Origin of the sequence: Candidatus Magnetominusculus xianensis (genome assembly GCA_001541255.1) — a bacterium.
In the GTDB taxonomy this organism is placed as follows: domain Bacteria; phylum Nitrospirota; class Thermodesulfovibrionia; order Thermodesulfovibrionales; family Magnetobacteriaceae; genus Magnetominusculus; species Magnetominusculus xianensis.
In genome coordinates this window covers 1-47,816 of sequence record LNQR01000033.1, presented here as the reverse complement: position 1 = coordinate 47,816, position 47,816 = coordinate 1, and the positions used below count along the sequence as shown (strand labels likewise).

Below are 47,816 nucleotides of genomic sequence, written 5' to 3'. Positions count from 1 at the left end.
ATAAACGGAGTCTACGTAACAGACATGGTAACACTGCCCACGCTTTCAGATTTGAACTGGGAAATCGCAGCACCGAAGTAAGACACAGCGGCCTATAAAGGGGAGGGGGAAAACACTCCTCCCCAAAAACCTAAACCCACAGGCGAATCAAACTAAAGTAGAATTGTTTTCGTTGATATAAACCTGACAGTAAAAATGCTTCCCTTTCCCACTTCACTCTCTACCGTTATAGTGCCGTTTAGTACGCTGACCAGTTCTTTTACAATAGAAAGTCCTATGCCCATGCCTGAGGCTGCCCCTTTTTTATAGAATCGCCCGAATATCAGCGCCTGCTCCTCTGCCGTTATCCCCAAGCCGCTGTCTTTTATTGATATACTAAACCCATCGTCCTCTTGTGCGCCAGTGATGGCAACTCCGCCCGACATTGTGAACTTTACGGCATTCGATATGAGATTGATTAATATCGTTTCGAGCTTCTCACGGTCTGTTGTTACACGCAGCGAATCTGATATGTCAACAATGATTGAAAGCCCCTTTTGTGCCGCGGCTTGCAAAAATGGCTCCGCCAGCGACGAGATAAACCCGCTCAGAACTATCGCTTCATAGTGACATTTTCTCAGGACATTCTCTTCTGCCTTTACCATGTCTTCGATCCCTTTTACGAGACCTGTAAGTCTGTCGATACCCTGATTGATATTTCTTAAGGCCTCTGCTGGGGTGTTGATAACACCGTCAATAACGGCCTCGACATTGGCTTTCATTATTGTAAGCGGGGTTCTGAGTTCGTGGGTGATGTTAGTCATCACATGCTTTCTTAATAGATCTTCACGCTCTAAGGCGGCGGCCATTTGATTAAATGATGCGGCAAGTGCGCCGACTTCGTCGTTTGACCCTGCAGCGCAGCGAACTTTTAAATCCCCTTTGGCAATTTTATCTGACGCCTCTCTGAGCCGCTTAACCGGATTTATCAGCAGCCTTGTAAATAAAAATGCCAGCAGTACTGACCCGCCACCGGCAACGCCAAGCGATACGAGCATAAAATATGCGCCGTGTTTCTTAAATAACTCCTCTTTAATTGCGACATACCCCTGGGCCGGGCGTATCTTAACCGTCCCGAATTGTACCCCGCCAATTGTAAGCGGATATAATAAATACTGCCCTGTTGCCTTGTTATGTTCCAGCATATCCATCATCCTGTGTCTCATTGCATGTGGAAGCATATCATAGACCTGGCCTGAGTCCATGATTATGCCTCCCGATGCGTCAAGCACCTGGATGTCAAACCCCAGCATAGTTGCCCAGTGTACGGCCTCAAACATAACACTGTTGTCCCATTCGCCGTCTTTATGGCTTTCCTCAAGGGAGGCAACGACCCAGTAGATGTGCTGATTTTGCATCGTCCCAACATAGTCATTGAAATCCCTGGACATGAGCCACTTAAAGATATAGCCAGAGACAAGCGCAGTTATGATTACCGCAATGAAGGCAAGAAAAATCTTATTTCTCAATCTTATATCTCATCTGCTGCAGCAATGAAAACATAACCCACGCCGTACACTGTCTTTATGAATTCGGGGCGGCGCGTATCTTTTTCTATTTTTTGACGCAGGTTCTTTATATGTGCATCGATTGTCCTGTCAGTGCCGTCAAAATCATAACCCTGCACTCCTGTTATCAACTGTTCCCTGTTCAGCGGTCTTTGGATATTATTAATAAAGGTCGTCAGGAGTTTAAACTCCGTCGGAGTGAGCGCAAGTGGCCTTTGGTCGAGGACAGCCTCGCGCTTTAGCGTATCTATCAGCAGCCTTCCCTCGTTAAAACTCAATATATGGGAGCTGCCGTTCAATTTCCTGCGAAGCCGTGCCCTGACGCGCGCGACGAGTTCCTTTGGGCTGAAGGGTTTTACGATGTAGTCATCGGCACCGGCAGTAAAACCGCTGAGTTTATCGTGTTCACGGCTTTTTGCCGTCAGCATAATTACCGGCACATCGGAGCTGTCTCGTATGGCTCTGCAAATATCCTCGCCATCCATATCAGGAAGCATAAGGTCAAGAATGACAAGGTCAGGGTGATTCGCCAGTTTTTTTAGCCCGTCGCTGCCGGTTTCGGCAGTATCTACGGTAAATCCATCTTTTTCTAAATATGCAACGACGATGTCTGAGATTTTTTTCTCGTCCTCAATTATTAAAATTTTTGCAGTCACCGCGATGATGTCCTCGTTGTCGCTTGCATAGCCTCTGCGTTGGTTTCTGTTGACATTTCAATTTCTTTCATAATTGCATCGACGATAGTACGCACCTCCGGCTTGAGGCGCTCTATGACATTCTCATTCTTAGTCTCGTGGAATCTTACGATAATATCGAATGGCATTAATAATTCATATAATTCGTCTTCACCGGCCTTTTTTATTGCATCTAATGATAGTCTTAGAAAATCATATTTTTTGCTTTTTGCTATTTCTGCAAGTGATTTTATAAAAAATTTATGCATTTCATCTTTTAAAGAAGTAATAGTTAAAACTTGAAGCATCTTTTGTAAAGCATCGTGGGCATTTGCTGCGTTTCCTTTGATTGTCTCTTTAATGAATGTTATATCAAATAAATATAGAAGATACTCATTTGAAATATCTATAAATGTGTCATCCAAGCGTGATTGCAGTTCCTCTTTTGAAAACCATATCTCATAGAATCTGACTATTAAACTCAGGCGCTTTCTTCCTGCATCTACTCTCATTTGACGCCATAGGCTGAACAGCCTTTCGTTTATGTCATAAAAAACAGTCCTTTTTCTTTTTGGCGTCGTGTTCTTTACATATCCATTTTTTTCCAGTCTAGTAAGTTGTGAATTCACTGTATTGACTGGTAATTGTATCGCCGCAGCAATCTCTGTCGGCGTTAAAAGCGTTTCCGCCCTCGCCATAATATCTATTATTTCCATTTGTTGTTTTGCTAGGTCGCGCATTCTTTCCCTGAAATATGACGACAACTTATCAAGAAGTGTTATCAGCATATCTTCAGCTGATGCAACATCTCCCTCATCGATGATTTTAATTAGTGTCAGAATTAAACGCGGATTGCCGCCGGTGAGTTCGTGAATTGCTTTTATCTTAGATTTTGATTTTTTAATTGTTTCCTTTAGCTCGTCATTCCCCTCGATCGAGGCGAAACGATTTAACAGTTCAGTTGTTTCTTTATATGAAAAATCACTTAACCTGATAGTTTCAAAAAAGTTATAAAACGGTTCGTCGTAATTAATAATGGCGTCAAAGAGTGTGGGTGCTGCCCCTATGATTAATACAGCGTCTGTTGTCATCAGAATGTCTCTCAGGGCGGATTGGTCTTCTCTGGTAAAATTTCCTATTATATCGTTTATATTGTCTATAAATAAGAGCAGAATTTTCCCCGTCTTCTCCTTGAACGTTTTTAAAAATGAAACTGCCGCCGCCTTTTCTTTTTCAGTTATTCGGGTGGGATAAGTAAGCTCTTTTGGAATGGAAATTGACTTACCGCCAGGTGAGTTAGGCAGATATCGCAGTATAGTTAAAACAAATTTAGTGATGTCGCTTACGTATTCCTCCTCAGAAAATAAGACAGGTATAAAGCGCTCGGCAAGTGGGGCAATCTTTTCATTCATTTTCCTATCGCCCGCAATTGAGCGGTAAATAATGTTAAGAATATGCGTCTTGCCAATTCCCTTTGGCCCGATAAATATGGGGTTTGAAAGCCCTCCGCCGCTTGAGGCATTCTCTAAGATGCTCTCAATACGCGCAATCTCCCTGTCTCTGCCCATAGAGATAGAGATGAGCACTTCCGAAGTCATCAATCCTGGAGTGAATTCATATAGTCGGTTCATGTTATTATTCCTCTATAATGTTATGGTATCTTAACCACCAGTCTTTTAGGATATTTGTTAAAAAGTTATAGCTGTCTGTCTTGTGGTCATATTCAACATAGAAGTCATTCTGTATGTCGGACATAATATCGTTAGATCGCGTTTCAGAGGGATGTCTTACCTCTATCATTTTATACAGTTTAAATAGTTCAGTTCTTGATATAATCCCCTTTCGTGCCGTCTCTGCAAGGATTCGTTTGACTATATTCTCGTCGTTCGGGTCATAGTATTCGGAGAGCCTGTCATAATAATGCTGAAAATAAGTCTTGCTTGACGGACCAAGTACATATTTATGATATGCCTCTTCTATGATTTCATCGGTCAGAGTAGTTTTACCCGCGTCATTCATAGCGTTAAGACTTTCCTTTGTAAGAATTTGAATGAAATAAGGCACGGGGGCACCGATTGTGGTCATGATTTTATCGATGATAGTTGCCGGTATAGTTATGAAATTGCCCTCTTTTTTTAATAGTGCCGTTATATAATCCCTGCCAACTTTAATACTAAATGGTTTCAACACTACTATTGTGAAGTCATTAATTATGTGGACCTTGGCGTCAACCCTTTTTATCGCATGTTCAATGCCAATTGAGCCGCCAACAAGCCATCGTATATTAGATAATTTACTTGACTGCCGAACAGTGCGAAACCAGTTGAGGAAATCATTTGCCATATCCTTAGAATGGTGTTTTGCTATATTAAGAATGAACTCAGGTAATTCGTCGGCTAGAAAAAGTATTTTCCCGTTGTATTCAGATAGAACGTTAACAAAATTATTTGTCATATCCCTCCAGTCCGGAGATTTATTTTCTCTTAATTCAATGTCTACTACGGAGATTTTCAATTTTTCAAGCCTATTAAGAAATTCTTGAGTAATATTTTTAGCTTTTTTTATAAATGAAACAAATTTTCCATCGTCGCATATCTCTTCAAAAAGAGCGGCAGTGAAATCATGGGGGCTTTCCATACTTTGCACATTAAACATAAAACAAACAAAATCATCTTGTGGATTTTCTTTCATCTTATTCATGATGCTCGTCTTGCCAAACCTGCGACATGCGGTAAGCAGCACGTTGTCGTTTTCTAAAGTTTTCCAAATATTGTCTATTTCAATGTCTCTGTCCCACATATTGCGCCCTTTGGGGATATTTCCAATCACAAAAGACGGCCCTTCTTTGTCATTAGCGTGGTTAAGCATAATACAATACCTCCTAAAAGAGATTATATCGTCATATATATGACGACTATGATGTGCAACATTAGTGTTGTACATCATATATGTCGTACAACCGTTTTAGTGTACAACATCTAAATGCATCTGTCAAGCATTTTTTCAGACTTTCAAAAAAAATATATGCTACGATAGACTCGTCATGAATCGCCTTGCTCACTTGTATGTAGTTCTGGCATGTGGTGATTATGACTGTCTTGCGGTGTTGATGACGCGGCGAAATACTGGCGAGCCATATAGGGGGCGTTCGCATAATGAGATTGTTTTCATGGCAATCTCACCGTAGGGGTCTGCACGAATTGCTCTTATCAACGGTACCCAGTCGGGTAGTTGGCCTCTGGCAATAATGTCCTCAATTGCCGCAATCGTAAATCCATCATGACTCAAGTGGCGGTGTTTCATGTATTTTAAGCTCCTTTGATTGCCCAAGCGCCTTCTCACAGGCATTGAGCAGGCAATCAGACAATCTGCCGCACATCTCGGCGACATACCCCCAACTGTCAAACGGTGGACGAACACCCTTGTATTCAGAAAGGTTTAATGTGTCGAGGTCGTAGGGTGGTGGCGAGGCAAGCTGCATTATCAACTGAGTACGCACAACCCAAGCATCGCTGCCCTTTTGTGGGTATAGTTCATCCATACTTAACAGTGCTTCACAGGCTGCTTCAAGGCCCATATGAGCCGTCAAAGCGGCCAAATCGAGATAGTCCCGCGTTGCATTACGTTGCAGGCAGAGAAACGCCTTTATGCGCAGTACTTCTGGCAATACCGGTAAAACCACTTCATGCCTGCCCACACACATAATCGTGGTCTCTAAAGGCCGCGCTCGGCGCAATTGACGCACGCCCGTCTCAACCCCATCCAGAGAGCCAAGTATTAATACCGGTCTCTTGACACGAGCCGTCTCCCATCCCGAAACCGCCTCCAGTTCAGACAGAACAGTATCGAAGCGCTCCCGCAGATCAGGCAAAACATGATCGTGGTCATACGAGAGACGATGCCCCGCGTAAAGCGCTGAGGCCGTCCCACCGACAAGCACTGCCTCTGGTAACACGCCTTGTAATCGGCAGATAGACGATAGCACGGTCTCCCACGCTTGCCCATTCTCATCTGAGTGCTCATCGCATTTGTTCATAATCTATTATATCACAAGGGTGTTATTCCAGGCCTATTCTGCAAATACTTACACCTGCGGGGTTATGGCCTCTTCGATGATTTCTATTAAGTGGTAGATTGGCTTGTCCTGAATCGCCTTGCTCAGTTGGAATATGCAGTTCGGGCATGTGGTGATTACTGCCTCGGCCTTTGTCTTGTCCAGCTCTTTTACCGTGTCGTTGAGTATGTAGTTTGACATATCATTAAAAAATACGCTGAATGTACCGCCGAAGCCGCAGCATGATTGTTTGTCCGGCTCAAGCAGCTCTATGTCAAAGGGGTCGGCGCTATCCTGTTGTTCACGGCGCAGTGTGTTTATCAGCTCCTTTGTCCGGTGACCGTTTTTCAGTTCGTTTCGCTGATGGCAGGATTCATGAAACACGGCCTTCAGGTTCACTGTCTTACGCCGCTGACTGCCACTGCTGTCTATCATGTCCATGTCTATCTTGCCGCGCAGGAAATCCGATATATCATAGACATTCTCAAGTTCCTTATTGATTAACACGGGATAGTGTTTCTTCAACGCAACTATACATGTTGGGCAGAGCGAAATAATGGCGTCAACCTTTAGCTTACTAAATGTCTCATAGTTTTTCTGCGCATAGGACTCTGCCGTTGACTCCATGCCAAGTGATCTAAAGGGCGCACCGCAGCACACCTCCGTTGTTGGAAATACCACCTCATATCGCAGGGCATTAAATACCCTGGCTGCCGAGAACATCAGCTCCGGATATACATGCTTTATCGTGCAGCCCGTAAATATCGCCACACGCCCAATCTTATTTTTGACCATAAAAATGCCGGTCTTTTTGAACTGATTCTCTGTAAACCGGACATTCGCTGGTATTAATTTCCTTTTGGAAAGCTTGTTATTAATCAATTTCTGAAACGGTTTTATCAGATTAACGGTTAAATCAGTGTTCTTGAATGCGAGTTTACTAAGAAAACCCGCAAAGGACATTGTTGTGTCATGGTCTTTTATCAGAGTCCTCGCGTGATAGAATACCTCCATCAGGTCTATATTCAGCGGGCAGTAGTTTGCACACGAGCCGCAGAGGACACAGCTCCTGAGTTTTTCATTAAATCTTTTTGTTGGTTTGGCCTTCCCCTCAACAAGGGCATGTAAGAGCCTTACGCGCCCGCGGGCGGTCTCTGACTCCTCCTTACATGCAAAATACGTGGGACACTGTGTCTTGCACCCGCCGCATTTTACGCATAGGTCAATCAGACGCTTAAATTCATTATCCTTCATATGTCTTTCGCAGGGGATACACCGGCAGCACCCTGTTGAGGCTTCCGCTGCGGTAACCCTCCATGTCCAGTGTAACATATAGAAAGCCGATTTCCCGGAGCCTTCTGATAATGGTCTCTTTGATTTCAGGGCTGACCGCCTTTTCTATATCCATTTCAGGAAGCTCTATACGTGCCATATCGCCATGTTTTCTCACCCGCATTGCTTTAAAGCCAAGTTCATTTAAGGTCAACTCCGCCTGTTCAACCATGTGCAGGGCATTTACGGTGATTTGCTCTCCGTAGGGGAATCTTGAGCTAAGGCATGGGGATGAGGGCTTGTCCCAGGTCTTCAGACCATTTAGTCTGGATAATTCGCGTATATCTGCCTTTGTCAGACCAAGTTCAGCAAGCGGACTTTTCACGCCGTAGCCTGCCTTTGCCCTCAGGCCCGGCCTGTAGTCGCCGAGGTCGTCGGCGTTGCTTCCATCTATTACATGGGGCAGGCCCTTAGCCTCTGCTATGGCCTTTAGTTTTTTAAATAATTCACTTTTACAGTAAAAGCATCTGTCGGGGGTATTGCTTGTGTAGTTTTTATCTTTAAGCTCATCTGTGTGAATGATTTCATGGGCGCTTGATATGGAGTTGACCATATCAAGGGCGGTAGTCAAATCAGACGAGGGCGTCGATGGGGAGACTGCCGTTACCGCAAGGGCAGCAATGCCTGAGTCCCTCACTGCCATTAGTAAAAATGTGCTGTCAACGCCGCCTGAGTATGCCAGTACCACACCCTCAAGTCCCTTTAAATACGTCAGCAGTGCCTTGTACTTGTCCTGAAGCCTTTGCATTTTATCAAATAACCGTTATTTCAATCTTCTCGCGGTGGAACCTTGAGTCTGCCTTCACTATGATGACAATATCATAGGTCACCTCAAACTCCTCAAGCCCGGCCCGTTGTTCGTCCGAGAGGTAATCTGCCACTATGGGGTTGGCCGAGATGATTACCTTGGCGCCTTTGTGCAGTGGAATCTTCTTTAATCTCCTGAATATCTCATAGCTTATCGTCTTTGGAGATTTCACAAAACCCTTGCCTTCACACATCGGGCAGCTTTCACAGAGCGTCCTGCCGAGGCTCTCCCTTATCCGCTTTCTCGTCATCTGGATAAGCCCAATCTCTGAGACATTGAATATGGTGTTTTTCGCTCTGTCCTTCCTCATCGTCTCTACAAAGGCCGAGTAGAGCTTTTCCCTGTTTTCGAGATTCTCCATGTCGATGAAATCTATTATGATTATGCCGCCAAGGTTTCTCAGCCTTATCTGATAGGCAATCTCCTTGACTGCCTCAAGGTTTGTCTTTAATATTGTGTCCTCAAGGTCTTTTTTCCCGACATACTTGCCCGTGTTTACGTCTATTACGGTCATGGCCTCAGTCTGGTCTATCACGATATAGCCGCCTGATTTTAGCCATACCTTTCTGTCCAAACCCTTGTATATGTCTATCTCTATGCCGAAGGCCTCAAATATCGGCTCACGGCGGTCATATATCTCTATTTTTTTCAGCAGTTTCGGGAAGAAGTTCTTGACGAAATCAAGGATATTCTCGTACTCATCCCTGTTGTCTATGACAAGGCGTTCAACATCGTCGTTAAGCAGGTCGCGCACGCTTCTGAATGTTAGGTCAAGGTCGCTGTAAAGAAGCGATGGCGCTGAGACCTTCTCCTTTTTCTTTTGAATATTGTCCCAGATTAGAAGCAGAAACTCGGTATCCTTTCTTAGTTCCTCAAGGTCAGAGTGTTCGCTTGCAGTCCTGACGATAAGGCCGTAGCCCTTTGGTCTTATCTCATCTATAATTGCCCTCAGGCGCTGCCGCTCCTCGACATTAACTATGCGTCTGGATATCCCCACATGCTCTATTGTCGGCATGAGAACAAGGTATCTGCCGGGTATGGTTATATAGGATGTGCCCCTTGCGCCCTTTGTCCCGATTGGGTCTTTGGAGACCTGGACGAGGACCTCCTGCCCTTCCTGAATTAGTTCGCTTATTGTTAGATCGCTTCTGGCACGTCTGCCGGGCAGCTCAAGAGGCACATCGGTATCTTCCATGAACTCAGAAAAATCCTCTACCTCTGTCTTTATATCGGCTACGTAGAGAAACGCTGCCTTCTCAAGCCCAATATCTACAAAGGCCGACTGCATCCCTGGCAGTATCTTTACTACCTTTCCTTTAAATATGTTTCCGACAAGGCTTGCCTCTTTCTTTCTTTCCACGTAGAACTCAACAAGCTGCCCGCCCTCAAGCACCCCTACGCGTACCTCATCCAGCGTCGTATTTATTATTATCTCGTTAGCCAATTCCCACCGCCTTTGCCTCACATGGCATCTGCCAGCTCCCGCCGCCATTAGCGCCGCTTACCCATCCATAGAGGGCCAGCCTTTTAATATCTGCATCCACTGCGTTTAACCCTGACAGGGCCTCTGCTATCTCCGAAATCTTTACCTTTTTTTCATTAGTATCTTTCACAAATATCACAAGTCTCCCATTGATTATATCAAATTTCCCTAAGAGTGGTGTCAACCATTGCAATTCAGTTGAATTTAATTTATCTTTCAGCCCCGAAATCGTCTCAGATTCAGGCAGCCCAAATTCATACTCATAGGCCGTAACGAATCTCCCCAGGGCCGGTGTATCCTTAGCAATAAAAAACATGTCAGTCACATCGAATGGTATCTCACGCGCAATGACCTCTTTGAATTTCATTATATCAAATGGCGGTGTAACCTCCATATCAAAACACTCCCGCAATCCCTCAATCCCTACACCCAGCGCCGGTGAAAACGATACCGACGGCATCGGATGAAACCCCTTCGAGTACACAAGCGGTACCTGTGCCCGCCGCAGCCCTTTCAGCACCGCAGACATCATCTCAAGATGAGAAAGATAGCGCAGATGCCCTGCCTTTGAAAACACCACGCGTACCTTTACCGGATTAAAAACAGTTTGCGCGTATTGTGCCACCTTACCAGCACTTGAGACACCTTCGGTTTTGCACAAAAACTCTGCACTTTTGCACTTCAGGCCGCAGGCTGTGCAGCTTATGCGGCAGTCATGGGTCATCTCAGGCTCCAGTGCCCTCTTATATTCCTTTTTCAGATAGTCAACCGTAACGCCCGTGTCGATTCTGTTCCATTCAAACTCGTGGGTCAGGTCATATGATGCCGCTGCTTCTGAGGCAATATCGATACCAGTTTTTTCCATCGCCTCCTGCCAGTGTTCATATTTGAACACATCGCCCCACGCATCAAGACGTGCCCCGGCCCTCCACGCAGCCTCGATGATACTGGCCGCAGGGCTTCCCGCCCTGGCAATAAATCCCTCCAGCACGCTCATCTGCTCATTGTGTCCCTTGAAGTTTAACCCCTTTTTAGATATGGCCTTGATGAGGAATCGTTTTTTTTCGATGATTTCACTAAGCGGTATCTGCCCGCACCATTGAAAGGGGGTATGAGCCTTGGGTACGAAAGTGGAGACCCCGATGTTGATATTTACGTGCCGCGTGGTGAATCTCTTTGCCATCTTCAGAGACTTCAGTGTCATTGCCGGGATGGCCTCAATGTCTTCTTGTGACTCAGAAGGCAGGCCTATCATAAAATATAACTTTAAATTGAGCCATCCCTGGCTGAAAATAGTATGGAGTGTGCGTTCATAGTCGTCCTCATTGAAATCCTTATTGATGACACTCCTAAGGCGTGCGGAGGCGGCCTCAGGGGCAATGGTAAAGCCAGATTTTTTTACAGTTTTTATCTCCTTCAGGACTGCCTCGGTTATGGAATTTATCCTCATTGAAGGTAGAGAAAATGACACGTTTTTGCCGTCGAATTTTTTATTACACTGCCTAAGAAGCTCTGGAAGCCTCGTGTAGTCGCCTGCGTTAAGAGACGTAAATGAAATCTCACTGTAGCCTGTACCTTTAACTGCGGCCTCAGCAATCCCCATAATCGTAGAAGGCTCGCGCTCCCTCGTCGGCCTGTAAATAATCCCAGCCTGACAGAACCGGCACCCGCACGAGCAGCCGCGCGATATTTCGATGTTTATTCTGTCATGAACTACTTCCATGTATGGCACAACTGGGGCACAGGGGTATGGGGCGGTGTTTAAATCTGCGAGGTAGCGGCGTCTTACTATTCCTGCAGAATATGCGGGGACAAATACACCGTCAATGGCGGCAAGCGCCATTAATATGGTCTCACGCCTGGCGTCACCCTCACGTTTATGGCTTTGGAGCGTGGTCATTATTTCTTTAATCACATCTTCGGCGTCACCGATGACAAACGCGTCAAAAAACGGGAGTACAGGAAATGGATTTAATGTACACGGGCCACCGGCAATCACAATCGCATCGTTGTTTGCACGCTCCTCTGCCCTTATGGGAATCCCACCAAGGTGGAGCATGTTTAATACCGTTGGATAAGAAAGCTCATACTGAAGACTAAACCCCACAACATCAAATTTATGAAGCGGCGTACTGCTTTCAACAGAGCAAAGGGGCAGTCCTTCCCTCTTCAGATATTCTTCCATATCAATCCATGGTGAGAATGCCCTCTCTGCGGCACACCCCGGCATGTCATTGATAATCTTATACAATATCTTAAGCCCAAGATGGGACATACCGATGTCATATACGTCCGGGAAACACAAAACGGCCTTAACAAGTGAGCCAGATTTCCAGACCATGTTGACTTCACGACCAATATACCTGCTCGGTTTTCTAAATTGAGAAAGGTTCACAAGTGGTCATCATAACAGTTTCAGCAGTGTTTAGACAAGTGTAATTCCGGCTTCTAAATGTGCCTTATTACATTAAAATACCATCATTATTATAATAAGCTATGGGAGGTCTCCCTTCATAATTACTTCATAATGTAACGCTATAATTAACCCGGCACGTAAAGGTTGACCGGCATTGTTGTTATCATTAAATGGTAGAGTAGAGTAAAATAATGAACTATATAGGAGGGTTTCTGAATAGATTGGGGTTGGATTTGTTTGTTATGGCAGGTCAGAAGTTGACCGGTGTCTGGGCTATATGATGGGAATGAGATGTCCACAATGAGACCACTGTTTTCTACGGCTTCTTTACATATGCCATCAAACATACACAAAAAACTGATAATGCGCCTGCTAATAGGCTGGTTTGTTATGTCTATTGTGCTTGGGACGGTGGTATTTTTTGTCAAGCTTGAAGATATTGACGATTTCGTCAGAGAACTTGCCATCGCTGAATCCAAACCTTTGATTGATGATAAAGAGTATTTTTCACTAAATATAACACAACAAGAGCGTGATGAGATGAACAGGAAGCTCTACCATCACATTGAAATGGCTCATTTTGTCATTGTCGAACTATATAATGCCAAACGTGAAGAACTCTACAAGGCATCAACTAAAGACATCGGCGAGATAGAATTGGAAAAGAAACACATCGAATCGAAATATCAGACATATCTGTTTTCTGATAATGTTGCCTATAAAAAGTTTTTCATAGACGGTCGAGTATTTTTAAATTTAGTTGTACCGCTGTTTGACGATGATAACAAAAAATACGGTTATTTCGTGGCTGTGTACCGCGCGGATGACAAGACAATGAAAGCTATAAGAGAGCTGATATTTGGGACTTTATTTATAGTAGTGGCAGCAGTTTTTGCAGCGGCAATAATCTTTTATCCAATAGTCATGGCTATGAACAGGAATTTAATAACACTCAATAAGGATTTAATAAACCTCACTAACGATCTGTCAGACGCTAACATTGGGATACTTGAATCACTGGGCAGCGCTATTGCTAAAAGGGACAGTGATACAAACAGCCATAACTATCGGGTGACAATTTATGCCGTCACGCTTGGAACAGCGTTAGACTTAAAAAATGACGAGATGCGGAGCCTGATAAAAGGCTCATTCCTCCACGATATAGGAAAAATTGCAATTTCGGACAACATCCTGCTGAAACCCGGCAAGCTAACCGAAGAGGAATTTGAGCATATGAAGACACACGTCAGTCACGGCCTGGACATAGTTGGAAAATACTCGTGGCTCAGAGATGCAGGTGATGTTGTGGCTTATCATCACGAGAAATATGATGGAAACGGTTATTTAAGACGCCTTAAGATGGAAGACATCCCATTTAATGCGAGGGTATTTGCGATAGCCGACGTTTTTGACGCCCTCACCTCTAAGCGTCCTTATAAGGAACCGCTCTCTTATGAAAAAACTATTGAGATAATGAAAGAAGACTCAGGGAAACACTTCGACCCCAATCTATTAGAGGTCTTCATGTCCCTGTCAATCGAACTATACGATAAAATAAGCAAAGTTGAAGACGATATTCTTGAGAAAATCATGAACGATATGGTACGTAAGTATTTCGTGTACTAAAATATTAGAAGATGTTGTTGCCGACGCCTGAGATTTAGGGTTTTCATCACCCCTTCATAATTTCTTCACATTGTTCTGATAAAATTAAACAACAAAAATAACAGAGAACTTATAGGAGGGTATGTGAAAAAGACGATGTTGCTTGTGATATTGGTGATTTTATTAATGGCAGGACACAATACTGGCGATGCTTTGGCTATGATGGGAATGAAGTGCCCCCATGACGACCACGATCAGAACAATGATCAGACACATGGAAAAAAACAGACGAAGGACGTGAACCATGATGATACGAGCACTAAAAAAGCTCATGTCCATGGCAACGCTAATAATGCTTCTAGTGAAGGAGGAGTGAACGATGGCGATACTGATAAATAACCAGGTACAACAGGCATATAGCCAAATCCTTACATCAAATGTAGCACAAACTACCGGTACTGGTAATATGATGGGTAGCGGTAGAGGTATGACTGGAGGGGGTATGATGGGAGGTGGCGGTATGATGAGCGGTAACGCTGCCACATCTGCTGTGGTTGTAAACATCTCGGATACAGCACGCAGTACCCTCGCAAACGAGGCTGTTAAAAGTATAATACCCTAATCATGGATTTATGTTGTAACTGTCTGCATATACTGCAAATATGGAGGGTGAAATGAAATCAAAGTATGTTTTGATGGTTGTCTGTGTTTTTTCAGTAATGCTTATCTCGGCGTTTGGTGTTTACGCGCAGGACTCGAGGTTTTCTATCCTTACGAACTTAACCGTAAAAGATGCTAAAACCGGCCTTATTTGGACGAGAAGCGCAGACATAGCCAGCAAGAGTATGACGTGGGTATCTATCGATGCCTTCATAAAGGGTTTAAATAAGCAAAAATATGGGGGCTACACTGATTGGAGACTGCCCGAAGTGCATGAGCTTTTTAGTATAATAGATACAAACTATCACAAGCCCTCCCTTACTCAGGGGCATCCTTTCATAGATGTTAGACACGAATATTGGTCATCCTCTGTTTGTGCCTACAAAAATGACAACGCTTGGGCTGTGAGTGCGAATCACGGCAACGTCACTGTACATGATAAGAACACATCTTTACATGTATGGCCTGTTCGTTCGGAATAAAAATCTACCTTCATAATTAATTCATAATTGAATGATATAATGAATGCAGGTAATGAAACATAAAATAAATAAGGAGGTAAGGAAATGAAGAAACTGGGGCTGCTCGTAGTGGTATTGATGGTAGTTTTGTTCGTGGTAGTCGATGGTAATGCCTTTATGGGTGGAGGCAACAACGGCATGGGTGGCAATGGCATGGGTGGCTACGGCATGGGTGGCTACGGCATGGGTGGCTACGGCATGGGTGGCTACGGCATGGGTGGCAATGGCATGGGTGGCAATGGCATGGGTGGCAATGGCATGGGTGGCTACGGCATGGGTGGCAATGGCATGGGTGGCAATGGCATGGGCAACTACTGCATGGACACTAATGGAATGGGCAACAACGGTCAGGGCGGCTACTGCATGGACACTAATGGAATGGGCAACAATGGCATGGGTAATATAGCTTGGTAATCGCGTAAGGAGGTAAGGAAGATGAAATACACACTATTGTATATATCGATGTTAGTAGTGCTTTCGATTTTCGGAGTTAGCGCCGCAGGAGCGCAGGGTGATGAGAACACAGGGAGATATGGAAATCCTGCCACGGTTGAAAATCTCTCTGACCAGGGAACAGCCGATAAAACTACCGGTGTGAGTGACAAGAAAGAAACCATAACGCCGAAAGTTAACAAAGTCCAGACTACACGACCTGGTGTAAGTAAGTTTGGAGGTAAACATAACTAATGACGAAAGGGGCTGTTTTTAACTTGCAATTGCCGATAACAAAAGAGGCAATTGCAAGTTAAGGCAAAGAAAACGTGGCAAATGGCGAGTTGTTCAGATTGACAGATAACTAAACTATGCTTGTAATAAATTAATAGGATACAGTATTATGTGTTTTTGTAGCAATGTGAAACAGTCTCCTTTAGGGGACTGAAAGAAAAGGGGTGAAGCTCCCCATGCGCAAGCCCATGTGCAAAATTGTTATCAGGAGGAAAGACATGAAAAAAAAGATGTTAGTGTTGTTGATAGCTGTTGTTGTGTTGACGGCTGGTGTGGTTTACGCTAAGGACATGCAGATGCAGAAGAAGGCAGGGGAATATACCGTTCAATTAAAACTTGACAAGAAAAGCCCCGTTGTCGGTGATAACGCTGCTCAAATTGAAGTAACAGATGCCTCGGGCAGACTCGTAACAGACGCAAAGGTTAAGCTCGATTACTCCATGCCAGCGATGCCGGGGATGCCTGCTATGAACTATACGGCTGACATCACTCAAACCGGCGAGGTCTATCACGCGGTATTAAACCTCTCGATGGCCGGTTCGTGGAATATCGACGTTAAGGTTACTCACAATAAAAAGACCATCTCAGCGAAGTTTACTATCGATGCGAAATAAAGCAGCTTCAATATTGCTTATGATGACAGTCTTTGTCTCAGCCGTTGGGATGAAAAATGCCTCGGCTGATGACCTTGACCTTGATAAATTAATCGTAGAGGCCGTCACGGGAAATCACGAAGTCATTGCTGCCGAATCGAAGGCCGCTACCTCGGAGTTTAGAATCCCGCAGGCCGCAAGCCCCCCAGACCCTATGTTTACTATTGGATATCAAAATGAGGGATTCCAACAATATACGTTTGGTCAGGAACAGGGGGCACAGTGGATTGTTGGCCTAACGCAGACATTCCCATTCCCCGGCAAACTTGCCCTCAAAGAGCAGGCGGCGGCTAAAGAGACAGATTCCCTTAGGGCAATAGTTGAGGATGTGCGCCTAAAGACCGTTGCCCGTGTGAAGGAACTGTACTTTGACCTCCTCTTGTCGCACAAGACGATTGAAATAATCAAAGAACGGGCAGCGTTGTTTGAGGCATTTACCGACGCTGCCCTTGCCCGCTACTCCTCCGGCATGGCCCAGCAGGAAGACGTCCTCATGGCCCAAAAAGAAAAATACATGCTCATAGAAAAAGAAGAGATAGAAAAACAAAAGATTCAGACACTCTCCGGAGATTTGAACACCACACTTGGGCGCGACGTCAACTCACCGCTGGGCAGGCCGTCACTCCGCCCAAAGACGCCATATACTATGACACTTGAAGGGACAATCAGACGTGCTTATGAGGCGTCCCCTGCGATTAGGGCGAAGGAGGAACTGCTTGCACAGGCGAAGATAAAAATCGATTCGGCCAAAAAGGATTTTTATCCAGATATTGCCATTAATGCGGGATATTACCAAAGGAGCGGGGATTTTAAGGACATGTGGAGCCTAACTGCCTCATTCCCAATCCCTATATTCTATAAGGGTAAGCAAAATATGGCGGTCAGTGAGGCCGCCTCGATGGCTACTGAGGCAATTCACGAGCTTGACAGCGCTAAGGCGATGCGTGCTGCATCAGTACGGGAAAACTACACGCTGATTCAATCGTCCGAAAAGCTGATGGGCTTGTACAAGGATGCCCTGATTCCGCGCATGTGGCAGGACTACGAACTTGCCGTCACAGGCTATATAAACGGCAAGGTCGATGCCCTTACCGTTGTGACCAGACTAAAATCGCTCCTTGACTATGAACTTGAGTACTGGGGCCAGTACACGGCAAGAGAAAAGGCCGTGGCGCGTCTTGAGGCTTTAACAGCGCCAAGCGTGAAGGGGGAATGATGGCGAAAGGTTGTTATATCACAGCATTTATAATTCTATTATTTGGCACTGCGCTTTTTGCCGAAGAGCCAAAGACCGTAGAAATCCCTGTTGAAAAACAGCGGCAAATCGGCCTCAAAACAGTTGTCGTAGAAATGAAACCCACCATAAAGACAATAAGAACTGTGGGGCGGATTGAACTTGACGAAAAACGCCAGGCCACTGTCAACACAAAAATCGACGGCTGGATAGAACGCCTGTATGTCGATTACACCGGCAGATATGTCAAAAAAGGCGAGGCGATTGCTGAAATCTACAGCCCTGAACTCATGGCAACTCAGCAGGAATACCTAAATCTGATAAAATGGACAAAACGCTATAACACCGCCAAAACACCATCAGTCACCGACACACCGGACGACATTAGCAGTTCACTTAACGCCGCGCTCACAGATGATGCCCTTGCAATTGTCGAGGCCGCCCGCACACGCCTCAAGCGCTGGGACATCACAGACAAAGAGATACAACGCATTGAACAGACGGGTAAGCCAATCAGAACCCTTACGCTCTACAGCCCGGCAAGCGGCTACGTGACAGAGAAAAAGGCAGTTGCGGGGGCGCGCGTGGCGGCGGGTGAGAAACTCTTTGATGTTGCCGATTTGTCAACCCTGTGGGTCATTGCCGACATATATGAAAATGAGCTGCCTATGATTAAACTGGGGCAGTCTGCCGCCATCACATTGAGTTACTATCCAGATATGAAATTATCTGCTAAGATTGACTATATCTATCCAGGCATTGCAGCAGATACGAGGACAGTAAAGGTGCGCTTTAGTGTGCCAAATCAAAATGGCCGCCTGCTTCCTCAGATGTTTACAAACGTTGAGCTCCAGGTAAATCTGGGAAACAGACTCGTTGTCCCGCGCGATGCGATAATTGACACAGGGAAGACTCAGGTCGTATATGTAGATGCAGGAGAGGGGCTTTTTGAGCCGCGGGTGATCACCGTTGGCCTTAACACGGGCGATATGGTGGAGGTTACGCGCGGCCTGAAGGACAAGGAAAAAGTTGTGGCGGCAGCCTCGTTTCTCATAGACTCAGAGGCCAAACTCAAGGGCATTGCCCCTGGGCCTCAGAAGTAATAATCATTATGATAGCTAAACTGATAGCCTATAGCGCTCGAAACAGGTTTATTGTTGTATTGCTTGTTGCGTTTTTATTTCTCTGGGGGCTGTGGGCGCTAAAGAAGACACCGCTTGACGCTATCCCTGACCTAAGCGACACCCAAGTAATTATTTACACACAGTGGAATGGCCGCGCCCCAGATTTAATAGAAGACCAGATAACATATCCGATAACGGCAACTCTGCTTGCCGCCCCGAAGGTAAAGGCTGTCAGGGGGTTTTCATTTTTCGGCACATCGTTTATCTATGTGATATTTGAAGAGGGGACAGACATATACTGGGCAAGGAGCCGCGTTCTGGAATATCTTCAGGGCGTAAAAGCCAAGATTCCGGCAGATGTCAATCCCGTATTAGGCCCTGATGCAACGGGGCTTGGCTGGGGTTTTGAATACGCAGTTGTTGATGAGACCGGCGGGCATGATTTGTCTGAGACGAGGACGCTTCAGGATTATAATCTGAAACTTGCATTAGAGAGTGTCCCCGGCGTGTCAGAAGTTGCAAGCATCGGCGGCTTTGTAAAGCAATACCAGATTAACATTGACCCTAACCGCCTTGCGGCATATAACATACCAATAACAAAGGTGCTTGAGGCGGTCAAAAAGAGCAACCGCGACGTAGAGGGGCGCGTACTGGAGTTCTCCGGCACTGAGTACATGGTGAGGGGCAGGGGGTATATCAAAAATGTTGGGGATATTGAGGCAATCCCGGTTGGGACAAACGGCGCGGGTACGCCCATATTCATAAAGGACATAGCACAGGTTCGGCTTGGCCCGGAGATAAGGCGCGGCATCGCTGACCTTGATGGAAGAGGCGAGGTTGCAGGTGGTATTGTTGTTGTGCGCTTTGGTGAAAATGTCCTTGATGTTATCGAACGGGTCAAGGCTAAGATAAAAAACGACATAGAGCCAAGCCTCCCAAAAGGTGTGAAGATAGTGACCACATACGACAGGTCTGACCTGATAGGCAAGGCAATCGATACGTTAAAAGACGAGATAATAAAACTTTCTATTGCCGTGAGCGTCGTGTGTGTGGTGTTTTTATTTCACCTGCCAAGCGCGCTGGTGGTAATATTGACGCTACCGATAGCCATAGTAATGTCTTTTATATGTATGTACTATCTGGGCGTAACGTCCAACATAATGAGCCTGAGCGGGATTGCGATAGCGATTGGGGCGATGGTCGATGCGTCGATAATCATGGTAGAGCAGGCACACACTAAACTTGAACAGTGGGAGCATGACGGGCGCCCTGGAAGCAGAGTTGATGTTGTGATAGAAGCAGCTCAGGAGGTAGGGCCGTCTCTGTTCTTTTCGCTGCTTGTGATAACCGTTGGATTCCTGCCCGTGTTTACGCTGCAGGAGCAGGCGGGCAGATTATTCAAGCCGCTTGCCTATACGAAGACATTTGCCATGCTGTTTTCGTCATTCCTTGCCGTAACGATAACACCGGTGCTGATGACGATGTTTATCAGGGGGAAGATAATCCCGGAGGAGAGAAACCCGGTAAGCAAGGTGCTGCATTTTCTCTATGAACCGGTAGCAAGGCTGTCGCTGCGGCTCAGGTGGATTGTCATTATACTAGCTCTTATAATAATGGGTGCAACTGTGTATCCATACAAGAAACTTGGGACAGAATTTATGCCGCCGCTCTATGAGGGGACGCTGTTTTATATGCCGGTGACAGTACCGGGGGCGTCTGTCTCTGAGGCTGGGAAATTATTGCAAATGCAGGATGAGATATTAAAAACAATCCCCGAAGTGGCGCAGGTATTTGGCAAGGCGGGCAGGGCGGAGACTGCCACTGACCCCGCCCCGATAGAGATGTTTGAGACGATTGTTAATCTGAAACCTGAGTCTCAGTGGCGAAAGGGCTTGACGGTTGAGGACTTAAAAAACGAGATGAACGATGCGTTGTCGATTCCCGGAGTTGCGAATTCCTTTACGATGCCGATAAAGGCTCGCATAGATATGTTGTCAACAGGGATAAGGACGCCGGTTGGGATAAAGATACTTGGTCCCAAACTCGAAGAGATTGAGCGAATCGGGATAGAAATTGAAAATGCTGTGAAGACAATCCCCGGCACGAGGAGCGCATATGCCGAGCGTGTAATGACGGGATATTTTCTGGATTTCGAGGTCAAGAGGAAAGAGGCAGCCCGTTATGGCCTGACTGTGGATGATGTTCAGGAGGTAATACAGTCTGCCGTTGGGGGTATGAACCTGACTACGACAGTTGAGGGAAGGCAGAGATTCCCAGTAAACGTGAGATACTTAAGGGATTTAAGGGGTAATATAGACGACTTAAAGCGGGTGCTTGTGCCGATTATGTCGTCGAATCCAAAGGCAGTAAATTCAACGTCTTCGTCGATGTCTGTGCCTGCTCAGCTACCCCAGATTCCTATTTCTGAGATAGCCGACATAAAGATTACACACGGCCCCACTGCGATAAAAAGCGAAGAGGGTTTATTAACTGCATATGTCTATATAGATTTCTCTGGCAGGGATGTGGGGAGTTACGTTGAGGAGGCGAAACGCAGGGTTTCAGAGCTGATAAAAATCCCATCGGGCTATCGACTGAAGTGGAGCGGTGAGTATGAATACATAGTGGAGACGCACAAGCGGCTCAAGCTGGTGATTCCGTTGACGGTATTTGTGATATTCGTACTGGTGTATATCAACACGCAATCGGCGGTAAAAACGGCGATAGTGTTGTTGGCCGTGCCATTTTCTCTGGTCGGGTCGTTCTGGATTTTATATCTGTTGAATTACAACATGAGCATAGCGGTGTGGGTGGGGATGATAGCCCTTGCGGGGCTGGATGCCGAGACGGGAGTAGTGATGCTGTTATATCTTGAACTGTCCTATGACAAGTGGAGAAAAGAGGGCCGACTGAATTCATACGCGGACTTAAAAGAGGCAGTGATGCACGGCGCTGTCAAACGAATCAGACCAAAGATAATGACAGTAAGCGTGATATTAGCGGGATTAATTCCGGTGATGTTTTCCTCCGGGGCAGGCTCAGACGTAATGAAAAGAATAGCAGCCCCGATGGTTGGCGGCGTTGTAACATCGACAATACTTGAGTTGATTATCTATCCGGCGATATATATTATCTGGAAGGGGCGCGGGCTGAAGCGGTAGTGCTAAACACCGCTTGTTTCAAAAAACCCCTTCAGCTCATCCACAGTCTTCGCCTTCTTAATAAGATTCTTGAACGCCTCCAATTTATCTATTGTAGTGACACCCCTGACCAGAGGCATCAGCTCAAGACCGGCAGCGCCATATTTGAGTTCAAGTCCTAATTCGATTCCCTCAAACAGCCCCTCGCGTTTCCCCTCAGATAAGCCTTCACGCTTTCCATCTTTTAAACCTTCTTTAAAAAGCCAGGTCTTTCTTGCATCAATTGTTATAGGCATTTTTTCTACCTCCTCATAAATTTTCTTTGACAATTTGCGTAAATCTGCCAGATTCAACAGTTTGATTATGTAATCGTTCATGGTTTTTGGTGGCAGCACCGACAGTTTCTCTAAAATCTGAGCGATTACGGAGTCCATGTCATCTGAGCTACATAAAAGCGATAGTACAGCATCCTCCGGTTTATCGCTCTTTAATAAATCTGAGCAATTGATGTCGCGAATATTGAGTATCTCATAGGAATACGGCCCGATTGCATTTTTCATTTGATGAGGTTTTCTACCGACATACAGGACAATCTGTCTGGGCAGCCTGTCATGCTGGTTGAAAATCAATGCCCAATAGAGACACATCCGCTTTAACATGGTTGGGTCTGAAGTACTCTGAATCTCGATATGCAAAATGCTGCCATCAGGCAGCTCGATAATCAAATCAGGCTTACGGTATTGAATATCAACAAGCGTCACATCAAGAAACCTACCAGTCTCAAATCCGGTAAGAATCTTAAGAAACGCAGTCGGAATATCTTTCAGCAGCTTTTTTAGAGTTATATCATATTTTTGACGCATTGATACCTCAACGTGTACACTGGTAGGATAACACAAACTGAGGGAAATGTTCTCGATTGGGTTTTTTTCACAGTAGCAGCATAGAGATTTTCGGTGTTGCACTTAACATAGCATATATCAGGCCCTAAATCAGGCCAATGTTGTTTTTTGTAATCCATCCGGCCTTGCCATCCGGCCTTTTAATCTTATACCAGTCCGTTTCTACGGCGATTACCTCTACCTTCATCCCTTCGTAGAGCGTGAAAAATACCGTTGCCTTGTCAAATGGCTCGTATCTGACCTCCACTTTTTCTACCAGAACTACGGACTGCCCCGAACTCAGCCGTTGATATAAGACATATGACGATATAAGTAATAATACTGCGGCTGCTGATATTACAATGGTAGAATATTTTTTCTTTATCCATTCAACAAATAGTCCGGCTGTGAGAACTGCAAATATCATCACATATAAAAACACCAATAATACTGTAAGGGCACCGGTTGTAAGCGGGTTATATATCTTGTCCAACTGGCGGTTTAACCACGACCTTGAGTCAGTACTCTGCCGGTTTTTTATCAGTGATTCGGCATACTCGTAATTTGCCCTGAGGTCGTTATCTGCCGGTATCAGTCTCTTTGCCTTTTCATAATATAACATCGCATAGCCGATGTTGTTCTTTTTTAAATAACAGTTGCCAATATTATAGTACAGGTTGCCGCTTTCATAGCCCTCTTGTATTGGCTTATTGTATTCCTTTATGGCCTCGTCGTATTTACCTTGTGTATAAAATGCCGCTGCCTTTTTAAACACGTCTGCTGCCGCTGTATCGGCCCCCGCAAGCGCCGGAGAGGTGAGGGCGGCAAAAACAATTATTGTCATGAATATCTTAATTATCGGGATCATCTTTCATATCCTGAACCGGCCTCATTTTAAAACCGTGTGCCTTCCATTTTGTCAATAAAATCCTCTATCTGTTGGTAGGTTTTCTGCATCTCCGCCTTACCAAGTCCGCCGCGGGCGTATCTTGTCATGTCGCACGCCTTAAATATCTCTTTCAGCGTCTGTGTCTCAAGGCCCTTTTGTTCGAGCAGTGAGAATATCGTATCATTCATTATCTCACCCGGCGGCATATGAAGCTTATCTCCCAGGTAATCAAAAATGGTTTTATGTACGGCGTCGTAGAATTCCTGTTCACTTCCCGTCTCAAGTAAAGCGGAAGCTGTCTTTAACCCCAGCTTTGCCTTTTTCGGTGCCCTTAGCCCTCTGGCGTATTTAACATCACGGCGCAGGCGGCTGATTCTCCTTGCATGTATGACCGCTCCTATATATACCATCGGCGGTATCAGCAGAAAGGCCAGAAACATAGGATATGGCATTTGCTGCCAGTTTGATATTTTTGATATTCTGGTAACTTTGCCCGGCCTTTCCTTTATGAACACTACATCTTTCCCAAGTATTTCTACTGGTTTAGTTTCCCCTGGGGATTGGGGCGGGCCTGATATCTTTGCCATGCCGACTGTGCCTGCCCCGGTTACTGTTACCGGAAACGGCCCTTTTTTTACTGTCTGATAGGACTTCTTGTCCGGGTCAAAAAATGAAAAAACTATCTCAGGTATCGCCTGAACTGAGTTGCTTAGTGGTATGACGGCCTGCTCGAAGGTCTTCGATATGTGTTTATCCTGTTTAATCTGTGGGTCGTAGTATTTGAGTGATGCGGTAGTATCATCTTTATCAGGTACTGTGACGGTGTTGAAATTTCCCTTTCCGGTAACAGTCATTTTTAGAGTAACCGGGTCACCGGTTTTTACTTCGGCGGGTTCAGCAGCCGCACTTAACTCGAATGAGCCGATTGCGCCTTTAAAACCCTTTGGTTTTCCCTCATCAGGCAGCGGCATGACCTTTATTGCAGTAGTTTCGGACTTCAGTTCGATGGCCTCAGCCCTGGCCGAATCAAAGAAATTATTAAAGAAGTCATCGTCAAATGCCCCGCGCGGGAAATTGCCACGGCTTGCCTTAACCAATATGCTGCACTTTAATGTAGCCGGTCCAAGTTTTAACGAATTTGCAGACGTAGGTGAGAAGGCCGCAGCCGTAAACTCAACCGTGTCATAAGTCAGCCCGTTTATGGTCTCTTTGGACTGAACTGGTTTGTCGAAATTGCTTACCGAAAGCCCGCTGTCTGCTATCAGTGGAAAGCTCACCTCGCGCACACTAATATCCCTGATGTAGAGTTTTACCCTGACAGTAAATATTTCGTTTACATAGACTGTCGGCTTTGACGGCTTCAGGGTCAAAAACACCCTGTCATTTATACCCTTTGGAGAATCTTTCGATGGGGTCTGCTGCCCATGAGATGCTGGCGGCGGTGGATTAGGTGGAGCCCCTGAAGTGTCAACTACAGAGAGCATTAGCTCGTTCGACGTATATGTCTTTCCGTTGTACTGATGCGTAAGCGGCCCGATCTTAAAATCGCCTGTTTTCATAGGCACGATAAAATAATTATAGATGACTGCGCTTGAAGCCGAACCGTTTATTATAGACATCCTTGAAGCCGAGCCACCGTAATTGACAGAGAAGCCATCAAGCTGCGGGGTAGGGGGTTGAGGGGCTCCCCTGTCACCATGAAATATCAGGCTTAACTGTGCTCCTTCACCAATGGATAGATTAGTCTTGCTGAGTGCTATCTCGAATTTCACTCCCGAAGCCCACGCAGCCGAGGCTATTACTAATATCAACAACACTGCGCTTATTCGATACACACGCAACATATACTCAAGCACCGGTTATTATCTTAAAATAATTGTCCGGAGAGTAGGACTCCTCCTCTGGCCTCCTTTCGAGAAATGTCCGAACTATGGTTTTGTCAGATTTTTTAAATTCATCCAGTGTTCCCACAAAGGCCACTTCACCCTTGTCGAGCATTATCACATAGTCGGCTATCTTAAAAATACTTGGCAGTTCGTGTGTTACCACAACGACTGTCATCTTAAACACCTGATGAAGCCTCAGGATGAGTTCATCGAGGCCGGCTGCTGTGACGGGGTCAAGGCCGGCAGAGGGTTCATCGAAATATAGTATAACAGGGTCCATTGCCATTGCCCGTGCAATGCCCGCCCTTTTTTTCATCCCGCCGGACAGTTGTGCCGGATAAAAATCGCCAAACCCGGAAAGCCCCACAAGGTCAAGCTTCATTCTTACAATTATATCTATGACAGAGCCTTTGAGTCTGGTATGTTCTCTCAACGGCAGGGCTACATTTTCAGCAAGGGTCATGGAATTAAGCAGCGCTGCGCCCTGAAACAAAACACCCATCTTTTTTCTGTATTCATCGAGGCTCGTGTCGTCCATTGTCGCGATGTCCTTGCCATGAATGTGAATGCTGCCGCTTGCCGGTCTTAAAAGGCCGATTAGGTGTTTTAATGTTGTGGTCTTACCGCAGCCGCTCCCTCCGACTATTACAGTGGTCATGCCAGTGGGGATGGAGAAGGAAATTCCCTTGAGAATCTTTCTCTCACCGTAATATGTTACCAAGTCCAAGACTTCTATCGCGCTTTCCATTTTATGTGAAGTAGTAAAAAAGGGCTGTAAAAAATAAATCGAAAGCTATTACCATAAAAATAGATGTTACGACAGAGGCAGTCGTCCGCCTTCCAACCTCCTCAGCCCCGGCGTTTACCTGAAACCCCTGATATGCCCCTGTTATTGTAATTACCACACTAAATGCCCATGCCTTGACAAGTCCTGTAACGAGGTCATTTACTTGCAGTGCATTGATTGTTTGGTTTATATAACTGGCCGAATTGACATCCAGCAAAGTTACTGCCAGGGCAAACCCGCCAAATATGCCGACTACATCGAAAAATGTCGTAAGCGCTGGCTGCATCAGCATCAGAGCTATAAGTTTTGGCACTACGAGAAACCTGACAGGGTGGATTCCCATACTGAGCAGTGCATCGACTTCCTCCTGCGCCCTCATCGAACCGATTTCGGCGGCAAAGGCCGACCCGCTCCTTCCGGCTATTATAATTGCAGTGATTATCGGGCCAAGCTCTCTGGTTATAGCTACCCCGACAAGGTTGGCTACATATAACATTGCGCCAAATTTCTTTAATTGGTAGGCCGACTGAAGCGCCAATATCGCACCGACAAAAAATGCTATCACTACTACTACTAACACGGAGTCATAGCCTGTTTTTACCATCTCTGATATTGCAGCACGTACACGCGGTGGCTTTCCCCGGAGCGGCGATACGATTGTCCAGTAAAAGACCTCGTTTATAAGGACTGCAACCTTGTGCAGGTCTTTTGTCAGAGATAGGGTCTTTCTGCCAGCCGCACCTAAGACGTTTTCAACTATTTGCGGCATCTTCTATGCTTCCATATATATTGAAGACCTTGTCGAGTTTTGAAAAATTAAATATCTCCATCACCCTATCGGGTACCTGGGCCATTTTAAACTTACCCTTGTAGGCAAGCATCTTCTTAAGTGCCTCTACAAAAGTGGCGATGCCGGAGCTGTCAATGTATTTGACGTCTTTGAGATTTACTATTACAGTAGCCGCTTTTTTTTTCACAAGCGCCAATAGCGTATCCCTCAGCTCTGGAGAGGAGTACATGTCTATCTCACCGGCAATTGATATCACAGTGTAATCTGAATGTGCTGCTGTTTCAATTTTCATATAAAATCCTCACAACCTCATTTCTGTTTTGAAATAACCGCCTCGTCTGTATTTTTATATCTGGTCAAAAGCAGCCTGTTGCCGTTTCTCTTTTTCTTGTCGAAGACAACGGCATTAAATGCCTTTTTGATGAAGTGAATGCCAAGACCGCCAGGCTTTACCTCGTCCAGTTCCCTGATCTTTATGTCCTCTAGTTTAGCCTTAGAGCCTGAGTCTTCGATTGTGACTTGAAAACTGTTTTGCGTGTCATCGAATTTCACCGTGATTTTCCTTGTGCAATCGCATTTATACGCGTACTTTATCACATTGGAACATGCCTCATCGACGGCATGTTTTATGTCCTCGGCCTCTGTAGTGCCCAATCCGCTAATCTCAGCCGCCAGGAGCGCCGCCGCCCGAACAACCGACAGATACTTCGGATGTGACGGTATGGTTATGACTATCGGATTATTCATCTAATCTCGCAAGTATATTGTCATTTCCATTTCAACTCGACCAGCGTAATATCGTCCGATGTCTCCGCACCATTGGAAAAATCGTGCAGGTAATCTACGATGGCCTGAACAAGTGACTCCTTTTCCCGATGTTCTTTTACATATGCTACGAGGCGCCCGAAGCCAAGCCTCTCGCCAATCTTATTTTTTGCATCAAATACCCCGTCAGTGAGGATTAACAGCCTGTCGCCGCTTTGTAGTGTGAACCCTGACGATGTGTACTCATATTGAATTATGCCAAGCGGCGGGCCTGAGGGTATATCCATTATCTTTACACCAGAGTTCGATATCCACAAAAATGGCGGATGCCCTGCCGCACTTACAGTGAACTGTCCTGTATTGACATCGACAATAAAGTATGCAGCCGTAAGGAACATCCCCATAGGGCTGTTTGACAGCCCCACGTTGAGGCGGTTAAAGACCACCTCCGGGTACTCTATTGTCTTTGATTTGTATCTGAAGTCGCTGATAATCTTTGCCATATATAATGCAGCCGAAATGCCTTTGCCTGAGACATCACCAACCAGCACCCCGATTGAGCCGTTTACGGGTTCGATGAAATCATAAATGTCGCCGCCGATTTTCTCAGCCGGTATGTTTGCAGCCGAGACATGCAGATTCCCCTTTGTAAATGCAGGGTTCTCAGGGAGGAAACTTTTTTGCAGCACAGATGCAATTTCAAGTCCTTGCCGAAACTTTTCCATCTGTACTGATTCGGTGTGAAAGCGGGAGTTTTCTATTGCTGCTGATATCTGGACGCAGAATGTTTGGAATATTCCGGCATCATAGTCTGAGAAATGGCTCTTGTCCTTTGGGTTTATAATCATGGCCACGCCCAAAAGCCCACGGCGTCCAACCAGAGGCACAGCTATCAGACTTTTAGTCTTAAAATTGTTCAGCTCGTCGGCCTCGCGGTAGAATCGTTCATCGAGATACACGTCTTCTATGATGACCGGTTCAAGGTGTTCAGCAACCCAGCCTGCTATGCCCTGTCCCATATCAAGGGTAACTCTTTCTTTTAACAAGAGATTTGAAGTCACGCGCTCCCCGGTGATAGCAAACTCGAAAAAGAGCTTATTTGATTCCTTGTCGTACTGCAGGATGGAGCAGGCCTCGGCCTGCATGATGTGTTTAGCCTTTTCCATGATAAGGGAAATCAGCTTGCTGTAGTCGAGGGTTGAGGAGATGATAGAGGATACTTCGATAATGGTCTCAAGGTCTTCTACCTTTTTTTCGATGTTTCTGAGATAGACGGCAGAGACCGCGACCTTATCCTTGTCTTTATCCTTATCTTTCTTTGGCGGCACCGATTTGTTTTTTATATTATTTTTCATAGATTGGTAATTCTAACATTTCGACGCCGAAATCACAACTACTGTATGACAAACTATTTGGCGGTTAGTTTACAGATTGAGCTGCGAGTCAATACTATGTTCCATGAAGACCTGTCCCTGCCATCTTTTACGAAAAACAACTTGCAAATCAGGACAAACGCCTTAAGCATTTCTATGTTTAACAGTTGAGTGTAATGCTCAAGAGCCAGCAGATTCAAATATTTATAACTACACAGTCAGGAATGACTAGGGCGTGTCAGAGAAAAGACTGCCGCACAATAAAACAATTATGATAAATATTTACACGCGACAAAAATAATTGTTGATAAATAATAAAATTTGTGTTATCATTAAAAATGAACTGCTATATTCATAGCAGAATCCTGTCGTAAAACCCAACTATTTTTAAGGAGGATACTTTAAATGAAAGGTGATTGTTATCTGAAAGACCCAGAGACGGGGAAGTTTATGGGAAGCAAGCCTGGGTGTTCGTATGGCGGCGGTGAGGTATCAGATGAGTTATCGCAGCGGGTTGAAAGGGAAAAAGGCGTTATAAAACAGAGAGTTGACGCTGTAGCAGCATTAGGGAATCTGAAGCCGCAAGACAGTGAGTTAAAGGACAAGGCAGAGCGGTTAGCCCGTGAAGTCAATAGGGGTGACCTTAGTTTTCAGGAGGGGCTTTATCAACTGTCCAAAGGAAACGCACCGTTTAATCGTTACGCAAAGGCAGTCGAACTTTTAGACAGAGACCCCAAGTATTGGAGAGACATCGCCAAAAAAGGCGGCTCAGATGAAGTGGATACGCTGCTGGGCAGTTTTGTCGGCGTACCAGTAACAGGTGTTGCCGACTATGCGCTGAATGTTTCTAAGGCTAAATCGGGGGTGCAGCAGATCATAGATAAAAAATCTCAGAAGTCACCACCCCATTTAGATAGTAACAAGGTTTATAAAACAGAAAAGGAGTGGCTTGATAACATCAGGAATAATGCCACTAATTTTAAGAAGCTAAATAAAGAGGGTAGATTTAATAATACAGACAAATTTACCCAATGTAGTGGCGATACATGCAAGACACAAGCTTCTGTTTATGGGAACAAGTGGCATAATAAACAAACTGCAAACGGCGAAATCTTTGATAAGAATAAATTTACTGCAGCGATGCAGCGATTTTATACAGGAGGTTCTTATAAAGATGTATATGCCGAGGTTACTAACACAGCAAATGGGAAGACTGTTATAGTCAAAATCAATGATAGCGGACCATATGTGACGGCAAAAGTTGCAGGTCAACTCGTACCAATGCCTGATCCAACAAGAGGCATTGACCTCTCGCCTGCGGCATATGGTGAAATAGCAGATAAAATGGGTGCAGGTCTCCTAAATGTTAAGGTTACATTCTTATCTGCTGAAGATGGTCAGCGTAAATATAAAGAACAAAACGAAGCCGCTGAAAAGCGTAGACCGGGAATTGAACAAAAAGCGCATGACGCACTGTGTGCGAATGATGAAGAATTCAGAAACGACAAAAATAATAACTGCCGATAGATAGTTTCTATCCGCAGTTATTATGATCTATGAGAGGAGTTTGAACATACTCCTCTCATTTTTTTTAGAAGAACATGCTTGACAATTATATGTACGTATGTTTAAAGTAGAAAGGTGTATTTTTAGATTAAAGTAGGAGTTAAATGAATGTCATTATGCCTGAGATTAGTAGTCTTGTTAGTTGTCTCATCGGTTATGTTATCACCGCAGGCTGGACTTGCTGAACAATATAAGGATAAGTTTTATATTATTTCATTGAAAGACTCATACTCTCAGAAAAAATATAAGGTTAGGGCATTCTATTTAGATCCCGGTCTCAATATCGATATCTACAGCATACCTAAAATGCCCATAAATTGGCGTTATGACTATAATTACGAACATTCAAGTACTTTAATCGCAGCTGCGTATACTGACAGAGAAGCTGTCGATATTGGGTATTTTAAGGAGTTTCTCACCTTAATTTTAATGCCAGATCATCCAGATGAAGAGCTTTATTTTAGTATGACACTCATTTGTTACAAACCAGATGGAACACCAAAAGTATTAGTTCTTAACGCAGAAGACTTTTTTATAAGAGAAATTCACAAATCACTTAAGAAGTATTAACGCTATAGTGAGTGAACTTGATTCAACTGACATCATTTACGGAAAGTTAATTGATTATTAAATTTATGACACTGAACAATAGATTGGCAATTTTGCTGACAGCTTTGGTGGCGATTCTGTTTATCGTTACCAAAGCTATAGCAGCTGAATGTGAAGATACGTATTATTACGTTTCGTTAGATTATGAAAAGGACTATAAAGCAGAAAGAGTTAGGTCGTTTCAGTTGGCTGTAGGCAATGCATTTATATATGACGTCATCTTTTTGCCCTCATCATGGGTATATGATATTACTTGTTATAAAGGTTCTTGCAGAGAAACCTCTGTTATAACAGCCACGGCTAAGTCAGATAAACATACCTTAAAAGTTAAAGATTTCAATAAATTTGTTATTATAAGGCAACCTAATAATAAATCCGAACAGACGATATTTATAACATTGAGCATAATATATATGACTAAAGAAGGTGGTGTCAACACATATGATGCTGGTCGAGACCCTATAAAATACAACGATTTTACTCTACAGAAGATAGATAAATGCTTAACAAGAGATTCTCGAATACATTATTAATACTGATAATAGTATTGTTTACATTCTCTGTTGCCGGAGGAGATGACGACCTGTACTGCGTGTCGTTAAATGGATTTACCAAAAAAAATAAGTTATTTCGCCGCATACGCGGTTTAAATTTTCACATTACTGATGCTGAAATATATAGTATATTACATACTCCACCCGTAGACAGCTTCGCTGTCGATAAAAAAAGGAACTGGCGCGGAAGTTACACTGGCGCTTGCCAAGGTGGTCACGGTGGTTTCAATTTAGGATTTTTCTTTGATGATTTTGTGGTAATAAAGAAACGACCAGGCGTTAGATTAGATAAAGTGAAGATAATGTTTAGTTTCACTATAGAACAGTACTCAATCAACGATAAAGGTGTTGAAATAGACGATGGTGAGGTAGCATACCATTTTACAAACAAAGATTTAAATATACACAGGTGTAAAGGCAAGCTGTACTAAGACAATGGACTGCTCTTATAATGATTGTACATATTTATATTAACGCTGGAGTCAAACACATGTCATTGTCACTGCGATTAATGGTTTTGTTCATTGTCACATCGGCGGTGTTCTCACCAGAGTCAGGATTTGCGGCAAAATGTAAGGATCAGTTTTATATAATCTCATTGAAAGACCAATACCTTGAAAAGAAATACAAAGTTAGGGCATTCTTTCTATATCAAGGCTACGATGTCTATAGTATAACTAAGATGCCCAATGGTTGGATTTATACCTTTCCTGATAAACAAGGCGATAGATTAATCGGGTTGGCTGAAACTGACCATGAAGCTGTCGATATTAGGTATTTTAAGGATTTTCTCAGTATAATTATAATAAAAGATGATAAGCCGTATTTGACCATGACACTGATTTGTAACAAACCAAATGGTACAGTTGAGCTATTAAAATTAGAGACCAACGACTTTGTAATCAAGCAAATTAATAAATGCTTTAAGAGGTATTCACTCAACCATGATAATGAACCTTAATTTTGATTCGGGAAAAAGCGACTACTTGATTGAACAATTGTTTTATCATAACTTATGACACTAATTATTAGAAATAAACTTGCGGTTTCGGCAGTAGTAATTCTTCTCGTTGCTGGTATTACCTGCACTGGGTTTGCAGATGAGTGTGAATATACATATTATTATATCTCAAAAGCGAACAGAAAAAACTACGAAACAGAGAGAGTCAGGATAATCGAGATGAGCGTTAATGATGCTTATATCTATGACCTTCCCAGCTTACCCTCGTCGTGGGTTTATGATATTAGTAATAGTGAAGATTCTGTTGGGATTAGTTCATCTATGACTGCCACGTCAAAGTCAGATAATCATACCATAAAATTTAAGGATTTAGAAAATTTTGTTATTCTCAGGAGACCTAAATCCAAAGATGGTAGAATACGTATATGGCTGACTATAGTATATATGACGAAAAGATCAGGCACAAGTGTAATGGTTTATTATTCCGATGATAATGAGGTTACTGTACAAAAGATAGACAAATGCTTACCGGAAATACCGTGAAGACATTAATAATAGTAATAATGATATTGTTTGCCTTATCTACCGCAGAAGGAGACGGCCTATATTGCGTATCGTTAAAAAAAGATTTTAAGATCAGCAATAAGATTCATTACAGTATTATGAGCATGTATTTTGATGTAACGAATGCAGAAATATACAGCTTACCTTACAAACCTGAAGGATGGATGTTTGATATTAGTAAAAGCAAAAACGGCAGCGGCAGTTTTGGCGGTTGTGTTCTATGGTTTCCAGGTGGTATACAATTGAACTATTTCTATGATGATTTCGCGGTAATAAAGAAAAAACCAGGAGTTAATTCAAATAAAATAGAGTTAAAGTTAGAAATAAACACAGTTGAAAGCCTTAAAGATAATACTGACGATAAAGACTTTGAAAGTGATAAATCATATAAATTTAAAAACGATAATTTTAACATTCGTAGGTGCGAAGGTAATCTGTACTAAGGCAATGCCCAGGGCAAACGCATTAGAAAATTCGACAGAAACTGTCTATATTTTTAGCTATGACCGATGCTTTTCTGATAGGGGAGGCGAAAACCTTCCCCACCCCTATTATAGGACGAAATGGCTATCGAAATTTTCTAATACGTTTGCCCTGAAATGCGTTTGCCCTGACTTGCAAATATCAACTTGATTCTACAGGCTGGGTTTTGCTAAAATTCCTGTCGGGGCTAAATGATATGGATACGCAAAATACTGATACACCTGATATAACAAGCAACGGGGGGCCAATCTGCCCGCGTAAGGTTCTTGTAACCGGTAGTTCTCGCGGTATTGGGGCTGCCATAGCTCTGGCATTTGCTAAAAGTGGTGCAGATGTCGCCATTAATTTCAGTAAACAAGGTGGTCGCTCAGAAGAACACGCTAAAAACCTTGCCGCCGAAATCGAGTCTATGGGCCAAAAGGCTATTCTCGTCCCCGGTGATATTTCACAGAAGGATTCGGTAAAAAAAATCTTTGCTGATGCGGCATCAGCCCTCGGCGGCCTTGATGTGCTTGTCTTAAACGCTGCCCGTGCACCATTTAAACCCATCGAAAGGCTGCTTGAGCGGGAACTCCGCGCATTGGTCGATACCAACTACATCGGCAATATCTTTTGTGTCCAAGAGGCACTGCCATATCTGACCAGCACAACTGGACACGATAAACACATCATATTTATATCAAGCCTCGGCAGCCGCTTCTATAATCAGAGCTATCCTCTTGGCAGCATGAAGGCAGCAATGGAGGCAGTCGTAAGGGATTTATCAGAGACTCTAAAGAATATCGCCGTAAATGCGGTCTCAGGCGGGCTTGTTAAGACGGACTCATTTAAGGTGCTTCGCCAGTTCATTGACGGTATTGAGAGAATCCCTGAAAAGCTCTTTGTCATGCCGGAAGAGATTGCAGATGTGGTGCTGTTTCTGTGCAGCCCCGCAAGCCGCGGCATCAGGGGGCAGACCATTGTGGTTGACCGTGGACTGAGCAACTGTCTTCATCGAAATGCTTAAATAATCAATACATAAGGAGAAAAGGTAAATGAGACAAGCGCTGATTAGCGACGACATGGTGATTGACGAATTGAAAAAGGCAGCGGCAGAAACGTTGGCAATTGATGTGGCAACTATTAAGACCGACAGCTCGCTTGTAAAAGACCTCGGTGCAGAATCCCTCGATTTCCTTGACATAAACTACAGGATTGAGCAGACGTTCTCTATAAAAATGGCCAGACACTTTATCATAGAACATATTGAAGAGATGTTTGGTGAAGGTACTGCCATTGATTCAGATGGCAGATTGACCGAGAAGGCTGTTAAACTGATGCGGATTCGCCTTGATGCCGCTGTTGAAGGTTCAGCATTAGAGGCCCTTAAGCCCGGCATGGACATGGATGCCCTTCCAGCTATGATAACCATACGCTCAATGGCAGGCAGCATTATGGATATACTGGATACGCTGCCTGAAAACTGCCCTGAGTGCGACAAATCGGCATGGAAAACAGACAACGATACACGCATCGTCTGCAGGGAGTGCGGCGCTGAGGCGGATTATAAAAATGGTGATGATTTGATAAAAGAATGGCTCCAAAAGACACAGGACGAGCACAAGATAGTATAAGCAGATGGCTCCGAGGGTTGTAATAACCGGCTATGGTGCGGTAACGCCATTAGGCTCAAACGCCGAAGATAGTTTTAATAAGGCAAGTGAAGGCGTCTCAGGTATCAGCATGATTGAGTCGTTTGATACTACGGGAATGCCATGCCGAATCGGAGGGGAGATAAAAAGGGAACCCTCTTTAGATATAATAGGACAGTCGCTGCCCTCAAACAGCAAAATAGACATCAGGCGTCTTGAGAAATATACCCCGCGTCCTATCAAATTTATGATAGAGGCAACCGTTGAGGCGATAACACAGGCCGGCCTTCATGGAAACGTATCTATCGCGCCTCAGAGAATGGGTGTCGCGCTGGGTTATCACGGGGAAAACCCACCGGTTAATGATATGATGTTTGTCCACAAATTTTATAGACCCAGCAAATCGTCACAGCCCTGGGATATGAAGGCCCTGGCCAACGCGGGCGGCTACCCGTATTTTAGTTTCTTCCGGAGGAAGTCCGACGTAGCAACTGCCATTTTAGGCGGGATATTTGACTGCAAAGGGCCGAATATCTCAATAGCAAGCGCGTGTGCAGCGGGGGCGCAGGCTATTGGAGAGGCCGCCAGTATAATACGTGACGGTGCCGCGGACATAATGATAGCAGGCGGCTGTGAGTCTTCGCTGAATTTTACGGGATTCGTAGGATTTGTCCTGATAAAGGCGATGTCAGAGAAATACTCAGCACCTGAGAAGGCATCAAGACCGTTTGACAGGAAACGAAACGGCTTTGTGATGTCAGAGGGGGCGGGGGTGGTAATCCTTGAAGAGCTTGAACACGCAAGGAGACGCGGCGCACCTATATTTGCCGAGTTCCTCGGCTATGGCTCAAGCGCCGATGCTTATCGCATAACAGACACACACCCAAAAGGCGAGGGCGCAATTCTTGCAATGCGTGCTGCCCTTAAAGATGCCTCATTAACTACCAGTGATATAGATTATATAAACGCCCACGGTACTTCAACGCTTATGAATGACCAGACAGAAACAGAGGCAATAAAACAGGTGTTTCAAGAGCGGGCGGCTGCACTATATATAAGCTCCAATAAGTCCATGATAGGACACACTATAGCCGCAGCCGGTGCAATCGAATGTGTCCTCAGCACGATAGGGATTAATAAGTCCATCATACTTCCTACGATTAACTATGAAAACCCAGACCCTAAGTGCAATCTAAACTACGTCCCAAACACGGCCATTAATTGCCTGCACAAGAGGGTGCTTTCAAACTCCTTTGGTTTCGGCGGCCAAAACGCATGTCTGGCTATTGGAAAATACGATTGATATATGTTACTATTTATATCTCTGAAGTAGTGGATAGGTGACAATGTTAAACGAAGAGAAAGAAAGACTAAAAATTCTGCTTGTCGAAGACAGCGCTTCTCAGGCCGTATTGCTGAAGCGTATGCTTGAGAGCCATAACTATGATGTGGAAACAGCAGACAACGGACTAACCGGCTCCATAAAGGCGCAGGAGATTGTACCAGCTCTTATTATCAGCGACGTAAACATGCCGGTTATGAACGGTTATGAGATGTGTAAGCTAATTAAAGCCATCGATGAGTTAAAGTATATTCCCTTAATACTGCTTACTCAATTGAGTAATCCGGAGGATATCATATATGGCCTTGAGTGTGGGGCTGACAATTTTATCATAAAACCATATACCGAGAAATCGTTAATGTCAAGAATAGATTATTTGCTGGCAACCTCCAGGATAAGAAAGAGCGACGGTGCCGGAGTCGGCATAGAATTATCATTGGGCAGCAAGACATATCTGATAAACTCTGAAAAGCGCCAGATATTAAATCTATTGGTCTCCACGTATGAAAAGACTTTAGAACAGAACCGGCAGCTTAAAGAGAAAGAACATGAGTTGACATTACTTAATGCAGTTTTGGAACAGAGAGTTCAGGAAGAGATAATGAAAAGATTAGAGAAAGAGCAGTTATTGATTCAGCAATCCAAAATGGCAGAGATGGGAGGCATGATAAACGCCATCGCACACCAATGGAGGCAGCCCCTGAACGTTATATCGGCATTGGCTCAGGAACTGGACGACTCGTATGAATATGGAGAGCTGAACAAGGAATATCTTGTTGATGTCAAGGATACAATACTCACCCAGGTTGATTTTATGACAAAGACGGTGGACGATTTTTCCGACTTTCTGCGGCCGTCAAAGGAGAAGATGATCTTTGATCTTAAGGGGTCTGTCGAAGATATTGTCTCAATGTTTTCTCCATATTTCTTAAAAAACGGCATATCACTTAATACAGACTTTCTCGATGAGGATGTAAGTGTCTTGGGCTACCCTAATGAATTCAAACAAGTTATTCTGAATCTTATTAATAATTCAATGGACGCGATAATTTTGAAATGCAGCAAAGTGCACCAGCAAGCTGAAGGCAGAATAGATATAGGCATCACAAAGGAAAATGAAAAAATTAAGGTCTTTGTTTCAGACAACGGAGGCGGCATTCCCGCAGATATTATCGACAAGATTTTTGAGCCGTATTTCACAACGAAGGAATTAAATAAAGGTACAGGTATCGGCCTGTATATGGCAAAAACAATAATAGAAAATCATATGGGCTGGAAGCTGACCGCAGCGAGCTTTGAAGGCAGCGCAGAGTTTATCATAGAGATATGACGCATTTTTTTTGTTGACATTTACTATCCTTTGGGTATATCATATATAAGTTCAGAAGGCAGCTAAACAATAACATGGCAGTTGAACAATAACATAAATAGTTAAGAGGAGGCCGTATGATGACAAAGAATATGAAGAGTTTTATGGGTATGGCAAGTACGTTTGTGGAGAAGAACAAGAGTGGGTGGGACCACGAGGCATGGCTCAATTTCATCTCTGATGTGCAGAAGAGCGGGATGGAAATGTGTGACGATACAAAGGCGTGTGCCGGAGCAGTTTTAGAGGCAATGCAGAAGTATTATAAGACTACAATGGAAACAAGCGGAATGACAAGTAAGATGGCTGATGTATCCGACCTGACGATCAAATTCCTGAAAGACACAAAAGGCACATGGAGCCATTCCGAATGGGAAGCCTATATAAAGGCTATGCAGGAAAAAGGCATGAAAATGAATGAGGAAGCTAAGGCATATCTAGGTTCTTTATTAGAGGCATCAAAGCAGTTAGCTGCCTCGGCCAGCATGAAATAGCATAACCCTACGTTTAATTACAAAAGGCTGCCCGCCATTTAAGTCGCCTGCCAGTTGAGACGTTTATGACGATGGCGACATAGTAGGGTAGCCTTTTGATTTCCTCAGTAAAACATTCCGATAACAGCGCCGGTCATACATGATGCGAGGGTTCCGGTTAATATTGACTTTGGCCCAAGTGATATGACCTCATCCTTTTTTTCAGGCGCCATAATGCTCAGTCCGGCTATTAGAATCCCGAGGCTGCCAAGATTAGCAAATCCGCACATAGCATAAAGCATGATGACAGAGCTTCTTTGGCTTAGTGAGCCTGCAGGCAGATTGGCGAGGTCTATATATGCAACGAATTCGTTTAAAATTGTCTTCGTAGCCATAAGTGACCCGGCAACTTGCGCCTCTGACCAGGGTATCCCTATAACCCAAACAACAGGGGCCATGATTACCCCAAGTATTCGCTGAAGCGTTACGGGTTTGCCGTAAAATTCAGGCAGCATTCCCAGTCCATAATTGGTCAGACTCACAAGGGCAACAAATACTATCAGCATGGCTATTATGCTTATCAGCAGCTCGACTCCGTCGGAAGTCCCCTTTACAATGGCATCCAGCGGTCCTTTGTATATCTGCGGGGGGATTAGTTCAGCAGTGTCTATCTTGCCGACAGGCGGGACCAACAACATAGAGCAAACCAGGGCGGCTGGGGCGCTGATTATCGAATGGAGCAGGATTTGAGCGAGGGCATCAGGCAGCACATGCCCTAATATGCTTGCATATAGCACCATCACCGTACCGGCTATAGTTGCCATGCCGGTAGTCATTATGGCAAAGATTTCACCGCGCGACATGTTTTTAAGGTAAGGCTTTATAAATAGCGGCGCCTCAACCATTCCAACAAATACTGTAGCGGAAGCGCATAGTCCAACTGCCCCGCCCACTTTCATTATCTTACGAAGTACAAAAGAAAAACCCTTGACCATATATGGAAGTATTTTAAAGTAAAATAAAAGTGCTGACAAGGCGCTTATTACAAGCACCATCGGCAGTGATTGAAAGGCAAAGACAAATGACCCGCCCGGAATTTTCTCATCAAACGGGAGCTTGCCACCACCCAAATACCCAAAGGTGAAAGTCGTGCCAGCAAGTGTAGCCTTTTCAAGCAACATTACGGCCTCGTTCAAAAAAAGAAAGAAACTCCTGATAAGTGCAATTTTTAAAGCCAGAAACGCTGTAACAATTTGCAGTAAAACCCCCAGACAAATAGTTCTGAACTGTATCTCCTTCCTGTTTTCACTGATTGCCCACACGAAAAGACAAATCACAGTAATGCCAAATAATCCCCTTAAAATATTCATCTCTCTATGGTTATAACAAAGAATGGGCGGCGCTGTCAATTTATGGCAAGTCTCAGGGCAAACGCATTACTGTGAAAATCCTATATCGTGGTATGTAACCACAATATAGGACTTGTCTTGAGTAATAACCGATGCCGGTTACTTAAATTACCTTCCAACGACAGTTTTAACTATGACTGCTTATTGCGGAGCTTACCTAATGCCAACTCCGCTATTTTTGACAGTATTGGGACACATCCCATTTAGCTTGATATGGGATAGGACATATGAGCAAACATATAGACATATAAGGGGTTACTGCACGAACATTAGACAAAAAGGATTCTTTTGTCTATTTGAACTCAGTCTTGGTTTGTACAGTGGGTTACCTTGCGGATGTGCTTAGACGGGCTGTTCTTGAGCTGTCGCACCTTGAGGGCTGCCATCTCTTCTTTAGCTGCCCTGATATTGGCCTGAATGCAGACTAAGAACTTTGAGCAATCGCCGTATTGGAACTATAAAATGTCGGGCTAAGTCATTTCGTTCTGACAATGAAATAGCAAATCTGTCCCCAATGCTGCATTACTGGTTGTATAATAAAATCGGCTGTGATATACTGGTCAGTGAGCCACTGGTTTTACTGCTGAATCGATTTATTACGAGGTTGGGGAACATGACCGTTAGAGCTGTTGTTCATTATGTCCTGTCAATAGTTATTATAAGCATTTACAGTGCACGGGTCTGTCCTTTCTTTGGGGAACTCCTTTTTGGTAAACGTGTAATCCTATTTGCAGTATTTTTTGGCATAGCGCTCGTTCTTCGCAAAGGTTTAATAGAGTTAGGTATATTGGGCGACAAGTACATTACCCGCATAAGGCGCCAGGTTGCCCTGGACTTCGGGCTATATTTACTATCGGGCATAGGCATCGCCTTGTACAATTATTTTGCATATGAGTTTCCACCGGGCAGCGGTTTGAAGGTCATAATGGGCAGCATAACACTTGGATTTTACGCATCTATCGATTTGGGACTTGAAACAGAGAGAACCATAAACACTGAGGCGGGCAAAACCGGAGACAGTATACACATATCAGACAATTTTGTAAAATTAACTACAAAAATTATCATTGTTGCCGCTACCAGCATGTTATTTTTAATAATTATTATTTTATTGATTATAAGTAGAAATGCTGGTATCTTTTCACATCACGAATATACCAGTCCATTATTAATTAAGAAAATACTATTTGAGATACTATTTGTTGTAATAATGATATTAATTGAAAATATAAATCTTATAATTTCCCATTCAAAAAATATGAACATGTTCTTTGATAGTGAAACTAAGGTATTACTTGCCGTTGCTAACGGTGATTTAAGCCGTAAAGTAACAGTCAGCACTGATGACGAGTTTGGACTTATAGCCGCGTATTCTAATAAAATGATAGAAAAATTAAAAGAACGAACAGATGACTTATTAAAAACCCGTGATGTTACAATTCTGTCTCTGGCCAGCCTTGCAGAAACGAGGGATAATGAAACAGGCGCACATGTACTGCGCACACAGAGATATGTAAAGGCCCTTGCCGTATACCTAAAGTGTAATCCCAGGTTTTCTGAATACCTGACTGATGATACAATCGATTTGTTATATAAATCAGCGCCCCTTCATGACATAGGAAAGGTAGGTATACGCGATAACATACTCCTGAAACCAGGAAAACTCACCGATGAGGAATTTAAGGACATGAAAATGCACCCTGTTTACGGCAGAGACGCCTTGTTAAAATCAAAAGTGGCCCTTGGCTCTAACTCTTTCTTAGATACTGCAGTGGAAATAGCACACTGTCATCACGAAAAATGGGATGGCACAGGTTATCCCGAAGGACTTAAAGGGGATAATATTCCGATTCCAGGACGCCTGATGGCAGTTGCCGATGTTTATGATGCCCTTATTACAAAAAGAGTGTACAAGGATGCCTTCTCTCATGGGGAGGCAATTAAAATTATTATCAATGGGCGCGGCACCCACTTTGACCCTGACATTGTTGACGCTTTATTAGCCATAGAAAATGAAATTCTCGACATAGCGCGTGAACATAGTGATATGCAAAATCATTAGCTTACACTGCCACAGGGCTTTTACTGAAGTATCTCTGCAGTTCGTCAAACGCGCACAACGCTATGATGCCGATTACCGGCAGGGTCATTCTGAATCCACCGCCAGCTATAAACGGCGGAAATAGAAAATAAACCACGATGCCCACTATTGCCAGTCCAAACAAAACCTGTCCATCCCTTAATGTCCTTATTATAAATGAGGCAAACAGTATATAAAAAAACATATAACACAATGTGATTACCATGCTAAACACATTTACTATTACGATTTGTCTGGTGGATAATTTCCAATATGCCTCCGGTGACAAATCAACTCCGGCAAGCGCCACTGTCTCAAACCAGGGCAGCCGCAGCAGTATAGTCTCTGCATGTGTGACTATCTTTCCTATTGTCGAAGCTGGATAGCGCAGAAAGACCTGAAACGCAATTTTCTTTTTCTTTTTAATTATCTCCTGCATATCTGACAATTGGGCAATTTCACGATTTGCCATATGATATATATCTAAATTACCCTCTAAAAACAACACCTCTACCATGAGGCAGTCATACAGATTGATTGCCGCAATGTCAGTTGACTCGAAAAAGCCGTGATTAATATAATTCCGAATCGCTGGCCCATTGCAAACAATCATCAGGGCAATAGTTGAGGCAGCTATCCATACGCGTATCTTTTTCATATTAATAATACCAGCCTTACGTGCCACTAAAACCAACACAACAGCGTTTAAGATGGGATAAAGTGCAAGCGTAGGTCTAACCTGTGCGGCATATCCAATAACTATGACATGGAGGATTAAGTAAATCAAACGCTGCCTTAATATCGACAAAACCCCAAGACATAAACCGCAGGTAAAAACAGCCGAAAAAAACATATCTGAAAGCACAATAGGTGTTGTTACAATAAAACATCCAGTCGCGGTTAAAAACACAAACGCCCGATAAAAGCCCCTGTCCCCACCGCCAATGAATTCTCTATTAATTATGAAAAGCATGGGGTATATAGAAGCAAACAAAAGCGCCTGGGTAAAGAACACCCCATAGAGCCAGAGGTCAGTCCCTAATGTCTTCATAAGAAATGATAAAAACAAGGGATAACCGATAGTCCTGTGATAATCAGGGTCAGTGCCGTCACCAGATACACTGCCAAACACACCGTGAGCAAGGAAGTTCCTTGCCGGTATGACATAGGTCATCACATCTGTGCCGTTCATGGCATTTTTGGAGTATTTCCCTTCAGGCATTTGGAGATTGAAAAAAGTAGCCCCATTAGATAACATTATAATTACATAGACTATGTTCATTAACGCTGGAACTATGAATTGAACAGGACGGGATTTAATCATATTCATCAAATTCAAGGGACTGCAAATCAGGCTTTCGCTCTCATTGCAGTCCCTTAGCTATCACGTTAACTACTTATTTACCTACTATATGGATTTCAGCACGTCTGTTTTTCGCCCTGCCTTCTTTTGTCTTGTTGTCGGCAATTGGGTCGTTGTAGCTGTGGCCTACGGTCTTGATCTTGTTGCCGTCGATACCGTTTTTCACAAGCGCTGCTTTCGCTGCCTCGGCCCTCTTTATCGAGAGCTTCATGTTGTACTTAAAGCTGCCCTTGTTGTCGGTATAGCCGTCTATCGTAATGCTCGGGTTCGGGTATTTCTTTATTATCTGAGCTGCCATGTCTAACTCAGGCTTGAATACCTTTTTGATGTTGTACTTATCGAAGTCAAAGTTTACGATTCTGATAACAGCAACTTCTTTCTCTGCTGCTTTCTCAGGTGTTGGCTTTGGCGCCGGTGGTTCACATGTCGGACATGGTGTTGGAGCAGGCGGCTTCGGACATAAGGCGTTTACCATTTCAACAGCCTTTTTCGCCATATCTATGCCTTCCTGAGTCTTGCAGCTCAAATAAACGTCATAGGCATCGTCTCTCATCTTTGCTGCTGCATTAAACTCTTTAGGACATTCCTTGTCTTTACCATCTGCCTGTGCCTTTGCTACTGCCCTATCGGCTGCCGGTAGTTCCGGATGGTAGTACCAGGTAGCCCTCTTCGGAGCAAACTCCAGCCCCGCACAACCGGTAAATGCCAAAGCAATAACCGGCAACAACAACATAAACATCTTCCTTACCACACTGTTCATAAACATACCTCCACTCTAAAAGTTTTTTTACAAATCATCACCCAACCTGTATATCTTACTTCATCTATATCATGGTTTGTCAATAAGAATTTGTAAAAATATTAATTATTACAAGTTACCGGGTATCTCCTCACTAAACACTTTGGGCTATAGCAATCATAGATTCACCCCACTGCCGGGGAATAACCAACCTTCCCGCAATGACTTGAAAGGCAGGGGCAGGATAAAATATTATTTTTTGTATGAGCAACGGAATCCCGTCTATGTATGGGACATCCCACAGCCCATCAGTCCCCGTTGTGAGCAGCTTAAGTCCGGCCTTTGCAGTTAGCTCTATCCATTTCGCCGCTGGATATAATGACACATGTGCCGGGTCGCCATAGCCTATCCAGTTATGCCTCTTTAGTGTATGTCCAATGCCGGAGATATTTGGTACTACATACATTAATATACCCTGCGGCTTGAGCAGCGTCCTGATAAATTGGAGCGTCTCAAGCGGGTCATCAATATGCTCAAGGACGTGAATCGAGCATATCAAATCAAAAGTTTTGTCCGCTATTGCTTCTCTGCTGCTATATAAATGCCCGGATACCGTATTTTCTTTTGCCATGTCAAGGGCATCTGGCGATATATCATATCCGGCTGTATCATAGTTTTTCTTATTAAAATACCTCAGAAAGCGACCGCCGCCACAGCCGTAGTCCAATACTGAACCCTTTTTTACATATCTTCGTGCGATACGGTAGTAAAACCACAAAGCAACCCGCGCGCCGCATTGCCCGCGCGCCGCATAATAGGCACGGTTATATGTTGTGTCATCTGCCATAGCCTAATTTATCGCTTTAATGATAGGGATGATTTCGCTCAAATCATCTATAATATAGTCTGCATCCTTGAGTGAATCAACAGACCTGTAGCCATAGCTCACTGCAATTGTTTTGATGCCTGCAGCCCTGCCTGCCTCTATGTCTGTGCCGCTGTCACCTATGATAATTGTTTGACTTATGCCTGTTCCAAGTACCTCCATCAACTTTATAAGCGGCACGGGCGAGGGCTTTCGCTCATGGCAGCTGTCATATCCATATACTGCATCAAAGTATTTGAGCATAGAGAGTTTGTCAAGAAGTCTCCTCGACAATGACTCAAGTTTATTGCTGGCCACTGCCTTTTTTATCCCAGACAGGGTGTCAAGCGTCTTAATGACATTATCATAGGGCCTTGATTTATCAGCTATATGCTCTGTGTAATGCGAAAGAAAATGACTTTTCAGTATATCTTTTTTTACAATATCATGATCATCTATATTATCTATACCGGCAGCCCTAAGTAACAGATGCTCAACCCCTGAGCCTACAAGCCTTCTCACCTCATCAAGCGAAAGGGTATTAGAGCCAATCTTACACAGTGCATGATTCACGGCACCGGCGATATCAGCAATAGAATCAACAAGCGTGCCGTCAAGGTCGAATATAACCAGCTCTATGGCCATGTTATTCTGTCGGCTTTTTAAGTCTGTTATACTTTTCTATGCCTACACATTCCTTTGCTGCCGGACACCAATCAAGACATGTCGGCTTCATCTCTCTGCTGATTGTCTTTTTGCAGCCCTTACACTCTGTTTCAGTCTCGTCAGACCAGATTTCATTTCCATGTCCACAGAAGTGGCACTTCAGCTCCTCAGGGTATGGATTTCTTATTTCACTGCTGCCAGGACAACTTTCCTTCATAGATCACCTCGTTGTTCTATATAATAGTATCATTATAATATTTTCCAACTGGTAATTTACATGATTGCCGTCATATATGTGCCGACATTCCAGAAAAAAACTTTGCTTTTTTTGTCTGCATTGATATACTATAATCCATGAACAGCGAAGCCATGGATGATGACTATCTTAACGACGACCCCAAAAGCTCAGGCCGCAAGAAAAGCGGTCAGAGAAAAGACGACCAGTTCAACGTAAACTCAAAAGGCAAGGGGCCAAAAGAAGACACCTCGATGGGTCATGTGTCACTCGATATGCTCAAGATATTTGCACGATATAAGGCGGGTGACTTAAATGAAAAAGCAGCCAGAGAAGTCGCGGAGGTCTTTAGAGAACTATCCGATGCCTCATTGACTATTAGAGCTGGCAATACGAATGGTCAGTCCAATGACACTGCACTCAAAGACGATGTTCTGAACGTAAGAGAAAACTTTTCAGACTTAAAAGATGATTATTACTCATTAAAAGACGATTACTTCGATTTAAAGGACGATTATTTTAGCCTGAGAGAGTCGTATTTCAATATAAAGGACGAACACACAGTTCTAAAGGCAGGCTATGCTAAGTTAAAAGAGCTATACGAACATGATCTGGAAGAAGAGAAGACCAGGATAAGGAATAAACTAAAATTCATGCAGCGCAGGTTACGGGTTTATTTCCTGTTGTTTCTGATGATAGTCCTGTTAACAACACCACCTTCGATTGACCTTATTTCCAAGCTTTTCGGTTTACACTGATATTGCCCAATTAGCTATAGATTGTTGCCAGTCATGTTTGTCCTGTCTGTGTCTTATTCATGAAACATACGGTCTCTGCTTTGAACTCATCATCGTTGATTCCAGCTTTCGCTGGAATCTAATGGCTATTGAAACTTTCAAATGTGTTTGCCCTGGGGGAGATAGCAGTTGTTTGGAAAATAGTGAGTGGATATGATAAAATAGTAAATGTGAGCAGCAAGGGAGGTTAACGTATGGTGAAACACTCTGGGCGAATTTGTGAAAAGCTAAGCGATCCTTTAGCTGGAAAATTGCAGCAAGAGGATGGAGCGGATGATGACTCATATTGGGTAGAAAAAGCAGTTGAGGCTGAAAAGAGCGGTTATGCAGGTTATGAAAAGTCCATAGAATTTCTTCTGGAAAAGCTTGTTTAAACTGGATTTAACCAATGACGCATTGGCTTTTTTAAATCAACTTGACGCGAAGCAGTTTCGCCAGATAATAAAAAAAGTATTTGGGCTTATGTTAAAGACCCGTTTCCAAATGATTCAGAAGACCTGAAAGGAAATAAATACAATAGAGTTGATACAGGTGAATATCGGATTATTTACTTAGCAGAGGACAATATTCTCAAAATAGTTACCATCGGCAAGCGCAATGATAGCGAGGTTTATAGAAGGTTTCAAAGGCGTAATCAGTAGTTATTTTCACAGCTATAGGTTCAGTGTTTGCAACGGGTCTGCGTCAGGAAATAGGGTATTTATGCGACGCGACTTTCCCAGAAATCTTCTAAACGCTCGGAAAGAGAGGTGCAACGTAAAGAAA

49 protein-coding genes are annotated in these 47,816 nt (G+C 44.0%); 25 read left to right on the top strand and 24 right to left on the bottom strand.

Annotated elements, in window-relative coordinates; translation table 11 throughout:
* Positions 1 to 152: 152 nt before the first annotated feature.
* The 10 genes from ASN18_RS04975 to ASN18_RS04935 form a co-directional block, all read right to left on the bottom strand.
* Complete coding sequence (locus ASN18_RS04975) at positions 153 to 1,508, bottom strand: sensor histidine kinase (protein WP_085051634.1); 1,356 nt, start codon at positions 1,506 to 1,508, stop codon at positions 153 to 155.
* A gap of 2 nt (positions 1,509 to 1,510) precedes the next feature.
* Complete coding sequence (locus tag ASN18_RS04970) at positions 1,511 to 2,203, bottom strand: response regulator transcription factor (protein WP_085051633.1); 693 nt, start codon at positions 2,201 to 2,203, stop codon at positions 1,511 to 1,513.
* Positions 2,200 to 3,852: an ATP-binding protein gene (locus tag ASN18_RS04965; RefSeq protein WP_085051631.1), complete on the bottom strand. Its 1,653-nt coding sequence runs from the start codon at positions 3,850 to 3,852 to the stop codon at positions 2,200 to 2,202. Before ASN18_RS04965 ends, ASN18_RS04970 begins: the two co-directional genes overlap by 4 nt.
* Positions 3,853 to 3,856: 4 nt before the next feature.
* A complete protein-coding gene (locus ASN18_RS04960; protein WP_085051629.1) occupies positions 3,857 to 5,089 on the bottom strand; it encodes a hypothetical protein in 1,233 nt (410 codons plus the stop codon).
* A gap of 219 nt (positions 5,090 to 5,308) precedes the next feature.
* On the bottom strand, positions 5,309 to 5,524 hold the full coding sequence (locus ASN18_RS17060) for a hypothetical protein (RefSeq protein ID WP_157072839.1): 216 nt from the start codon (positions 5,522 to 5,524) through the stop codon (positions 5,309 to 5,311).
* Positions 5,499 to 6,257, bottom strand: a complete 759-nt coding sequence (locus ASN18_RS04955) for a hypothetical protein (RefSeq protein WP_085051627.1) — start codon at positions 6,255 to 6,257, stop codon at positions 5,499 to 5,501. Before ASN18_RS04955 ends, ASN18_RS17060 begins: the two co-directional genes overlap by 26 nt.
* Positions 6,258 to 6,305: 48 nt before the next feature.
* On the bottom strand, positions 6,306 to 7,529 hold the full coding sequence (locus tag ASN18_RS04950; RefSeq protein WP_236861527.1) for a (Fe-S)-binding protein: 1,224 nt from the start codon (positions 7,527 to 7,529) through the stop codon (positions 6,306 to 6,308).
* Entirely contained in the window at positions 7,519 to 8,355 is an 837-nt protein-coding gene (larE, locus tag ASN18_RS04945) for an ATP-dependent sacrificial sulfur transferase LarE (protein ID WP_085051624.1), read from the bottom strand. The genes ASN18_RS04950 and larE overlap by 11 nt, the downstream gene beginning before the upstream one ends.
* A 4-nt stretch (positions 8,356 to 8,359) precedes the next feature.
* Positions 8,360 to 9,859, bottom strand: coding sequence for an Rne/Rng family ribonuclease (locus tag ASN18_RS04940; RefSeq protein WP_085051622.1), 1,500 nt, complete (start codon positions 9,857 to 9,859; stop codon positions 8,360 to 8,362).
* On the bottom strand, positions 9,852 to 12,293 hold the full coding sequence (locus ASN18_RS04935) for a TIGR03960 family B12-binding radical SAM protein (RefSeq protein WP_085051621.1): 2,442 nt from the start codon (positions 12,291 to 12,293) through the stop codon (positions 9,852 to 9,854). Before ASN18_RS04935 ends, ASN18_RS04940 begins: the two co-directional genes overlap by 8 nt.
* 321 nt (positions 12,294 to 12,614) lie before the next feature.
* Between ASN18_RS04935 and ASN18_RS04930 the strand changes: the two genes are divergently transcribed.
* The 10 genes from ASN18_RS04930 (at position 12,615) to ASN18_RS04885 (ending at position 21,998) form a co-directional block, all read left to right on the top strand.
* The gene (locus ASN18_RS04930) at positions 12,615 to 13,940 is read left to right on the top strand and encodes an HD-GYP domain-containing protein (protein ID WP_236861526.1); all 1,326 of its coding nucleotides are present in this window, start codon (positions 12,615 to 12,617) and stop codon (positions 13,938 to 13,940) included.
* Between the two features lie 123 nt (positions 13,941 to 14,063).
* A complete protein-coding gene (locus ASN18_RS04925; RefSeq protein WP_085051617.1) occupies positions 14,064 to 14,318 on the top strand; it encodes a hypothetical protein in 255 nt (84 codons plus the stop codon).
* A complete protein-coding gene (locus ASN18_RS04920) occupies positions 14,299 to 14,541 on the top strand; it encodes a hypothetical protein (RefSeq protein ID WP_085051615.1) in 243 nt (80 codons plus the stop codon). Before ASN18_RS04925 ends, ASN18_RS04920 begins: the two co-directional genes overlap by 20 nt.
* 52 nt (positions 14,542 to 14,593) lie before the next feature.
* Entirely contained in the window at positions 14,594 to 15,061 is a 468-nt protein-coding gene (locus ASN18_RS04915; RefSeq protein WP_236861525.1) for an Lcl C-terminal domain-containing protein, read from the top strand.
* A gap of 84 nt (positions 15,062 to 15,145) precedes the next feature.
* Positions 15,146 to 15,514: a hypothetical protein gene (locus tag ASN18_RS04910; protein WP_085051612.1), complete on the top strand. Its 369-nt coding sequence runs from the start codon at positions 15,146 to 15,148 to the stop codon at positions 15,512 to 15,514.
* 21 nt (positions 15,515 to 15,535) lie between these two features.
* Entirely contained in the window at positions 15,536 to 15,787 is a 252-nt protein-coding gene (locus tag ASN18_RS04905; RefSeq protein ID WP_085051610.1) for a hypothetical protein, read from the top strand.
* A 257-nt stretch (positions 15,788 to 16,044) separates the two neighbouring features.
* On the top strand, positions 16,045 to 16,440 hold the full coding sequence (locus ASN18_RS04900; RefSeq protein ID WP_236861524.1) for a FixH family protein: 396 nt from the start codon (positions 16,045 to 16,047) through the stop codon (positions 16,438 to 16,440).
* Positions 16,430 to 17,695, top strand: a complete 1,266-nt coding sequence (locus ASN18_RS04895; RefSeq protein WP_085051607.1) for a TolC family protein — start codon at positions 16,430 to 16,432, stop codon at positions 17,693 to 17,695. The genes ASN18_RS04900 and ASN18_RS04895 overlap by 11 nt, the downstream gene beginning before the upstream one ends.
* Complete coding sequence (locus ASN18_RS04890; RefSeq protein ID WP_085051605.1) at positions 17,692 to 18,816, top strand: efflux RND transporter periplasmic adaptor subunit; 1,125 nt, start codon at positions 17,692 to 17,694, stop codon at positions 18,814 to 18,816. The genes ASN18_RS04895 and ASN18_RS04890 overlap by 4 nt, the downstream gene beginning before the upstream one ends.
* A gap of 8 nt (positions 18,817 to 18,824) precedes the next feature.
* Positions 18,825 to 21,998, top strand: coding sequence for an efflux RND transporter permease subunit (locus ASN18_RS04885; RefSeq protein WP_085051603.1), 3,174 nt, complete (start codon positions 18,825 to 18,827; stop codon positions 21,996 to 21,998).
* A 2-nt stretch (positions 21,999 to 22,000) separates the two neighbouring features.
* Here ASN18_RS04885 and ASN18_RS04880 read toward each other — a convergent pair whose 3' ends face one another.
* The 8 genes from ASN18_RS04880 to ASN18_RS04845 form a co-directional block, all read right to left on the bottom strand.
* Complete coding sequence (locus ASN18_RS04880) at positions 22,001 to 22,840, bottom strand: RpnC/YadD family protein (protein WP_085051601.1); 840 nt, start codon at positions 22,838 to 22,840, stop codon at positions 22,001 to 22,003.
* A gap of 124 nt (positions 22,841 to 22,964) precedes the next feature.
* Positions 22,965 to 23,726: a tetratricopeptide repeat protein gene (locus ASN18_RS04875; RefSeq protein WP_085051599.1), complete on the bottom strand. Its 762-nt coding sequence runs from the start codon at positions 23,724 to 23,726 to the stop codon at positions 22,965 to 22,967.
* A gap of 26 nt (positions 23,727 to 23,752) precedes the next feature.
* Positions 23,753 to 25,603, bottom strand: a complete 1,851-nt coding sequence (locus ASN18_RS04870; protein WP_085051597.1) for a BatD family protein — start codon at positions 25,601 to 25,603, stop codon at positions 23,753 to 23,755.
* On the bottom strand, positions 25,596 to 26,381 hold the full coding sequence (locus tag ASN18_RS04865) for an ABC transporter ATP-binding protein (RefSeq protein WP_085051595.1): 786 nt from the start codon (positions 26,379 to 26,381) through the stop codon (positions 25,596 to 25,598). Before ASN18_RS04865 ends, ASN18_RS04870 begins: the two co-directional genes overlap by 8 nt.
* Before the next feature lies 1 nt (position 26,382).
* A complete protein-coding gene (locus ASN18_RS04860) occupies positions 26,383 to 27,189 on the bottom strand; it encodes an MlaE family ABC transporter permease (protein WP_085051589.1) in 807 nt (268 codons plus the stop codon).
* Entirely contained in the window at positions 27,173 to 27,502 is a 330-nt protein-coding gene (locus tag ASN18_RS04855) for an STAS domain-containing protein (RefSeq protein WP_085051588.1), read from the bottom strand. Before ASN18_RS04855 ends, ASN18_RS04860 begins: the two co-directional genes overlap by 17 nt.
* 17 nt (positions 27,503 to 27,519) lie before the next feature.
* On the bottom strand, positions 27,520 to 27,957 hold the full coding sequence (locus tag ASN18_RS04850) for an ATP-binding protein (protein ID WP_085051586.1): 438 nt from the start codon (positions 27,955 to 27,957) through the stop codon (positions 27,520 to 27,522).
* Positions 27,958 to 27,977: 20 nt separating this feature from the next.
* Positions 27,978 to 29,330 carry a PP2C family protein-serine/threonine phosphatase gene (locus ASN18_RS04845; RefSeq protein WP_085051584.1) on the bottom strand — a complete coding sequence of 451 codons (1,353 nt, stop codon included), beginning with the start codon at positions 29,328 to 29,330 and terminating at the stop codon, positions 27,978 to 27,980.
* Between the two features lie 423 nt (positions 29,331 to 29,753).
* Here ASN18_RS04845 and ASN18_RS04840 point away from each other — a divergent pair, with 423 nt between their 5' ends.
* From ASN18_RS04840 to ASN18_RS04785, 12 genes are all read left to right on the top strand, one after another.
* A complete protein-coding gene (locus ASN18_RS04840) occupies positions 29,754 to 30,875 on the top strand; it encodes a septal ring lytic transglycosylase RlpA family protein (RefSeq protein ID WP_085051582.1) in 1,122 nt (373 codons plus the stop codon).
* Positions 30,876 to 31,022: 147 nt separating this feature from the next.
* Entirely contained in the window at positions 31,023 to 31,484 is a 462-nt protein-coding gene (locus tag ASN18_RS04835; RefSeq protein ID WP_085051581.1) for a hypothetical protein, read from the top strand.
* 65 nt (positions 31,485 to 31,549) lie between these two features.
* Positions 31,550 to 32,056 (top strand): hypothetical protein, encoded by a 507-nt coding sequence (locus ASN18_RS04830; protein ID WP_085051580.1) that lies wholly within the window; start codon positions 31,550 to 31,552, stop codon positions 32,054 to 32,056.
* On the top strand, positions 32,023 to 32,508 hold the full coding sequence (locus ASN18_RS04825; RefSeq protein ID WP_085051579.1) for a hypothetical protein: 486 nt from the start codon (positions 32,023 to 32,025) through the stop codon (positions 32,506 to 32,508). The genes ASN18_RS04830 and ASN18_RS04825 overlap by 34 nt, the downstream gene beginning before the upstream one ends.
* Before the next feature lie 59 nt (positions 32,509 to 32,567).
* Complete coding sequence (locus ASN18_RS04820) at positions 32,568 to 33,038, top strand: hypothetical protein (protein WP_085051578.1); 471 nt, start codon at positions 32,568 to 32,570, stop codon at positions 33,036 to 33,038.
* A 54-nt stretch (positions 33,039 to 33,092) separates the two neighbouring features.
* Complete coding sequence (locus ASN18_RS04815) at positions 33,093 to 33,581, top strand: hypothetical protein (RefSeq protein ID WP_085051577.1); 489 nt, start codon at positions 33,093 to 33,095, stop codon at positions 33,579 to 33,581.
* Positions 33,560 to 34,045, top strand: a complete 486-nt coding sequence (locus tag ASN18_RS04810; protein ID WP_085051575.1) for a hypothetical protein — start codon at positions 33,560 to 33,562, stop codon at positions 34,043 to 34,045. The genes ASN18_RS04815 and ASN18_RS04810 overlap by 22 nt, the downstream gene beginning before the upstream one ends.
* 236 nt (positions 34,046 to 34,281) lie before the next feature.
* Positions 34,282 to 35,091, top strand: a complete 810-nt coding sequence (locus ASN18_RS04805) for an SDR family oxidoreductase (RefSeq protein WP_157072836.1) — start codon at positions 34,282 to 34,284, stop codon at positions 35,089 to 35,091.
* 28 nt (positions 35,092 to 35,119) lie between these two features.
* Positions 35,120 to 35,698: a phosphopantetheine-binding protein gene (locus ASN18_RS04800; RefSeq protein ID WP_085051571.1), complete on the top strand. Its 579-nt coding sequence runs from the start codon at positions 35,120 to 35,122 to the stop codon at positions 35,696 to 35,698.
* Between the two features lie 4 nt (positions 35,699 to 35,702).
* Entirely contained in the window at positions 35,703 to 37,019 is a 1,317-nt protein-coding gene (locus tag ASN18_RS04795; protein WP_085051569.1) for a beta-ketoacyl-[acyl-carrier-protein] synthase family protein, read from the top strand.
* Positions 37,020 to 37,062: 43 nt separating this feature from the next.
* Positions 37,063 to 38,388 (top strand): hybrid sensor histidine kinase/response regulator, encoded by a 1,326-nt coding sequence (locus tag ASN18_RS04790; protein ID WP_085051568.1) that lies wholly within the window; start codon positions 37,063 to 37,065, stop codon positions 38,386 to 38,388.
* A 116-nt stretch (positions 38,389 to 38,504) separates the two neighbouring features.
* On the top strand, positions 38,505 to 38,918 hold the full coding sequence (locus ASN18_RS04785; protein ID WP_085051566.1) for a hypothetical protein: 414 nt from the start codon (positions 38,505 to 38,507) through the stop codon (positions 38,916 to 38,918).
* A gap of 104 nt (positions 38,919 to 39,022) precedes the next feature.
* Here the strand turns inward: ASN18_RS04785 and ASN18_RS04780 are convergent, their stop codons facing one another.
* Positions 39,023 to 40,267: a NupC/NupG family nucleoside CNT transporter gene (locus ASN18_RS04780; protein WP_085051564.1), complete on the bottom strand. Its 1,245-nt coding sequence runs from the start codon at positions 40,265 to 40,267 to the stop codon at positions 39,023 to 39,025.
* Between the two features lie 652 nt (positions 40,268 to 40,919).
* Between ASN18_RS04780 and ASN18_RS04775 the strand changes: the two genes are divergently transcribed.
* Entirely contained in the window at positions 40,920 to 42,368 is a 1,449-nt protein-coding gene (locus tag ASN18_RS04775) for an HD-GYP domain-containing protein (protein WP_236861523.1), read from the top strand.
* A 1-nt stretch (position 42,369) separates the two neighbouring features.
* Here the strand turns inward: ASN18_RS04775 and ASN18_RS04770 are convergent, their stop codons facing one another.
* The 5 genes from ASN18_RS04770 to ASN18_RS04750 form a co-directional block, all read right to left on the bottom strand.
* Entirely contained in the window at positions 42,370 to 43,710 is a 1,341-nt protein-coding gene (locus ASN18_RS04770; RefSeq protein WP_157072834.1) for a hypothetical protein, read from the bottom strand.
* Between the two features lie 73 nt (positions 43,711 to 43,783).
* Positions 43,784 to 44,509 (bottom strand): OmpA family protein, encoded by a 726-nt coding sequence (locus ASN18_RS04765; RefSeq protein ID WP_236861522.1) that lies wholly within the window; start codon positions 44,507 to 44,509, stop codon positions 43,784 to 43,786.
* A gap of 133 nt (positions 44,510 to 44,642) precedes the next feature.
* Positions 44,643 to 45,335, bottom strand: coding sequence for a class I SAM-dependent methyltransferase (locus ASN18_RS04760; protein ID WP_085051556.1), 693 nt, complete (start codon positions 45,333 to 45,335; stop codon positions 44,643 to 44,645).
* A 3-nt stretch (positions 45,336 to 45,338) separates the two neighbouring features.
* The gene (locus ASN18_RS04755) at positions 45,339 to 45,998 is read right to left on the bottom strand and encodes an HAD family hydrolase (protein ID WP_085051554.1); all 660 of its coding nucleotides are present in this window, start codon (positions 45,996 to 45,998) and stop codon (positions 45,339 to 45,341) included.
* A gap of 1 nt (position 45,999) precedes the next feature.
* Complete coding sequence (locus tag ASN18_RS04750) at positions 46,000 to 46,236, bottom strand: hypothetical protein (RefSeq protein ID WP_085051553.1); 237 nt, start codon at positions 46,234 to 46,236, stop codon at positions 46,000 to 46,002.
* Positions 46,237 to 46,373: 137 nt separating this feature from the next.
* Here ASN18_RS04750 and ASN18_RS04745 point away from each other — a divergent pair, with 137 nt between their 5' ends.
* Together ASN18_RS04745 and ASN18_RS04740 are read left to right on the top strand one after the other, a co-directional pair.
* Positions 46,374 to 47,012, top strand: coding sequence for a hypothetical protein (locus ASN18_RS04745; protein ID WP_157072833.1), 639 nt, complete (start codon positions 46,374 to 46,376; stop codon positions 47,010 to 47,012).
* Between the two features lie 233 nt (positions 47,013 to 47,245).
* Positions 47,246 to 47,425 carry a hypothetical protein gene (locus ASN18_RS04740; RefSeq protein WP_085051549.1) on the top strand — a complete coding sequence of 60 codons (180 nt, stop codon included), beginning with the start codon at positions 47,246 to 47,248 and terminating at the stop codon, positions 47,423 to 47,425.
* The last annotated feature ends 391 nt before the right edge of the window (positions 47,426 to 47,816 follow it).

Bases quoted from the DNA above. Each gene is read 5' to 3' on its own strand.
- ASN18_RS04740 (WP_085051549.1), top strand. From the start codon at position 47,246: ATGGTGAAACACTCTGGGCGAATTTGTGAAAAGCTAAGCGATCCTTTA.
- ASN18_RS04815 (WP_085051577.1), top strand. From the start codon at position 33,093: ATGACACTAATTATTAGAAATAAACTTGCGGTTTCGGCAGTAGTAATT.
- ASN18_RS04950 (WP_236861527.1), bottom strand. From the start codon at position 7,529: ATGAAGGATAATGAATTTAAGCGTCTGATTGACCTATGCGTAAAATGC.
- ASN18_RS04755 (WP_085051554.1), bottom strand. From the start codon at position 45,998: ATGGCCATAGAGCTGGTTATATTCGACCTTGACGGCACGCTTGTTGAT.
- ASN18_RS04920 (WP_085051615.1), top strand. From the start codon at position 14,299: ATGGCGATACTGATAAATAACCAGGTACAACAGGCATATAGCCAAATC.
- ASN18_RS04760 (WP_085051556.1), bottom strand. From the start codon at position 45,335: ATGGCAGATGACACAACATATAACCGTGCCTATTATGCGGCGCGCGGG.
- ASN18_RS04775 (WP_236861523.1), top strand. From the start codon at position 40,920: ATGACCGTTAGAGCTGTTGTTCATTATGTCCTGTCAATAGTTATTATA.
- ASN18_RS04875 (WP_085051599.1), bottom strand. From the start codon at position 23,726: ATGATCCCGATAATTAAGATATTCATGACAATAATTGTTTTTGCCGCC.
- ASN18_RS04765 (WP_236861522.1), bottom strand. From the start codon at position 44,509: ATGAACAGTGTGGTAAGGAAGATGTTTATGTTGTTGTTGCCGGTTATT.
- ASN18_RS04800 (WP_085051571.1), top strand. From the start codon at position 35,120: ATGAGACAAGCGCTGATTAGCGACGACATGGTGATTGACGAATTGAAA.
- ASN18_RS04865 (WP_085051595.1), bottom strand. From the start codon at position 26,381: ATGGAAAGCGCGATAGAAGTCTTGGACTTGGTAACATATTACGGTGAG.
- ASN18_RS04830 (WP_085051580.1), top strand. From the start codon at position 31,550: ATGACACTGAACAATAGATTGGCAATTTTGCTGACAGCTTTGGTGGCG.
- ASN18_RS04780 (WP_085051564.1), bottom strand. From the start codon at position 40,267: ATGAATATTTTAAGGGGATTATTTGGCATTACTGTGATTTGTCTTTTC.
- ASN18_RS04955 (WP_085051627.1), bottom strand. From the start codon at position 6,257: ATGAACAAATGCGATGAGCACTCAGATGAGAATGGGCAAGCGTGGGAG.
- ASN18_RS04845 (WP_085051584.1), bottom strand. From the start codon at position 29,330: ATGAAAAATAATATAAAAAACAAATCGGTGCCGCCAAAGAAAGATAAG.
- ASN18_RS04795 (WP_085051569.1), top strand. From the start codon at position 35,703: ATGGCTCCGAGGGTTGTAATAACCGGCTATGGTGCGGTAACGCCATTA.
- ASN18_RS04910 (WP_085051612.1), top strand. From the start codon at position 15,146: ATGAAGAAACTGGGGCTGCTCGTAGTGGTATTGATGGTAGTTTTGTTC.
- ASN18_RS04750 (WP_085051553.1), bottom strand. From the start codon at position 46,236: ATGAAGGAAAGTTGTCCTGGCAGCAGTGAAATAAGAAATCCATACCCT.
- ASN18_RS04855 (WP_085051588.1), bottom strand. From the start codon at position 27,502: ATGAAAATTGAAACAGCAGCACATTCAGATTACACTGTGATATCAATT.
- ASN18_RS04805 (WP_157072836.1), top strand. From the start codon at position 34,282: ATGGATACGCAAAATACTGATACACCTGATATAACAAGCAACGGGGGG.
- ASN18_RS04840 (WP_085051582.1), top strand. From the start codon at position 29,754: ATGAAAGGTGATTGTTATCTGAAAGACCCAGAGACGGGGAAGTTTATG.
- ASN18_RS04930 (WP_236861526.1), top strand. From the start codon at position 12,615: ATGAGACCACTGTTTTCTACGGCTTCTTTACATATGCCATCAAACATA.
- ASN18_RS04850 (WP_085051586.1), bottom strand. From the start codon at position 27,957: ATGAATAATCCGATAGTCATAACCATACCGTCACATCCGAAGTATCTG.
- ASN18_RS04895 (WP_085051607.1), top strand. From the start codon at position 16,430: ATGCGAAATAAAGCAGCTTCAATATTGCTTATGATGACAGTCTTTGTC.
- ASN18_RS04825 (WP_085051579.1), top strand. From the start codon at position 32,023: ATGCTTAACAAGAGATTCTCGAATACATTATTAATACTGATAATAGTA.
- ASN18_RS04900 (WP_236861524.1), top strand. From the start codon at position 16,045: ATGAAAAAAAAGATGTTAGTGTTGTTGATAGCTGTTGTTGTGTTGACG.
- ASN18_RS04915 (WP_236861525.1), top strand. From the start codon at position 14,594: ATGAAATCAAAGTATGTTTTGATGGTTGTCTGTGTTTTTTCAGTAATG.
- ASN18_RS04905 (WP_085051610.1), top strand. From the start codon at position 15,536: ATGAAATACACACTATTGTATATATCGATGTTAGTAGTGCTTTCGATT.
- ASN18_RS04770 (WP_157072834.1), bottom strand. From the start codon at position 43,710: ATGATTAAATCCCGTCCTGTTCAATTCATAGTTCCAGCGTTAATGAAC.
- ASN18_RS04880 (WP_085051601.1), bottom strand. From the start codon at position 22,840: ATGCGTCAAAAATATGATATAACTCTAAAAAAGCTGCTGAAAGATATT.
- larE (WP_085051624.1), bottom strand. From the start codon at position 8,355: ATGCAAAGGCTTCAGGACAAGTACAAGGCACTGCTGACGTATTTAAAG.
- ASN18_RS04960 (WP_085051629.1), bottom strand. From the start codon at position 5,089: ATGCTTAACCACGCTAATGACAAAGAAGGGCCGTCTTTTGTGATTGGA.
- ASN18_RS04885 (WP_085051603.1), top strand. From the start codon at position 18,825: ATGATAGCTAAACTGATAGCCTATAGCGCTCGAAACAGGTTTATTGTT.
- ASN18_RS04790 (WP_085051568.1), top strand. From the start codon at position 37,063: ATGTTAAACGAAGAGAAAGAAAGACTAAAAATTCTGCTTGTCGAAGAC.
- ASN18_RS04965 (WP_085051631.1), bottom strand. From the start codon at position 3,852: ATGAACCGACTATATGAATTCACTCCAGGATTGATGACTTCGGAAGTG.
- ASN18_RS17060 (WP_157072839.1), bottom strand. From the start codon at position 5,524: ATGAAACACCGCCACTTGAGTCATGATGGATTTACGATTGCGGCAATT.
- ASN18_RS04745 (WP_157072833.1), top strand. From the start codon at position 46,374: ATGAACAGCGAAGCCATGGATGATGACTATCTTAACGACGACCCCAAA.
- ASN18_RS04820 (WP_085051578.1), top strand. From the start codon at position 32,568: ATGTCATTGTCACTGCGATTAATGGTTTTGTTCATTGTCACATCGGCG.
- ASN18_RS04785 (WP_085051566.1), top strand. From the start codon at position 38,505: ATGATGACAAAGAATATGAAGAGTTTTATGGGTATGGCAAGTACGTTT.
- ASN18_RS04890 (WP_085051605.1), top strand. From the start codon at position 17,692: ATGATGGCGAAAGGTTGTTATATCACAGCATTTATAATTCTATTATTT.
- ASN18_RS04810 (WP_085051575.1), top strand. From the start codon at position 33,560: ATGCTTACCGGAAATACCGTGAAGACATTAATAATAGTAATAATGATA.
- ASN18_RS04835 (WP_085051581.1), top strand. From the start codon at position 31,023: ATGTCATTATGCCTGAGATTAGTAGTCTTGTTAGTTGTCTCATCGGTT.
- ASN18_RS04860 (WP_085051589.1), bottom strand. From the start codon at position 27,189: ATGCCGCAAATAGTTGAAAACGTCTTAGGTGCGGCTGGCAGAAAGACC.